Genomic DNA, 41548 nt, shown 5'->3' with positions numbered 1-41548 from the left:
ATCAAACGGCAAATGTATGGTAGGGCCAGTTTCGAATTACTTAGAAAAAGATTAGTACTCAAACCAACTTAACCACCAAATGTGGGGAAGAACCAGTTTGGAGTGTTTTATCCATCTAACAGAAAATTCTAGAAATTAAACTCTTATTCCAACAGCCTTATCTCCTATCCCTTCCTTTCTTTTCTAACAGAAGGATACTTTGGAATTACGACATCGAAATTAAAGATTTCAGAGGGCTGAACCTCTAAAGCCTTGCATACAGCTACTAAACCACTTACGGAAATATTATTAGTGCCTCTAACAATTCTATAAACCTGGCTGTAGCTAAATCCAGTCCTGTCTTCTATATCTTCTAAGGTAATTCTTCTCTCATTAGAAATCTTCCACAACTTCTCCCTTATAACCCCTAAAAGTGCCTTATCTATATATTGTTCAGCCATGGAACAAAAAGACTTCTTTAAGCGATTTTTTACTATTCCAAATTTGGAATATTATTTATTTTTAAATAAGTTTGTTTAAAATCAATATCATTAAAAATGAACTAATTAAAAAAAATAAATAATGCCAATAATATCGGCATAATCAAGAGTCTCGTCTACAAATTCCGACAATTTGAGATCGATCCGAGGCGATAGATTGATGCCCGTAGTGATAATATACGTACTTTTGTACGACTATAGCGCTATGGGCTCTATCGTAACCGGATCGAAGGTGTCGGAACCTTGTAGTACGGTGATAGGGCCCGCTATAGTTATCGTGCTTCTATCATATCTAGACTCATATTAAATTGAAACTAACTGACAATTGATATGAAAACTGACCAATCTAACCGTACGGAGAACTTCAACCTCGTCATCTGCCCGCCGCACTAGCTTAATTCTATCTAACAGAACAAAGCTCTAACCATCTGAATAATTAACTGCCAGCATTCGGCCAGCGCAATTAAATTGCTATTGCTAAAATGTTGGTCCCATCTCAAACCAACAAAGCATGAAGTATAAAGAAATGAAACTTACTTTCGGCCAAAAGTTTGTCTTGCTGAGACAGATAGCCGATCGGACAGAAGCTGAAACAGCATTATTGTTAAAAAAACGTTTAGACAGTTATCTGAAACACGAAGCCGACTTCCTGTATCCTACAGAGGCCCTGCTTCGGCGAACTGCCAGTTTATATGGGCTCAGTTACCAGGAACTGCTGGAGTTCGGCGAATTCGATTAAATAACACCAGAAACTTATAATACCTAACTAACTTATATAACAACATGAAAAAAACGACAATACTCATCGTAATGGTTATGCTTTGCCATAATTTTAGCTCCAAAGCCCTTGCCCAAACTCCTAAAAATATAGCTGTTGCTGCCACCAGCAGAGGTTTACAGATCGGCCAGAAAGTACCAATTGCTGCAGGCCTCGCAACATACATGGGCAAGCTCATCATCCTTGATTTCTGGGCTACCTGGTGCAGTCCTTGTATTGCGATGATCCCAAAAATGGAAGCCTTACAGGCACAGTTTAAAGATGAAATCCAGATCCTTCCCGTCACTTATCAGCCCCAAGAAGAAGTAAAATCTTTCCTGGCAAAATTGTACAAAGGAAAAACACCAAACCTTCCCCAGATAACCGGAGATAAAGAACTGCACAAACTTTTCCCCCATATCTACCTGCCACATTACGTTTGGATCGACGCTACAGGAAGGGTGATAGCCATTACCGGGACTGAAGAAGTTACTGCAGCAAACATCGAAAAAGCATTAAATCCAGCCGATACGTCACTGGCGTTTAAACAAAAAAAAGACCTTAAAATGGAGCTCGACCGCTACAAACCTTTTCTGATCAACGGCAATGGTGGTAGTGGCGCAAACCTGCAATATCATTCCCTGTTCACTACCTACACAGAAGGAATAGGTATGGGCATAACGGTTTCAAAAGATAGCATTCAGGGCATAAAAATCCTGTTACGCAACCAATCCCCCTCCAAGATGATCAGAATTGCATTTGGTGGCCCGATGTTCGAAACCGCCCGTACAATTATTGATGTTAAAGAACCGGACCTGATCAGAACGCCCGAACAAGGTGACAAGCTGGGCTGGTCAAAAGCGCACAATATGTGTTACGAACTGATGCTGCCACGGCACCTGTCCGCAAATTTCTATCAATTCATGCAACAGGATATGATCCGCTATTTTCCGAAATATACAGCCAGCATGCAGCTCAAATCCGTTGAATGTTTCGTATTGGAAAGAACCAGCAGCATCGATAAATTAAAAACTAAAGGCGGAAAGTCCTTAACCGGTTTTGGAGCTCTTGGCTGCAAGTTGCAGAACTTCCCAATTAGCCGTTTTGTTGACCAACTGCGGCTCATTTACCAGCAAAAATCCAAAATCCCACTACTAAACGAAACCAATTATACCGGGCCGGTGGATATGGAAATCACAGCCCTTTTACAAAATATGGAGGCTGTGAACAAAGCACTGGTAAAATATGACCTACAATTCGTAAAGCGGAGCAGAGAAATCAATATGCTCTTTATATCCGATAAAAAATAAGCGCAATCCACATGAAAAAACTCATCATCATAATATGGGCGATACTGCTCGCCCATACACTTTATGGGCAGGTCATAAAAAGCAAAATAACTGGTAAACAGCCTGATTCCTTAAAAGAGATAAACAACCTGAACGAGGTCAACATCGTTTCTACCGGTTACCAGAAACTACCTAAAGAACGGCAAACCGGTTCCTTTGTACTGGTAGATAGCAACATCCTGTCCCGCGAAGTAAGCACAGGCATCCTCAGCCGCCTGGAAGATGTAGTGCCCGGTCTGGTCTTTAACCGCAATAAGGGCACTACAGAAAACGACATCAGTATACGCGGGCGCAGCACCATCTTTGCTACAGCAAATCCATTGATCGTGGTAGATAACTTCCCTTACGAAGGGGACATCCTGAGCATCAATCCCAACGATGTGGCCAGCATAACCGTGCTTAAAGATGCCGCCGCGGCATCCATCTGGGGTGCGCGTGCCGGCAACGGGATCATTGTCATCACTACCAAACAAGGAAAATATAACCAGAAAGCCCTGCTCAGTTTCGGCAGTAATGTAACCATCGGCGCCAAACCCAATGCATTTTACCTCCCTAAAATGTCGCCTGCCGATTATGCCGTTACCGAACGGAGTCTGTTTGCGAAAGGATACTTTCAAAACTTAGAACTGGCTACCAACAAATTGCCGATTTCCCCGGTGCTGGAATTGTTGATTGCTGCACGCGACCAGAAAATCAGCACTGCCGAAGCAGACAGGTTGATCAATGAAATCGCCGGGCATGATACCCGGCAGGACATAGACAAATACCTGAACCGCAACAGTGTAAACCAGCAATATTTCCTGAATTTAAACGGCGGATCTGCCCATCAGAAATATGCAATCTCTGCAGGCTTAGACCAAAACCTGGCTGCCCAGCTGGGTAACAGTTACAACCGGTTATCCATCAGCGGAAACAATTCCTTCACCTTTTTAAAAGACAGGTTAGAACTGGATGCCGGTGTCAACTATACCCAAAACAGGAATACGGCAAACGCGCTTTCCTATACCCCTACTTACCCCTACGAAGCAATGGCCGATGCAGCGGGTAGTCCGCTGATCGTATCCAGGAGCTTCCGCCAATCCTTTAAAACTGATGCCGAAAAGAAAGGTTTGCTGAACTGGGATTATATACCCCTGAACGAGCTAAACACATCCGATAACACCAGCCAGGTAAACGATCTCCGGGTAAATACCAGCATTAAATATAAGGTTACCCCTTTTTTATCGGCAAGTCTACTCTATCAATACGCAGCCAACACCAGGGCCGGCCAAAATTTGGCCAAAGAAAACAGTTATCTGGTACGAGACCTGGTTAACCGCTACACACAGATTAACACCGATGGCACTTTGCTCAGGAACATCCCCCTGGGCGGTATGCTGGATTTAAATGATACAGAAGGCAATGCCAGCAACTTCCGGGCGCAGCTGGCTTATAACCAGAGCTGGGCAACAAAGCATGCCATTAATGCCATAGCCGGTTATGAGATCAACGACCGCCATACCATTGCCAGGAGCTACCGGTTATACGGTTACGATGAGGAACATGCCACCAGCCAGCTGGTAGATTACATCAAAACCTTTCCCGATTACAGCAATCCGGCAAGCAGCCGGGTGATCGAGAACAGGGATGGCTTTAGTGATCTTACCGACCGTTACCTGTCCTGGTATGCCAATGCTGCTTACACTTTTAAGGAAAGGTATATCCTTTCCGGAAGCGGCAGGCTAGATCAGTCTAACCTTTTCGGTGTAAACGCCAATCAAAAAGGCGTACCGCTCTACTCCGCAGGCCTGGCCTGGATCATCAGCCAGGAAGATTTTTACCATTCATCGGTCCTGTCCTATCTCAAAATAAGGGCCACCTGGGGTTACAATGGCAATGTCGATAAATCCACCTCTGCCTATACCACAGCCATCTACCGGGCAAGCGCAACCTTAACCAGGCTGCCCTATGCCGATATCCAGAACCCGCCCAATCCCGAACTGCGATGGGAACGGGTAAAAACCCTGAATTTTGGTATAGATTTTTCCCTAAAAAATGCGGTTATTGATGGAAGCATTGAATATTATACCAAAAAAGGGATAGACCTGATCGGTGATACTCCCTTTCCGGCATCAACAGGGATTACCACTTACCGTGGCAACTATACCGGTACTAAGGGCAGCGGCATAGACCTGGCCCTGAACAGCAAAAACCTCAACAGGATGTTCAAATGGAGCAGCAATGTGGTGTTCAGCTATGCAACAGATAAAATCAGTGATTACAAAGTAAAAGCCCCTGCCGCACAATACCTGCAGGACGGCGAAGGTGGCGGGCTTACCCGTCCATTCGAAGGCAGGCCACTATTTGCTTTATACAGTTACCGGTGGGCGGGTTTAGATCCAACCAATGGTGATCCGCAAGGTTACCTGGACGGAGTAGTCAGTAAAGACTATGTAAAGATCATCCAGACCGCCAATCCAGATAACCTGAAATACGAAGGCTCGGCCAGGCCGCTGTTTTTTGGTTCCCTACGCAATACCTTCAGTTATAAATCTTTCAGCCTGTCCGCCACTATCAACTTTCGTTTCCGCTACTATTTCAGGCGCAGCTCCATTACTTATGGCAATGCCGAAGGCCTGGGTGGCCATGGCGATTACAGCAGCAGGTGGAAACAGCCCGGTGACGAAACTTTTACCAATGTGCCCTCCATCCCACTGGTCAGCAATACCAACCGGGATAATTTCTATACCTATTCCGCAACACTGGTCCAGCCTGGCGATCATATCCGCTTTCAGGACATCAACCTGAGCTATAACCTAAGGCAGGCCAGCATGTCCAGGCTCCCATTTAAACAACTCAGTCTGTTTGCTTTTGCCAATAACATAGGCATTCTGTGGAGAAAAAACCAGGCAAAACTAGATCCGGATAACCTGCAGGGTACAACCCTGCGCAGTGTCGCTTTCGGTATAAAAGGAACCTTTTAAAAACCAGTCATATGAACAACTATAAATATTTACTGCTCCTTTCGCTCGCTGTATTCAGCTCCTGCGGAAAAGAATTTCTGGAAGCAAAACCAGATAAGGCACTGCTGGTGCCCACTACCCTCTCGGATATGCAAGCACTGTTAAACAATACGGCAAACATATTCAACAAGTCTCCCTACCTAACTGTACTGGCCAGTGATGATTTCTATACCAGTACCGCGGGCTGGCAGGGATTGAGCGTAATACCCGAAAAAAACGCCTACATCTGGGCAAAAGACGTTTACGAAAGCAAAAGTATTGGCGATTGGAATAATGCCTACAAACAAATTTTTTATGCCAATGTAGTGCTCGATGGGCTTTTGAAAATAGAAACAAATGATCAGGCAAGTTTCAATCAAATTAAAGGGTCGGCTTTATTTTATCGCGCATGGGCTTACTACAAACTCGCAGAACAATTCTGTGCACCCTATCAAAATACAACTGCAGCAACAACACCCGGTATCATGCTCCACCTCAATTCCAATGTGAACGAAAGGCCAGGCCGGGGCAACCTGCGGCAATTATACGACCAGCTCATCGATGACCTGGTTACGGCATCACCACTACTTTCGGTAAGCGTCGATATCAAAACCAAGCCTTCCAAAGCTGCAGCATTAGCCCTGTTATCTAAAGTTTACCTGGCCATGGAAAGATATGATCTGGCACTTAAATATGCAGATGAAGCCCTGGCTATCAGCAGCAGGCTAATAGACTACAACACCCTCACGTTAACTGCAGCCCGGCCTTTTCCAAATCCGCTTACGGGCGTCAATGACGAAGTACTGTTTTACAGCGCATCTACCGCAGCAACGTTAAATGCTGCATTAACACTCGTAGATTCTACTTTGTATAAAAGCTATACCAGTAACGATCTGCGCAGGCAGGCCTTTTTTAAGGATGCAGGAAAGGGATTGGTTACTTTTAAAGGAACCTACAGTGGCAGTATTGGCGCAACTACCTTTTTCGGATTAAGCGTAGATGAAATCTACCTGATCAAAGCGGAATGTGAAGTGCGCCAGGGCAGGACAAATGAAGGTATCAAAACACTTAACCTATTGCTCGAAAAAAGATGGCTTAAAAATACCTTTAAACCCTATCAGGAAACAAACCAGGATTTGGCCTTGTCAATCATCCTGGCCGAGCGCAGAAAAGAACTGATTGCCAGGGATACCCGTTGGACTGACCTGAGACGATTAAATTCTGATGCCCGTTTTCAGGTAACATTAAAACGGGTGATTAATAATCAGGTGTATGAATTGCCACCAGGGGATAACCGGTATGTTTTCCCTCTTCCGGACAATGAGTTATCAGAACATGTAATACAAAATACAAGATAAATTTACAGGCCCGCAAAAACTGCGGGCCTGTAAATCGATCAATTGGTTTCAATCAACTTAAACTCACCATTATCCGTATTTAGGGAAGGATTAGACGGGTCACTGTTAGGGTCCTGATTAAAATCGAAGGTACATTCTGTTTCTTCCTGCTCCTGGCATACAAACAGGTAACCCTCCGCAGGAACAGTACCTTCCTGATACCAATTTCCATTAATGGCTACACCAGAAATAGTAGGATCGGTATACTGACCATAATTTTCGTAAGGTGCAGCAGTTTTAAACGAATTTTGAGTTGTCAAAACAACTCCACCAACAAGGATTAACGCTAATCCAAAAACGTTGATTTTTTTTAATAAATTTTTCATCTTTTTATTTTAATAGAATTTAAAATGCGCTTACTCTGGATCACGGGTTTTCAGCTGCTCCCGACTCAAATTGGCCAAAGAATATTTTATATAATCGTGGCTAATAATCACCACGTCATCCCGATCGAAGAGAGGGATCTCTTGTTTAGGCATAGTTCAAGAGGTCTCTCCTAATGTCGAGATGACGTGGTGCTTAAAAAGACGCCGACGTTTCGTATCAAGAACAATCCCTACAATAGCAACCCCTACAAAAAACAAGTTAAACACCAGGTGTATCCAGTAACCCATATGTCTCAGTATCCCTCCGCAAGAGCAAGGAGTCCGGCCAAAAACTCCACTCATGGCAACCGCGATATAAAGCGTAAAAGCAAGCATCAATCCCGTAAAGGCATAGAACCCTTTCAACCGTGTAGGTTTATACAACAATAAACCAGCAATAATCAGTTCAGCAACCGGAACAGCCCAAACCAATATCTTGGCTACAACAACAGGAAAAACCTGGTTCAGCATTTGCCTTCTGCTCAGTTCATAATCCAGCAGTTTGCTTGTTGCTGCATAAAAAAACAGCACTGCGCAGGCAGCTGCAATGAATTCAATCACCAGGCTGCCATACACGCTACCTGTTTTTCTTCCCTGCTCCATTTCTATTCCCTTCGTTTAAAAGCTAAATTTTAAAATGTTATAGGTTACCTGGTAATTTCCCTGCAGGGCAATCAGCTGGTCATCAGTAATCTTAAATGACCTTACTTTGAACCGCTTATATTTTGGCAGGCAAAAGCTATACAGGTATGTTCCCATCCCATTGAGATACACATCAATGATGGTATATTCGCCCATTTCGTAACGATGTAAATTTTTAGAACGTTTTTTGGAATGGATATACAGTCGGTTTTTGTAAACACACCGTCCGGCATCAGGATCAGGATCAGCTAAAGATTCTTGCACAAGAGGGCTTCCGGCCGGCAGCACTTCAACTTCAAAAGGGTTCAAAGGGCCATTGGCATGCGGAAAAATACGGTCAAATTTAGGTGAACTTTGCGTATAGCCTAAAGATACACTGCAAAATATACAGACAACGGAGAAAAATAGGGTTATAAATAACTTATTCAAACAGTTCATTAGATTTTTAGGTTAAAAACAAATAATAACCCAGCCCCCGGCTGATGCAGGGGCTAGGTCAGGAATTAATGCTGGTAAATCACTTCGGCTGGCACCCCCAGGTTCACAGGAGTACCTACCGCGCAATCATCAACCGTACCACTGCAGCCAAAATAATTTTCGGCTTGTGTCTTGGTGCCAACATATGGATTCTGTTCCTCTGGAGAACCTTCTCCACCTGTTCTGTTCCAGGTATAAGTTTCCTCATCAGCTTTTGGCGCAAGGATCACCTGTTTGGCGAAAGCGCTTACGGTTCCCGCTACAAATGCTGCAGCCAGGATCCCGGTAAAAATTTTCTTCATCTTGTAAAAATTTTTAGGTTAATTATTAGGTTAATTATATTCTACTCCCGCTTCCGGACGCGTTAATATTCAGGATTGGAAAAGCGCTGTTATGTACGGTCTTGTTTAAGGCGCTCGTCATCTGGCCCCCTGCCGTCCTCCCGAGGGAAGCGCAGCGACGAGGGATCTCTTGAACTATGCATAAGCAAGAGATCTCTCCCTTCGGTTCGAGATGACGACCGCCTTAGTGGCCATTTGCTCCCCATCGCCAACAACCCCATCCCCGCAATCACTATAAAAACGAGGTTAAAAATCAGGTGATTTCCCCAGCTCATATTAAAAACACCACTGCAGGTACAGGGCAACTCTTTTCCAGAAAACAGCATACCTCCAATGTACAGCTCAAAAACAGCCAGCAACAAGAGGGATGCAATCAGGCCCCGCATGCGCCAGTGCGGTAACCACAAAAACACCGCAACCAACACCTCAGCCATCGGCACCAGCCAAACCAATGCTATTGCCCAGATATCCATAAAGGGAAAAGGAGATCTTCGCATCTGGTGCAGAAAAGTTTGATGGTCCAGCACCTTATCCCATGCCGCATAAGTAAACAGCAAAATCAGCAGTGCACTACAGCTAAAAACCAGTATTTGCTTAACTTTCATAAATTTTTATTTCCTTAAAATGAATAACTAAAGGTATTGAGGGTCAGCCTTTTCAGAATCAGCAGTTTCGGGTAAATTGCTCGGCAAAATCGGGTAAATTGCATGGCAAAAGTGGAAAGATCATTACCTGTATTTCTTCTTGAGCTCATACAGGTACTTTGGCGTTACGCTAAGTAAGGAGGCCAGGATCACATGCGGTATTTTGTCCATCAGCTGCTTTTGCAGATCAAACATATGTCGGAAACGCTCGTCCCGGGATCTCAGCTTAAACGTAAGTTCCCTCATCTTACCCATCTCTATATTCCGCTGAAAAATTTCGAATAACATCCGGCAAACCGTCGGATCCCTTTGCATTTGTGGCAGTGCCCTTTCCAAATTCAGCATCCAGCCGGTACTGTCCCTCATAAATTCCGTATATTCCAGTTCTGTTTCGGTAAAAGACTGGTTAACTGGCAGCAAAAACCCGTGTTCCATAACCCAACAGGTATGCTCCTCGTTTTTCCAGTACAGGTATCCCCGTACCAGACCGCATTCTACAAAATACAGTACATGCGAAGCCTGCTCGTACCAGGGAAAAGAAGTTCCTCCTTTGAAGGATATAGGAACAAATAGATTGCTCAGCAGCATTGCCGCTTCGGGGGTTGAAGTATGTAAACTTTCCAGCGCTTTTAATAAAGTTCGGTTGATCATAAGAGCGTGATGTTATTTTCTTAATGATGATTTCAGATAATACACAGTCCCACCGCTTCTTTTGGTTTTCCAGTTCTCGGCCTTTCGCCTTCTGTAAAAAGTACGGGGCGCTATGCAAAGTTCATCCAGTACTTTTTCTTTAGTAAACCATACTTCCGCCTGTTCCAGGATTAACGGATTATGGCTCAATGCCAGCATCATGGTTTTCAGCTCCTGTTGGTACACCAGTACCTGATCCAGTTTTTGTAAAATTTCTTCATCCATGGTAGTTTAATTTGGTTCATAAGTAGCTTTTTTAAAAAGAAGAGGGCATTCCGTTACCAACAGATTACCCTCCCCTTATTTTTAAATCCAAATTAAAACATTAAAATTTTTCCCACAATTGACCTGGGTCAATCCAAAACGGCGCTATTTCCTCAGATGGGCATCACCATAGCCACCAGCTGTTCTTATTCTGCTCAGGGTTTCATCCCTCATTCCGATAAAAGTGGCGATATCCTTCAACAGAACAAAAGACTCTACAACCGGATTAAAATGATCTAGAAACATAGCATAGCCCACTGCCTTCCTTGCGGCGCGCATTTTCCTTTCAAAATTGCGTTCCTCATCTTCTTTAGCAATAATCTGGCTAGCCAGCACAAAAACCTCAGGCATTTGCTTACCCAGCTCAATAAATGCCTCGTGCCTAAATCCAACCATTATACTTCCCCTGCTGATCTCCATAAAATACGCAGATGCAGTTTGGTTCATAAAACTATTAGCGGGCAATGAAACCTTTCCCGGTATAGATATGCCGATAGTTTGTTGTTTATTATGCTCTCTGTCTTGCTCAGGCTTATACTCTACATAAGTCCGGATATAACCGGCTATAGGCCAGTACGCCATATCCGCTATATCACCAGGCTTTAAAACCAGCGTATCCTTATCGTAGCGAACAGGTTCAGATAATCTGGAAAAAAGTAAGCTGTCAAATTCAGCAGGCATTTCCTGTTCAAAATTCCTTAAATAAGCAAGCAAAGCCGGATACCAGTTTTCATTAATCATTTTGAGCAGCATTAATTTGTAATTTGATTTGTTTTCTAGGTGACAGTCAGGATCTGACTGATATAGAGTATAGACGATTCACAAGTTCTGATTAGCTATGTAGAGGTGAAATAAATTATTTGAATCAATCATTCAGATAAACATTTGTTGGCAATTTAGATGCAGCTGACAGGGATATGCCCGTGTCGAACCAGGAAACAATTGAGTCAGAAAAGGGCGGTATACCAGGCTCAATTTGATGATTATCATTATCAGCAATAAAAATTTGCAAACCAAAGGAATGGCGTTTGGAAATATCAATATTTAGGTTATCCCATGGAATTGCTATCTCCATCGCATAACCTGCTGCTGTATCCTTTTGCGCAAATTTAACATTATTGATGTCAGACTTAAACCCATACGAAACCAAAACAGAATCAAATTGGTAAACAAAGGTATATCGGTTAATTCTGGAATGTTTCAAAGTTAACCCCTCCTGTTTGCTGTCAACAACAACCGACACTGCATCATTCTCTCCGACCCATCTAAAAAAATCGATTTTAGCTTTATATAAGTCTTCAGATACCGGCCTTCGACATTTTATATCGTCTTTAACCTGTATAAAAAAATAACAATTTTTACGGTCCCATCGCACCTTAAACTTACCAGATATATTTGCAGAAGTAACTATTGTGTCTTGCTTTGAAAGGGCTAAATGACTGATCTTGCACCAACTGCCTTTCTGCCATACAACATCCATAACCCCGTCAACATAAATTGGTTTTCTAATGTTTACGGCACTAATGATAGGTGTAGTTTTTCCACATCCGGCGTTAATCGAAACGCAGAGCATTAAAATCAATAATTTTGACAGGTTACTCATGGCAGTGAATTGAGTTGGTTAGATCGTTCGTGTAAGTAAATACCGACTAATGGCCGAAATAGCCAGTTAGCGATAGTTTGATGTCCTTTTCGATTAGGGTGAGAATCAGGCAGAGAAAGACAAGTGGCGTCTAATTTATGAGTGAGGTAAATTACGGGCAAATGATTTTTAATATAAATGGCTTTTTTTTCTTCATCAATTCCGTATTCCAGCAATATTAACCTTGCATTTTTTCTGGAAAGTGTCCTCTGGGCAGTTTTCAAAAGCGCGATGGAGCCATCCACTGAATAATAATAGGTTTCCCACCTAAAACGAACAGTCTTCGTTAAAAATGCATAATAGAGGTCACTTACCTCCATATCGGCATATTTTTCGAAATAAAATTTACACATTGCCCTTATTACATAAGAATATTTGTAGGGCCAGGTCAGAAAACTATAGCGCTCAATAACATCAATTTGTTTGATGACTTTACTCCTCGAGGTTGTCGAATTTAATAAATATTCGATTTTATAACCCCTGTAAATTTCCCGGTTTACCCGCTTATAGCTTAACGGAAATACGGTCTCTAATAAGACCAGGTCTGGATCATAATCCCACAACTCCCGGTTGATCAGATCAATGTTACGCTTACCGCGCCCCTCACCATCTGTACTGCAATTGATTACTTCAACCTGATATCCCCTTCGTCTAAAAAGTTGCTCAAGGAAAGTTGCATAGTTTACAGTACCATTTGACCATATACCACCCGCTACAGATGAGCCAACTACGATAATACGGTACACTCCCCTTTTCTTTTTTCTGGTAAAGTCTGGGCCGATATAACCATGTCTGTTTATGGTGATTTCTTTGCCTTGAATACCTGGGGTAGACATAACACCCTTATATTTAGGTATATAATTATATCCGTACAATGGATCTGGACACCACATTTTAGGGTAAATTCTATCTTTAAGTTCTTCCTTATAATGTATTCTTAAATGTGCCTCCGCTATGCAGATGATAATAATTGGGGAAATAATAATTATTTTTTTCTTAGACAGATTCAAATTCATTGACAATTTCTATTAATGATCATAGTGAAAATTTATTTTCTGTGCAACAACGGGCCTTGATATGGGTTGTTTACAAGCAATATGCAGCACATATTCAGGAACAAAACTCAATTTTTGGTAATACCAGATTGCGTGTTGAATTTCAGCATGGTTATCTTTGATCACAATGGATTGAAGTGGAATCTTTAAACCCCGGCCGTCTGCTTTTACAACCGCTTCTTTCAGTGTCCAATAATGAAAGAAGGCGCTGGCTGTATGTTCCGACTGAACTATTTTTACCCATTGTTCCTGGTTAAATTGTGATTGAAAATGATTGATGTCCATTGGTCTGATCTGTTCCAGATCAATACCTATCTTAGAACCTCGTACAATTGCACATACCGCGTAGCTCCCGGAATGGCTAAGATTGAAATCAAGGTCTCCACCGACAAATGGCCTTCCATATTCGTTATAGTCCAGATTACAAAGAGTAGCAGGCTGATTACACTCTTGCAGTGCTTTTTTAAGCAATAGCTTTCCGACCAGCGACCGGCAGGAGTCCTGCCAGTTTTTAAACCTTAAAATCCGCTGGCGAAGCACTGGTGGTAATTGGTTCAAAAATATGTCTCCATGTTTCTCGTACCACTGCTGATCACACCTTGCATAATATACTTTCATCATTAATAAAAAAAGTATAACCCGGATTAAATTCCATTACGATAAAGCAAGATGCACTTGGCGCAAACCGGCATCAATCCCTTGCTTAAAATGCCCCGCAATTGTTTAAAGTTGTCACTTTGCCATATCTCTACCAGGCCCTGCTCGTTAAGGTTGCCGATAGAAAGTTCAGGAAAAAATTTGCTGCAGGTACCAACTTTACCATCGGCAAGCACTTCAATCCTGTTTGAAAGGGCAAAGCATTTTTTCTTTGGCTCGTACCGGTCGGATATAAAATCTAGAATTTCAGCGCTTTCTAACTGCTGTTGAAACCTTACCCGAAGTTTCCAGGTCCGGCTATTTAATTTAACAATCTGCTCCTGTAGCACTGTATCAGATTCCTCACTTAATTTAAATGAATAGGAATGCCAGCTCGCTAATTCACTGGTCGGTTTATTCCCCAGAAAGGCAAAGTTTTCGGCATAAAACTCATCCATTAGCTTTGCCCGCTCAGGAGATATGAACCATGGATAATTGAAATAAATAGAATTGATTCCAAGTGCTTCAAAATATTCAACAAATTCATACAAATTGGGGATCAGGGCATCATTTAATACCACATTCACAGATACAGTGCCTTTGTAGTTCCCTTTTCGCTGCTCGTCAAGTACAGTGTTTACCTGCTTTATTAATCTTTCAAACGTTTTTTTTCCACGCAGCTCATCATTTACATCATCCAAACCATCAATACTCACCAACAGCGCTAAACTAGGAGAAATCTTGAGCAGCGATTCCATATTTTTTTCCAAAAGTATGCCGTTTGTGCAGACCACTGTATGTCTCGGATCTTTTTCAATCAGATCAGCAATTTGAGCCCATCTGGTATGATACAATGGTTCGCCTCCCCATAAATACAAACGGGATTTGGCTGGGCGTGTTTCATCCAGTATTTGTTTAAAAAGGGCGACATCAATTTCTTTATTCTGGATCTCTTTGTTATAACTATGAAAATAGCCATCATCATTCCACTGATAACACATTTTACAGCGTAGGTTACAGGCGTAAGTAAGTTGAACATCTACTTCATATGGTATTGTTGCGGCATAGGTGGGATTATAGATCCTTTCCCGCCTGGTAACCGAAAGATCCTTGATGCGTTTTTGCAACCGGTCAAAACTTTCCCGGTCAAATCTTACAGTAGAATTAAGTTCCATAATTTAAGTTGTTTATATAATGTTGAACATAATTTTTTGCGTTTCCTTTTACTTCCAGCAACCGGTTATGCGACTTTTCCAATACAGCCGTTGAGCAACCTGTGCCCAGCCAGTCCTGCAAAGAGATTCCTAAACCAAAGTGTTTCCATAACAGCGCATTTTTATTTTCATAGCTGCCAAAAGGCTCTAAAAAAATCAAGGGCGTAGCAGATGAAAGGGAATCTATTAATGTGCCTGCACCAGGTTTGCTGATGATCGCTTTACTTTGCATCACCAGGTCATAAACTTCCGGGTAGTTACCAGCAGCATGGTAGTTCAGGGTACCGTCAGTTGCCACCAGGCCAAAAGGTGGAAACTGATGTGCTCCGGCTGCGTCTAAATCCCAGGTATTCCAGTCAGGGTCTATCAGGTAATATTGACTTAGTTTATTCCGGTTTTCAAGATCTTTATGCTCGTAGGCTATCACTTTTAATTTAAATTGTAAATCGTTTAACCCATGGAGCTTTTCCTTATAGGTACCCATTCCCCAACCGCCACCGTGTATGAGATAACCATCCCGCTGTGTGTAAGGCGCTATTGTTTCCCCTGATATATCGATGTAATAGCTGATGGACTTGTCTTCCCAGTTATTGAACCAGACATGTTTAAATTCCGGAAGCGCTGTTTTAAACAAGCCCCAGGAAGTTGAATTAGCAGCATCAATATGGCATAGTTCAATAGAAAGCTGGCTGGCACATAACTCCATGTACCGGTTTAGCACGGGGATCCAGAAACCTGAAAATACGATAAAATGTGTACGGTTTTCTGATTGCCATTGGGTTAGTAAATGCTGTACTGCCAACTCATCCAGGTATGGACTAGGGTCTTTAGCCAGATTTTGGCCCATTAATGCAAATGAAAAATTACGATGGAAATTAATTTTGGCTTTAGGAATATTTTGCTGCTTATCTGCCATAAGCAATCCCTCGTAAACATGGACTGCAGATGTTAAACCCGCGCTTTTTAACTGTCGGTGCACCACAATTCCTGGTACATAAAATCCTAATCCAGGGCCTGCACAAAGCACAGTGATTAAAGGTTTTCTCATCGGCTAAAGCATTTTTAAATTTAAGGTTTTAAATAGCGACTGAACCCTGGTCTCAAGACCCAATCTTTCGGCCTCGTTTTTATAAATCAAACCGGCATACCATCTACCTTTAATCAGCCCCTCCATCCTGCCGGTTTTAAATAAACGGCTATTGATATCAAAGGTATTAGCTGATATTGGTAGTATACCGCTCTGGTTGTCCAGATCAAACAACAATTTATTTTGTTTGAGATGAGTATACAATGCTTCAAAACTTAAGGGTTCATAAGTACCAAAGGCATATGTTACCAGGTCGCAGGTAACTTTAAACGGCTTCAAAAACTCATTTAACTCATAACTTAAAAATCCCATTGATTTTCGTGCGTTGATTTCAATGATAGGTATGATCGTGTTATTCACTAAAACCATAGAATCCAGGCAAACGGGGCCGAAGTAACCCTCTTTATACAATGAGGTGGCAACCACTGCCACTGTATCAAAGTAATTGCCCCTATCTAACTCCTGGTAAAAGGATAGGGAGATTTTACGCATTCCCGAAAAGCTGAACTTATTGTTCAACATTTCCTGCACCGCAATAAGTTCGTAGCTGCCGTCCGGATGAATTATAAACTGACAGGAAAAATCAGACTTTCGGTTTAACAAGGGTTCTATGACAAATTCAGCTGTTTTCCCTTCATTTTCCTGCTTTAATAAATATTTGTAAATGTGATTAAGTGTGTGTTCGCGCTCAATCAACATATTTCCTTTGCCTGATACCCCAAAAGCATCCTTTACCAAACATGGGCCTTTTTTCAGCATTTCAAAGGCTGTTTGCTTTAATTCGGCTGCAGTATGGGTAATAATGCTGCCCGCTCCAAGGCTCTTGGACTGAGCGAGCTTTGCCGAAAATAGTTTTGAGTTAACCTTCGCAATGGTATGCAGCTCTGGCAGTTTTGTGCCTAACCGGTACTTCATGCATAGTTCCTTTGTGCCGGGCAGTACCGCATAAGGAGAGAATGTACTGCTCTCGCTAAACAGCTGATCAAAATAGAGATTATCAGGCTGCTGGTATAATAATTCGGCAACATTTTTTGACAATTCCGGCAACACATCGTCATCAAAATTAACCGGCAGTTCGTTGCTGATAAATTTAAAGCCCAATCCGTCCAGGTAGTTTTTATGAGTAACATTCATCGGATAACGGGTGCAAACTACATCTTGTGGATTTTTAGTAAAAAGAAATTGCGTTTCATCCATCATTTCAACAATGATATCTGCCTGTTTGTCTTTAAATGAGGGTAAATTGGCCATGGTACTGTCTCTCCAAAATCTTTCTGCATTAAATGTGGCCATGTGCAGCGTGCCGTCAGTCATTTTATACATGGTTTACTGGTTGTTCCGTTGGGTAGCCAAAAATCCCGCAAAAGATTTAAGAGAGCTAAAGTGACTGATGTCAATGGTATCAAAATCTAATTCAATATCGAGCTCGTCTTCTATTTGCAACATAAAATCTATCATTTGCAATGAATCTAAACCAACATCGTTAATAATATCTGCGTCTTCGTTAAGGTTTGAGGCCATTTCTGGGTCATCGGTTACTTTGGCAATTACTTTTTTAATGGTTTCAATCATGTTAATGGTGTTAATCTGTTATTTAATTTGGTTAATTATTGGATGCTGGATTATAGTAGTACCTGCAGCAGGCGGTACAAATGGGTAGCAGTTGTTTACGTAAGTAACTACGCAGTTCCTTTAAAGCTTCGCCATTCCATATGTCCTTAAAGCTGGTTTGATAAACGTTCCCTAAAATGTGGTCATAAAAAGTGTGGCATACCACAACATCACCCTTGGCAGTTATTTCTGCATACGTTAAGGGAAAGGAACAATGGTGTTTTTTATCGGTCATTTCATTCCAGTTGCCTTCAAAATAGCTTTTAAAATTGCCCGGCTCTAATGTTTTTAGTGAGCTGTTAAAATTAATACCCAGCTCAATACAGACTGCTTTTAACCGGATCAGCTGATTGGTAATGACAACTGTATCCATTTCAGAAAAAATCTCCGGATCCTGTACCAGTCCTTTGGCAATAGGGGCTGTTGTGTTTAATTTAAATTCGTCATTAAGGATTTTTGCATAATCAGTGTGCTCTTCCGCCGTAGCAAAATTTTGTAGTTCAATACTAATGCTCCCAATCTTTGATAAATCCATATTTTCCAGAAAAAGTGCATTGATGTGCTGATAATTGAGGGGAGTAACAGTCAATGAAATACCAATTTTAGGCAACAGGGCACGCTGTTGTTGTTTAAGCTCCGCAAGTTTATCGATACCTTTCATTACCCGTTTATATACGCCATTTCCGCGCTGCAGATCGTTAATTACCGGGGGTCCGTCGAGGGAAATCCACAGTAAATCAACCTTGCTGTCAATTAACTGAGCAGCATGTTTTTCAATTAAGGTCCCGTTGGTGTCCAAATACATTTTAATCTGATTGGCCTTCAGGTAATCAATAATTTCAAAGACTTCGGGGTGCATCAGGGGTTCACCACCATACAAGCCCACGTAAGGTTTTACTGGTCCGCAATCATCAACGATTTGTTTAATAACGCTGGTGGATAACACCTTTAAGTTTTCCTTTTTAAAATCGAGATAAGAGCCGGTCTCTCCCCACTGGTAACACATCTTACAACGTAGGTTACACTTTTCAACCAATTGGAGTACAATCCATTTGGGGGCTTTCAGATCATTGAACATTGTTATCGTAATTAAGTTAACATTTTTCTATAATGGCCAATCCGTCCGCATTCGGGAAAAATGAATTGTAGTTGGTGATACATTTTTGCCTGATTGCCTGGAGCGACCGTAATTTCAGGTTTGCCGGCAAGTGTTTTTCCAGGTGTGTTTTTAATCCTTTTTCGTTATAGCGCCAGATTACACCATCTATATTGGAGTTCATCATATAACTATGATTTGGAGAACCGGGTAATAAATCAATATGATCGCTGATAATGATTTTGCCGTTTACAGCCAGCAGCCTTTCACATTCAGCAAAAACTTTTTTATGGTTCTTAATATGGTGCAGGCAGCGGGCAAAAACAATTGTATTAAAAAATCCATCCTCAAAAGGTGCATTCTTAATGTCAGAATGGATATAATTGGTAAAAGCCTTCCTTTTTAACCCATATTTAATAGAGTTGATATTAGTATCCAGATTATACAATTCCAGGCCGGCCATTTTTCCTTTTTTTTGCAGATAAATATTCAGTGCTCCTGTTCCACAACCCACCTGCAGTACTTTATCTTTTAGTGGGGGCAATACGTTATAAACATTATAAAACAAAGGGAAATTCATAACCAGGATATAAGCCTCATAAGCAAGCGGATAACGCTCATATAATCTTACAATATGACTTTTAAAAAAGGGGTTCTTTTTGATCTTTCTTTTATGAATAATCGTATTAACGAGCAAAAGCGGGAATAAAATGATACAGAAAATGATAAATGAAAATTTGATGAGTCCAATGGCTATACAATCTAAAATTGTCTTCATAAGTTTTAATATTTTGAACTTGGATTATAATAATAACTGCAGCAGGAGGTACAAATGGGGAAAAGGTCTTTCCTGATATATTTCCTGAGCTGCTGCCAGCGCTCGCCATTCCATATATCCAGAAAATCAGTTTGATAAATGTTGCCCATGGGTAGATCATAAAAAGTATGACAGCCCACCACGTCTCCTGTAGCTGTAATTTCTGCCTGAATGAACGGGAAAACGCAATGAGATTTTTTGTCCTCCAGTTGTTCCCAATTGGCAGAAAAATAATTCTTATAGTTTTGTGTATTTACCGTTTTAGGCGAAGTATTTAAGATGATCTTTTTAGCATCACAAAGTTCCTTTACCTTAAAAATCTGTTGGGTAATGTTTTCCATATCCATATTTTTAAAAATAACCGGATCCTGGATCAGGCCGCTGGCAATTGGTGCCATAGTTTTAACACCAAATTCAGAACTAAGTACTTCTACATAATCCAGATGCTCATCAACGGTAGTGTAGTTTTGCATTTCGATACTGACCCCGGCAAATTCATCCAGATTAATGTGATTGAAAAAGAAATCTTCAATATGTGCAGCATTGGTTGGGGTAACAATGTATGTGATCCCCAGCTCAGGGTAATGACTTCCGGTTGCCTTTTTCAGCTGCGTTAGTTTGGAAATCCCTTTCATCACCCTTTTAAATACACCGTTCCCCCTTTGCAGATCATTAATCTTTTGCGGCCCGTCAACCGAGATCCACAAACGGTTGATCTTTGAATCTATCAATTCTTCAGCGTACTGTTCAATTAGTGTACCGTTGGTAGCGGCATATACATAGCAGCCTTTATCGGTGATCAATTTAATCAATTCAAATACCTGGGGATGCAGCAGCGGCTCGCCGCCAAACAGGCCAAAAGTTGGTTTTGAATCAGCGCAGTCATTAATAATTTTCTCCAGCGATTTGAATTGCAGGGTTGTTAATGCTTCTTTCTCATGGTATGATCCGGTGTCGCCCCATTGGTAACACATTTTACATCTTAAATTGCACTTTTCAACCAGTTGAAAAACGATCCAATTCGGGGCACTTAACTTAGTTGCTATTTTCATGGATATGTTTGATAATTTTATTAGGCATAATAATCTTTCATAACCGTGTTTACCAGTGGAACACGGCATCTATGTGATTTAAGATTAAACAGTTATTAAAGATTGTTAGGACATAATCTAAAATACAAAATCAACGAGAAGGACCCATCCTGCACCATCCGTCTTATTTTGCGGTTTAGAACACAGCATCCCCCCTGTTAGATCTTAATCTCTTGTCAGACAATAATTCCAAGACCAAAGAACTTGTCGTAATTGTAAAAGAGTTTATTGGTTGCACATGCAATTTGATAACAGGCTTTTTTTACTTCAGGATAGCTTTCAGTATCGTGAAAAATGGCACATTTGCTATGTTCAGCTGCCCACAATCCGCAATTATAAGTTTCTGAAAAAGTGTGTATAATATCCACATGGATCAGGTCATAATGCTGGTGATTATTTTCAATAAAATCACGGTAATCTGATTTGACGAGTTTGATGTTCTTCCATCTAGCCAGCCTTTGCACCATTTCTTCGTAATTGTTGGCATGTTTACCGGTATGGTCGTCGCCATCAAATGTATCAACACCGGTTACTTTCCTAAAATAATTTGAAAAAGCTACAGCAGAATAACCATACTCTGTGCCAAATTCCAGGCAGTGTTCTACCGGTATATCGAATCGGGTAATCAAATCATGAATAATAGATTCCAGCCCGCGCCAATAAGAATCATATTGGAGCAAACTAGGTGGTAATTCCAGCTGCTCAACTTCGTACCTCAGCGATGGATATCTTTTGTTAATCTTGTACTCAACAGATTTATAATAAATATTAAGAATGTCTTTTTCCATATTTTTTTAGGTTAGAGTAAGCATACCGACACAACAGGAATGATCTGCTCGATGTTACAAATTGAAAATTGCGCTGCTATAATTGCCCTGCCCTGGCGACCAAAACGATGGCGCAACGGCGCATCGCAGATGAGTAATTTTACTTTTTTTGCAATAATTTCCGGATTGCTTCCTGCTATCAGAAAACCAGATTTATGATTGTCAATTAATTCATCTGGCCCTCCACCAGCGGTAGCTATCACTGGTATTTTTAAAGCCATAGCTTCTGCAATAGTCCTCCCAAATGGCTCGCCATCTGCCAAGTGCAATAAAATATCGATCCCCGACAGATAGGCCACAAAATCAGCTTGGTAGCTGATCAACGAAAAACGCCCGTCTAAGCCCATGCTGCAAGCTTGCTGTACCAGTGATTTTTTATAATCAGGAAAATCATCAAACAGATCTTCGCCAACGATGACAAAATGCACATCAGGTTCGCTTTTACTGACTATTGCACTTACCCTTACAAAAAGATCATGGCGTTTCCAGGGGATTAGTTGTCCGATGTGCGCAACCAACAAACATTTTTCCGATATACCTAATTTTTGCCTGATCAACTGGGTTGAGGTATGGTCCTGCTTCCAGATCTTGGTGTCAATACCATTATAAAAGAGTTCTGCCTTGGCTTTGAAAGGTATCTGTAGAAGTATATACCTGGATACACATAGAATTTTGTCGGCAAAAATACCCAATGCCCAGGCTAAATATTGGTGCTTTATATTATCCCGTACATGCCAGATCAATTTTCTGCCGGTCAGTAATTTCACTAATACCCCATAACTTTGGGCTTGGTTTGAATTTGCATAGATAAGGTCTACCTGATTTGACCTGACCATTTTTGCGATCTGTCTTGCTCCTTTGAGCATCTCATATAAGTTTTTTATCACGTTGATGATGCTGTCCCTGCGTTTTAACCGGACTAGTTTTATCCGTCTGATATTAATTTCACTATTCAGATAATGATCGTATTCTCCGGTTTCTGGCACGATTAAAATAAGCTGGTAAGTGCGGCTTAGCACAGCTAAAAGATCAATCATACTTCTTTCTGCCCCGCTCAGTTTTGAGGAATTACTAACGATCATTATTTTCTTTTTTAAAGACATGGGACTTGTTTACATAGTATGTCAGCATATTGAGTATATACCTCCTCGTGCTTTTTTATAAAAAAATCAAATGAAAAATTTGCTTTCAACAGTTGATGCCCCAATTCACCCATGGCACGTCTTTTGGGTTTATCCAGCAACAGACGCTTGATCTGTGCCGCGAGTAACTTGTCATTTCCCGGTTCAACCAAAAAAGCATTTTCGGCTTCAAATAAAATATTCCGATAATTTAAGTTTGTGGCGACGAGCGGTTTTTTATACCACATCGCCTCCAGAAGAACATAAGGCAGACCTTCCCATAGCGATGTGCTTACAATGATATCGGCAAGTGCGTATACCTCAGCTATATGAGTATAGTGACCGGTGAAAAAAATCCTGCTTTCCATTTCCAGGTTTTTAATGACGGCCATTAACTCATCCTGCAATTCACCATCTCCAACAATTAAGAAAATGACATCTTCAAATTCCCGGATCACTTCGGCCGCTGTTTTAATATACATGGGCCAGTTTTTTTGAACCGATAATCTCCCGATGGCAGCAACCACCATTTGATCGCTGGTAATTTTTAGTCGTCTGGTCAGTTTATTTCCAGGATCAGCCTGCGGATATTCATTAAAATTTATCGCATTATTGATATTTACCAGCTTGGCCGCAGGTGCTACGTTTTGTTCAAGAGCAGATCTTTTTTCATTATTTGCTACAATAATATAAGAGGTGATTAAGGCCATTATACGTTCAACCGATGCAAAAAATACTTTCTTAATTCCCTTTTTGCTTTGAAAATAAAAGCAATGTGGTGTATAGATAATCAGCGGTACCTGGTTTAACCATGCGGCCAGACGAAATAATATACCTGCTTTGGAACTATGTGCATGTACAATGTCATAGGTATGATGGCGTAAATGAGTCCAGATTGTCAAAAAGCATTTTAAATCTTGCCAGGCTACGATTTTTCGTTTCATGGGCATTACCAAAATTTTAGCACCAGCAGCTGTCATTTTTTCTATATCGGCGTAAACCCTGGTTGATCGCTGGGTGGATAAGATGACGGTCACATCAAAAAGTTCGGCACTGATGCTGGTTACTAAATAAGTTAAATGCTTCAACGTTCCCGCATCTGCAGCTTCCAAACCATATAAGATTTTATATTTTCGTAGCATAATGATGTTTGAAAAGTTGTTTCAATTGAATGGTGCTTTGCTGGCTGTCAAACGCTTTTATTTTTTCTAAACCATTTTTAACCAGGCTCAAGGCATATGTCTGATCATCGACTAACTGCTCAACTGCGCTAACAATACCATTTGCATTTTTTTGCGCAATTAAAATCCCTGTTACGTTATGCGTAATTAATTCTGAAATGGCGGATATTTTTGTAGTTATAATTGGAATGCCCGTAGCCATAGCTTCTAACAGTACATTCGGTAAGCCATCCATATCCCCATTGGCTGCAACAATTGCAGGCAAAATAAAGATATCTGCCTGCTGATAAAATGGCTGCAAGGTAGGCTGATCTGTGGCTCCATGTAAAAAAACACTGGCTTCCAGATGGTTGGCGATTATAAAGTCGTTTAGTCTGTCATAATAGGGCCCATCACCAAAAATATCACATTTGAATGCTTTACCTTTTAACTTTAGTGTATTTAAGGCCTGTAATAGATAAATCGTACCTTTTTTTTCCACCAGGCGGCCGACTGTTAATATTTGAATTGGCCGCTTTGGCGAAATGTATTTAAATGCTTTTACAGGCCACTTATCCAGATCTATACCGTGATAAATATGCCTGATTTTCCCGGATTGCTGCCCATTTAAAACCTGTTGCAGATAAACTTGATTATATTTTGTGCAGGTAATCACAAAACTTGCCTGATTAAGCTTGTCTAAAAGTTCTGTGCCTGAGGTGGTGTAAATATCATTGGCATGGGCGGTGCAACTAAAACCTAAGCCCGAGAGTATTGACATTAAATGGGCGATGCTGGCTGGCAAAGAAATGAAATGTGCATGCAGCCAAAGGCATTGCGCATTGCGTAGCTCGTATGAGAATTCAACAGCGGCAAAAAACCTTGTAAGTCCCTTAAAAAATGCTGGTGTTAAAAATTTCGTTCCGGCTATCGCAACATTGAAGGCCCGGAAATACCTGTGCCAGCTATGCGATAGCAGGAAAAAAAAACTGGCCCGAAATTTAAACAGCGAGAACAGGTGTTTAACATAAACGGTTTTACCTGCTGATTCCTCCAAACCATTTAGCTGAGGGCCTTTTTTAAATGCGAGTACAGTGATGTTAAGCCCTTGTTTCCTTAACGCAAAGATCTCATTAGATATAAAAGTTTCCGAATAGGATGGATATTGGTCTAAGATATATGCGATGTTCATTTCAGATTTTAAAAATGAAGGTAGACAGCTTACCTTTTAGTAAAATGAAGGATCCGCAATAAATCAACAATCCCAGCCCGAAGGCAATAAGCAGGAACAATAAATGGTTAAGAGCAGTTTCCTGAATGTTTCGATAGAATAAAAACTTCCAAAGTAAAATTCCTGCACCCATTGCCGCTCCCGAAGTAACAATTTTTAACAGGAATAAGCTGATTTTTCCTGATTGCGCATAGAAGTCATCTTTTAAAAGAAATAAAAGTATTAGCGTTTTGGTTGCTTTAGCTATCGTGAAGGCTAAGGCAATGCCGCTATAGCCGGTAATCTTTATTAAAAAAAATGCCAGTATGATATGCTCACATACACAAAGTATCCCTACAATAATTGGAGTTCTGGTATCTGCATTGGCAAAGTAATAAACTACCAGCATCATCTCGAGTGCAAAAAACACCATCCCGACTGCATAATAACGTAAGGGAGCGGCTGTAAGCTGGGCTGAATATTCGTCAAAAGCCCCATGCTTAAAAACAAGGCTGACTACCTCGTAAGAACACAGATAAAAATAAACAGACAAGGGCAAAAACAGGAGCGTAAGCCAGGCCAGTGAATGATAGAATAACTCTTTACGTTTTGCTGTTTCATTAGCAATGGCCAGTTCGGCAAAATAAGGGAACACAATTACGCTTAAAATATATGGGCAAATCAATAGCGGAAAGTCAATTAGTTTTTTTGCATAACTTAAGGAGGCTATTGCACCTTCCTGCATATACGAGGAATAAATATTATCAGCCAGACTACCCAGTTGGGAAAATAATACGCCAATTAAAAGCGGCCAGGATAATTTCCAGGTAGTTTTAAGGAAGGCTGGGTCTAAATGATTGCGTTTAAACGATAGGCGTTTTAATAGTTTTCCACCCTGAACCAGAAATTTACTAAAAGATCCTATGAGCAGCCCGGTGATAGCGGCATAAATCCCCAGGTATTTCACTGATATCAGGAGGGTGATGATGATGGAAAGCTTATAGGCCAATTCTCCGGCAGCGGCAAGTCCAAATTTTTTCAATGCATTTAAGGTGATGTTAAACAGCGCTGAGCTGGCAAGGAAAATGCAGGCCGGAAATACCAGTTGGATAAGTTTTATAGCAAGTATCTTTTTTTCTGTTGAAAATCCGGGTGCAAATACACCAATGACCATGCCTGGTGCAAAACAGACTATAGCAGTTAATAGCAAAGAAACAAAAAGCAGCAGGCGAAAAAAAAAATTAAAAATAACCCATCTGCCAGGAACATCTTTTAAATAACTGGCCTTAAGGAACGCATTTAAAAATCCGGGCTCTATAATTTCTCTAAAAAACACAAATACAGTCAAAATGATACCGGCCACTACGCTGTATACATCTACAACATAGCTGGTACCCCAGTAGTACGCCAATGCGATCTTTTCAAAATAACCCAGTATTTTAACCATGATGGTAATGGCCGCTACAATGAGTGAAGAAGTTAAAATCGGATTGTATTTATTTTTTTTATTGATAATGGTTAGCATAAGTCAATATTGCATTAGTGTACCGTCCTTTTTACCTTTTTCAATAGCCCATTCAAACGTTTTTAGACTTAACGGAAAAGCAAATACCGCCATGCCTCCTAAAATGAATAGTTGCTGAGATAGCATTATGATGGAATTGCCTTTTAATAAAGCTAAACGCAAAGCATCTAATGCATAAGTAAGTGGAAAAAACAAGGATAATTGCTGCAACCAGCCGGGCATAACTGCAACCGGAAACATAGCACCCCCCAAAAGGGCGCTGGCAACGCCGAAGATCCAGCCTATAGGTTCGCCCTGTTTAAAAATAACAGTTCCAGCTGCAGAGAAAATACCCAGGCTTATAAAAATGATCAATGATGCAGTAAGGGTTAACATCGTGGCTGGAACATTTGCCGTTGAAAAATCATAGCCTAAAAAAATAACAGCTATTAAAAACATTAAAACCAACTGCAAGCCAGCCGAAAGAAAACTATACAGAGAAGACATTACAACTATTGCTTTAGGATCGGTTTGAGCGCTTAATATGGCTTCAAGGCATCCGGCCATTTGGGCGCGCTTAATATTGGTTGAAAAAGTATCAACTGCCAACTGGAAAAACCTGACAAACGCAATACCGATCAGTACAAAGGGAAAATACCGGCCACCATATTTTTCTAGCTCAGCCAGGTGATTGCCGGCAACCATTTTGCCAATAAAAAAGAAAGAGACAATTGGAAATATGGATGTAAACAAGGATTGGATAAAATTAAGCTTATAGCTCGATTCAATAATAAAGTCTTTTTTTATAAAGCTCCAGGCTTTTTTATAGTTCATAACATCCCTCTCTTTCCATCATAGTGGTGTGATAAAAATCTGCAATAGATCCAAAGTTTTCTTTAACATCCTTCATGCGCTGATAGGCAACTATTTGCCCTTGTTTGACGATGCAAATCTTAGTGCACAATTCTTCTGCCTCATCAAATTTGTGTGTAGCGATCAGTAACGTTATTTTTCTGTTGTCATGGATTTTATGTGAAATCAGGTCTTTAATATCTATAACGGCCTGTGGGTCGAGCGTACGGGTTGGCTCGTCTAAAATCAGTATCTGGGGCTCATTTAATAGCCCTCTGGCCAAAGCCAGCCGTTGTTTCATGCCGGAAGAATAATTTGCAACAGCTTTGTCGGCAGCGCCGTCTAAGCCTACTAAATGAAATAACTCATGAATTCGTGTTTTCAGCAGATCAGCATTCAGGTTATCCAGCATGCCAAAAAAATCCAGATTTTGCCGTCCGGTTAAACGCCAGTAAAAGCTACGTTCCTCATTAAGTACGAAACCAACATCGCCTCTCGCTTCAAGATTTTGTGATACGGTATTAAAGCCATTAACAAGGATCTCACCGGATGTTGGATATAATAATCCACCAATTAATTTTAAGAGCGTTGTTTTACCGGCCCCGTTAACGCCCAAAAAAACGACACGGTCTCCGGTTTCAATAGTCATATTTACCTTCGTAAGCGCAATAAATTGTGCAGACCTGAAAGGATGCCTTAGGTAATCCAGGTATCTTTTAGGAACCGGGAAGTGCATGGAAACATTATTAAGCGTGATCATTTTTAAATTTATTGCTGAGCCAATGTGTGATTACTTTTGTTAATTCTTCCTGCGCCAATAGGGTGCTTATATTATGGTCTACCCCTTTTAAAAACCGGTAGCTATATGATACTTTATTGCCATTAACCTTAGGGTTTAACTGTTTAATCATATCATAAGCAGTACTTCCTTCAGTTAATATAATCAGTGCTTCGATTTGCAGTGTTGAAAACAGGGTAAATGGATGATTGATAGGAATGGGGACGGTTTTTGTTTCTTTTAAGTTCTTTTTAAATACCTGATGAAATGACCGGACCTTTTTTGCCAGTAACGGCCCGTTTGATTTAAGAACCTCAAGCCATTTTGCTGGCCTGAGCAAGGCATCTTTATAATATCGCATCTGGATAAGATTAACCGCCCGGGTATGTAAGGTCAAATAATCCGAGCTGCTCAATCCGGTGCCATTAATCATAATTATACCTTTAACCCGCCCGTCAGCTGTGGCGGAATGGTAACTGGCTTCGGCACCGGAGCACATTCCGGCCAGAATAAATTCTTTTCGTTTTAGTTTTTTTTCCAGATAGTTTAAAACGATAGGTATATCGGTATCCCCTTGCTGATCCGAATTTAATAAGCTGTCGCCTCTTCCATTATAATCAAATCTAAATACATGATGCCCCCTGGCTGCGAGCTGGCGGGCTAATTTCACATAAATCCTGTTGGGCCCAACTCTATGAATTAAGCCGGCGTTGATAAACACCACAACGGGTAAATTTGTCAGCGATGCGCTGTAACTTATTATGCCTATAACTGACGATTGATTAAGGGTTATCACTTCTTCTTTCATATTATACTAACCAGTTAATGATCTGATTAATTTCATTCACCGGCACCATCGACTTCTGATCTCCACGTTCCTTCTGCCAAAAGTTAGCTACATCATTTCGTACAATTTTTAGGTCGTCATTTTTGAAAAAAGAATAATTAACAAGATTGTACTTAGTTAAAAACTGATCGTCTGCCAGGACCAACACTTTTTTTCGTCCATCAGTTGCCATATCGGATAAAGCAAAAGAGTCTAAATCTTTAATCAGTTGATCTGAAAGGTAAAATCCCAAACGCTCGTGTTTTTCTACATTAGCTGGTTTAATGAATGAGCCTGAAATAAACTTTTGATGCTGCTGTTTTAATTCATTTAAATAGACCGTACCTGAGATAACTGGATTCCATAATATATGCGAACTGATATTCAGATGATAGCCGTATAAAGTACTCAGGATGGTGCCGTATCTTATGCCGATCAAACAAATGTCATCAATATCACAGCCATCTCTTAGTTCCTGTACAATAAGTCTTAAATCTGCAGCAGAGCTGCTAATGTTAAATTCAGATTCATCACCGTATGAGTCGCCTGTTCCGTAGTAATCAAACCTGAAAGTTGGAAAACCCTGTAGCGATAACTCCTTAGCCAATACGACCGTTGCTTTATAAAACCGAATGTGTTCTTGTCCTAAGGGATTACAAATAATGATTCCAGTTCTTTTAATCTTCTCTTCATTCCCGGCATAAAAAATGGCGATCAATCGTCTTTCAGCTGTACCAATGTGAAATATTTCCATTTATTTATTTTTAAGATGAATACTCTTGTTCATATTTTAAAGCAATGTTTGATAAGGGTTGATTGATAAAGTCCATAATTGTCAGGGTTATGCCCAATCTTGACTTAATCAAACTAATGGCCTTTATCGCTATCAGAGAGCTGCCGCCCAGGCTAAAAAAATCATCAAATACGCTAACTTTTTCAATTGATAAAACCTCTTTCCAGATTGTCGCAAGTTTGATCTCAAAGTCCGTTCGTGGTGGGATAAAATGTTGATGAATTAAATTGTCAACCGGGAGCGATTCCAGATACTTTCTATTTGATTTACCGGAGGCAGTTTTTGGAATCTCTTCCAGACGAATATAAAGCGTGGGAACAAAATGTGCCGGTAGTCTTTGGCCCAAATATTTTCTTACCTGCAAAGTGGAAATTGCTTCAGATGCAGTATAATATGCAATCAGCCTTTGATCCGAATCGTTAATAATTTTCAGAATTACCAGACAGTCATCAATTAATTCGAAGGATCGTAAGGCTTCTTCAACTTCTATTAATTCTATGCGATAGCCACGTAATTTGACTTGGTTGTCTTTTCTGCTTACAAATTCAATCGCCCCTGTAGGCATAAGTTTGCCAAAATCACCCGAACGGTATACCCTTCCCTGTTTTGTAACTGGATCAGTAGTAAATGCTGCTGCTGTCTGTCCTGGTTTATTTAAATAGCCCAGGGCCAGGTAATCACTTTTGTAAACCAATTCACCGATCTGGTAAACATCCGTAAGTATTTCATCATGCTCATCCAACAGATATAGCGCTGTTTCGGCAACCGGATAACCGATTGGTATATTCCGTCCTGAAACACTGCTGGCATGGTTCAGGAAGTTTTGGAGCGTGATTGTTGATTCAGTAGGCCCGTAGCCATTTACCAAAATGGAATTCTCCGGGAAATACATTTTGAAATTCTCAAAATCAATTTTATATACTGCCTCACCTCCCAATACAACCAATCTTACCGCTTTAAATCTATGCTGGGTTTTGGCTAATTCTGCCACAAAATGCCTGTAAACAGTTGGAACAGTATGTACAATAGAAATTTGATGGTTAATTAACCATTCTGCCAGGTTTGCCAGTCCTTGCTTTTTTATGTCATAAGGATACAGAGTAGCGCCATTTAATAAAGCGCCAAAAATATCCATCACCGCTGAGTCGAAGCTGTAGGACGGCAATAAGCTCAAATGATCGTTATGACTAATTTTTAAGTTGTTAGTGTATACCCTTATAAAGTGCAATACATTACGATGGCTTTGAATAACACCTTTAGGTTCCCCCGTAGAACCCGAGGTATATAAGATATAAGCTGGACTATGCGGATCGATTGTAGCTACTTCAGTGATAGGTAAGGCATCCGTGATTTCAGCAATATTTATAATCGAAATATGTGCAGCTTCAGCGCAAATCGTCTTTGCTAAATTTATAGTCTCCGGATCGGCTACGATCAAATTACAGCCAGTATCTTGCAGGATATAACTAAGTCTGCTTAGTGGAAAAAGTGGATCTAAGGGTACGTAAGCATTTCCTGTTTTTAAAACACCCAACATTCCTATAACGGCCTGCTTGCCATCTGTTAGTAACAAAGCAATATTAGAACTCATTAACTTCGTATGATGGGCCAGGATACTGGCGGCCAAGTTGGCAGACGCCTTGTTTAAGTTCCAATAGGTAATCCTGTCTTCAGCTTGCTGAATTGCAATCTGATTTGGATATTTTTTTACCTGGGCTTCAAATCTTGCAGAAATAGATTGATTGATCTCCTGATTGTCAAAGTACTTGTAATTGTTGTTTATGGGGGTTGGCAGACTTGTTTTCTGACAAAAATAATCGAATACAACAACATCTTTAAGTTTAATTTGGGTATCATTAGTTAACTTTTCAATGATAGTTAACAAACCATTTGCCCAATATTCAATTGTTTCGCTCTTAAATAAATTTGGATTATATTCCAACATAAATTCATATTTTCCATCATCATCAATTGCATTTAATACCAAATCATAACGACTGGTTTTCTTTTCAAAGTTTTGATAATGGATGCTTATATCATTCATCTGGAAATGCCTGAAGTTATCGTGCAAAATGAGCATAACATCAAAAAAGGGGTTTCTACTTAAATCTCTTTTTAAGATTGTTCTATCGATTAACTGATTTAAAGAAAAGTTTCGATGCCGGTAAGCATCAATTACAACCCGGGTTAAATAGGAAAGGTATTCCTTAAAAGACAAATTAGCATTTACCGTGCTTCTTACAGGTACGGCATTAACAAACATTCCGATGAGGTTATTATTTTCAACATTTCGGCCGGATAATGGCACACCAACAACGATATCAGTTTGTTGCGAAATTTTGTACAAGAATGTGTTAAATATCGACAATAAAAAAACCAATAAAGTGGTTTTTTCAACCATAACAATCTTTTTAATACGCGCCGTTTGTACCGCTGTTAATGCAAAATGGAATCTGCTTCCATCATAGGTTTGGGGGTTGGGACGTAGATAATCATAAGGTAGCTCTAACGACTGAGGCAAAGCAGTAAATTCTCTGATCCAATAATCTGCTTTTTTTTGAATATTAGCAGATTTTAGAAAAATATTACGATTGATTACGTAATTTCTATAGGAAATTTGAATTGCTGGAAGTTGCTGGCTATAATAAATAGCAAAAATATCCTTTATGAATATTCCAAAGGAATATCCATCAAATATGATATGATGAATGACCAGGATTAATTGATATTCATCTTTAGCAATTTGCAACAACCTTATCCTGAACAGCGGACCTTCAAATAAATTAAATTGGCGTAAGGCTACATTATCGATTAAATCATTGATCAGGTTGTTTTTGTTAATCTCATCGCAAATGTTCTGGTAATGAAAATCAATTTCAGTATGATCACGAATAATTTGCTTTATCTCGTCATGCTCAATAAAAAAACTTGCGCGAAGACTTTCATGCCTGTCAATTAATAGGAGTAACGAGTTACGAAACTGAGCCGGATCGATGTTGCCTTTGATCACATATACTCCCAGGGCATGACATGCTATTGATCTTTTAGGATCTTGGCTAAGTAACCACATTTCCTGTTGAGACGGCAATAGACTGAAGCTAAGCATGTTGTTTAAAATATTCACACCCATCAGCTCAATTGGTCTCCGTTTTGCCTTTATCAACATCATCGTTAGTTACGCCGCGTTTATTTTTCCTGATCTTCTCTTTAAGCTGGCCAATGGTATAATAAATATTAATATAATAGCCTCTTACAAGTTTCATCGTCCTGTTTTCCTGCATAAAATCTGATGTGTTAAGACGGTTGGCTGTAGTTCTGTATTTTTGAGTGGGGTTATCAATTCTAAAAATCACACCTAACTTTTTATTAAAAAACTCTTTATTTAAGCTCATTACTGTACCAACGTAGCCATTGACCTGCCCTTGTAAGCTCACTACAGGAGTGGTAGTCGTCAATAGAAACCTGAGTCGCCAATCTTGTGGAATGGTATAAGAAAAATTGCTACTTGTAGTAAACGAAAACCCTTCATTATTATATCCTTTTCCACTAACGGTACCGGTTAGCCATAAATATTGTGCGCGCCCGTTAAAATTAATGCGCAGCTTTTTTGTTACGGGATAATTGATGTTTACGTTTGTTCCTACATTGTCGTTTTTTCCAATATTAGCGAATGTAGAACGGGTGATTCCGTCACTGCCAAGCGTTGCAACGTTTTGTATGGTATGATTTGCAAAAGAATAATTTAAACCAATATTAACAGTTGCTTTTCTGATCAGGCTATAACTTAAATCAAAATTGTTATTTAAAACAGCATTTAGATTTGGATTCCCAGAGGTATAATATAATGGGTTAACCTGGTTTTCGAAAGGGTTTAACTGCAAAATACCGGGCCTTTGGATGCGTTGTGAATAACCCAGGGTTAAACTTGCGGCGTTTTCCAGTTTACGTTGAATGATAACTGATGGGATCAGGTTGTTGTAGTTCCTGTTTACTCCAGGGGAGGAAGTAATAAAATCAGCACCAATTACCGTCCTTTCCAGACGTAAACCGGTATAAACGCCCCATTTTTTAAATTTAAGCTGGTAGCCATTATACAGGCTATAAATGTTCTGACCATACTCAAACTCGTTTGAGTTGCTGAGGATGCCATTTTCAGAAACTTCTTTAGTGAAAAAATCACTATAGTTGTCGCGTTTAACTAATTTAGCTCCGGCCTCCAGGTTTATTTTTTTGCCTGGGTTATAGTAATCCAGCTGCAGGGTATGTTCTTTCATGCCTGCGTTATTTTGTTGGGAAAGCTGGCTGGTTAAGTAATTAAGATTGCCAATGGCTGTTCTGTAGCTGTCAAAATCATTGATTGTAGTTGAAAATTGATAGGATGCAGTTAGCAACCGATCCTTTTTATTTCTAAAACCTAACTGATAATTTAAATTTGCGTCAATTGCAGCCAGCCTTGGATTGCTTTCCGTATTTAAATTGGCAGCGCTGATGAGATTTCCCTGTTGGTCGAATGTGTTATAGGATTGTGTGTCATTCTGATGGAAATTATTGAAAGAAATAACGATAGAACTGCTCAGTAAATTCAGAGAATCGATCTCGTAACTTAAGTCGGCATTGGCGGGTATCAAATTTCCTTTGGGAAAATTCGAATAACCATCATTAATGGTCGACTGGTTATTGGAAAAAGAATTGCGTGTATTAGAAAACAGGTTTGCCGGCGCGTCTGTGCGTGTATAACTGCCTGCATAACCATTAATCCCAAATTTCCCCTTTTTTGCTGTAAATGCGCTTCCGAGACCCAAAACACCCAGGCGGCTGGTGCGGAAAATCTCGAATATCACATTGTAGCCTTCGACATTATTCGTAGTTATAATATTGATAATACCGGCTGCTCCTTCACTGTCATATCGTGAGGAGGGGGTAGTGATTACCTCAATCTTTTTAACTGAAATGCTTCGCATCATCCGTAAAGCCTGTGCTGCACTCCCGGCCATGGCTCCTGAAGGCTTTCCATTCATATATATCTTAAAATCGGAACTGCCCTTTAGCCGGATATTGTCATCGTCATCTATCGATAACAATGGAACCTTTTGCATTACCTCTAAAACATTTAATCCTTTATTTTCCGGGTCTGCTTGCACATCGTAAGACAAGCGATCTATTTCCTGAGTAACTATCGGCTTGTTGCCTTTGATGGTTACCTCTTTTAGCTGCTTGTTTTGAGCTGAAAGTAAAACGTTTTTTAAGTCAGCGGTTAACTTTGTGCTGGCACTAAGATCAATGATGATAACTTTAGTAGCGTAGCTCAACGCGCCTAAAGAAACCGTATATATTCCCGGTAATAATTTGTCAAATGTAAAACTGCCATCGTCTTTAGTATAGGTGCTTTTTATAGAATAACCACCTTTGGATGCTAAACTTACTGTTGCATAAGAAATAGGTTTTTTTGAAGTGGAATCCAATACAACACCCATGATATTTGGAATGTTCTGCGCATATAAAGAAGTAAAAGGGACAGAAAATAGGGTAAATAAAATGTAAGAGAGTTTAGCTTTCATAGGTATTTTAATGGCTTAGCTGATAATAAAATAGATATTTGGTTAACAACTAAAATACACTGCAAATACCAATTAGCCGACCTGTACCGTCTTACATATTTTTGTTAAAAAATCAGGAACCTATTCCTTCCTATTACAGGAATCTGCTCATGTCCTCAAGTAAAGCTTTTATTTTTAATGGCATGCAAACAAAAATTATCTTTCTAGCTTTGTGGATAAATAGTCCAGACATATCCCAAATTTCTTAAACTCATCGGGTGTAATAATAGGTAATTCAATGATAAAACCCTCAACTCCTGCAACTATACTGTCATATAACAATTTAGCTATTTCACTATAAGTTCCTACCAAATAGGGTAAACTACTAATTTGATTTTTGTATAATGCGTAACTGATATTTTTTGATATATTCCCCATGCGGTTATATAGATTCTTTTTCCATACTGAATCATTCAATGTTTGTGCAGCATATTTTAATAAAAACTGTGCCCGTGGGTCTTCAACAGTTAAATGCTCAATAAAGCATTCAACTTCATCAGTAGTTTCACCAGTGGCCACTCCGACTGCAAACCATGTTTTCACATCTATTGAAGATTTGTAACTTTCATTAAATACAGTCAGTCTGAAAAGATCGTACTTGGAAGCCATACGAATGACAGCATCTGATTCGCCGGAAATGATACCAATTGGTTGTAACGCTGCCGACAGTTGAACTGGTAGTTGAATACCAGAGAGTTGGTAATATTTACCAGTAAAATATAAGGGAGTATTTTCAGATAAAAGTGTAGTAATAATGTGAATATATTCATCTAGTCTTTCATATCTTTCAGTAGCTGATAACTCATATTTGATATTTAATGCACCAGCAATGAAATTTAAACAAATCCGCCTATTGTATAGATGTGTGAGGTTGATAATTCTTTTAGCGGCAATCCATGGATCAGCAGAAGCAGGATTGAGTGCAATGATTGGGGCCAGCTCATCAGATCTGCATAATATTTCATGAGAGTAAACCCAAGGATCAAAAGATGCCAGCAAAATTGTTTCCGGTGTCAGTATCCCATTGAAACCAGTGGCTGCGCTTAACGATATAAGTTCCCTGGTAGAATCGGTGTAATCACCGAAAGAAGATAAATCTTTAGGAGCCGTTGAAAAAAAATGTATAACTTTTCCTTTGTAAATAATACTCATTTTATTTTTGCTTTTAAATATTTCCGTAAAGGGATATCATAAAATAACAATATCAGATAGGCAAAGCCAATGAGAAAAATTACTCCGCCTGCTATTATGAGATTTATATAGGTTACTGGCTTATAAATTTTATAATAATGGGCAAATACCCAAATAACCGAATAGTGTGTCATATACAGGGGATATGATATATTTCCAAAAAAATTACATAATTTCTTTAACCCTGATTTTAAGGCCGTTCCCGCACCTAATGCAACAAGTAGCGGAAAGTAAAATAGCACAACTATTGGTTCTGTAATCCAATTCCATTTAGAAAAGGGCATGATAAAGGACAACAACAGTAAAGTTGCAACTCCTAAAAATCCAAGACGGTTTTTTATTATCCAATTAGAACGGTAAACTAAAATTCCAGCCAAAAATGAATAAGAAACACGTGCTCCCCCATCCCAAAAAGTTGCTTTATTCCATCCGCCTGTTAACGAGCCCGATTCAAATAGCACCCAGCCAATGAATATAGATGTTAATATGGTTAATGCCAATAAAGACCGTCGGCTAATCCTGCATAAGTAAATAGCATAAAAAATATTTGCAACATATTCCCAAAATAATGACCAGGCTGGTGCATTAAGAGCAAAGAGGGCAAGCCCCCGCTTAATCATAACTGGAAAAGGAACCAAAAAAACTGAACTAATAAACATAGAGATGATCTCGGCAGAACTTAGCGATTTAAACTGGTTAACAAATGGATCGAAGAGAAGGCTTAAAAATCCTAATAAAGTGCCCAGGATTACTAGCGGATGTAACCTGATCAGCCTTAATTTAAAAAAATTAGCAACGCCCAATTTTTCTACGCGATCATCGTAAGCGTATGCGATTACAAATCCAGATAAACAGAAAAAAAAATCTACGGCCAGAAAACTGTGGCCAATGAATATCTTGCTATAATCTGATATTGTCATTTCAATAAAATGGAAGGTTACAACGCATATGGCCGCAATTCCCCTTAACCCGTCGAGTACTTCGAAATGTGTCTTAGGCTTAGGTGTATCATGGTTTACTAATTTCATAAGTGATTGAGTTAAAAGTTATGGAGATGACGATTATTTATGTCAACTAAAATATGCTGAACGTATTGGTATGGCAACCTGTACCGTCTTATGTTTTATCTAAAATAAGTTTAATAATTCCTAGCAAATAGCTACTATTTGCCTGTTATTTATTCTCTCTAATTTCCACGAAATGAAAATACTTGTTACCGGCGTTGCTGGTTTTATTGGTTCTCATGCAGCTGAACGGCTAATTAATCTTGGGCATGAAGTAATAGGAATTGATTCTTTCTCCAGTTTCTATAACGTTCGATTTAAAAATGCGAATGCAGAACAGTTGGCACGCCAAGGTGTAACGATTTTAAAAGGGGATCTGGCAGATCCCGCAACTTATCGTTTCTTACCCACTAACTTTGATTATATATTTCATTTCGCTGCGCAATGTGGTCTGTCATCATCTATTGAACCTGAAGAATATATTAAACACAACATCCTGGCCACCAAACATTTGTTGACGTTCGCACTTTCAAATACTACGCTGCAACTGTTCATCCATATATCATCATCCTCTGTTTATGGGAAGGAGGCTCTTGCCAATGAAGAGTCAATCTCCCAACCAATATCCAGCTACGGGGCAACGAAGCTAGCGGCAGAACAACTGGTTTTAAGTTGTTTTCGAAGTGAGTGTTTGCCGGTATCTGTATTAAGATTATATTCTGTTTATGGCCCCAGGGAAAGAACGGACAAACTGTTTACCAGATTAATTTATGCAGGATTATCGGGCAGTCCGTTTACATTATTCAAAGGCAGCGAAAATCATATCCGAAGTTTCACTTATGTGGATGACATCATAGACGGCATTGTCCAGGTAATGGAAAATTCAAAAGCGTGTAATGGGGAGATTATCAATTTGGGAAATGATACCGCGCACTCCACTCAAGATGGCATTGCCTTAGTGGAGCATTTATTAAGCAAAAAGCTACAACTGAAAATATTGCCTCCAAGAGTTGGAGATCAGATAAGTACCAGAGCTGTTATTGATAAGGCGAAAAGGCTATTAAATTATACGCCGAGTAGGTCTTTATCAGATGGATTGCAACAACAAGTTTTCTGGCATCTTGAAAACATTAATAGGCTATGATATTTCAATGTAATTATAAACTCCCCACATACAAACGATTTTTTGATATTGTAATCTCAATAATACTTATTTCAGTTTTGTGGCCTTTCTTCTTGCTTATAGTTATTGTGATAAAATGTGAGAGCAAAGGACCTCTTATATTTACCACTAAAAGAGTAGGCACAGGCTTTAAAACCTTCATTTTATACAAATTCAGAACCATGCATGATGGATCTGCGACAAGACTTCATTTTCCGGAGCATCGGAATATGTATGAATGTAGTCAGAATGGAAGTTATAAACCGATATTTATAAAGTTGAAAGATGATTCAAGAGTAACAAAATCAGGACATATATTAAGGAATACACATATTGACGAATTACCCCAGTTGTTTAATGTACTGAAAGGTGACATTTCATTGGTAGGCAACAGACCTTTGGAACACTATGAAGTGGAGAGATTGCTTGCTCAGAAACAAACTTTACGCTTCCTGGCCCCTGCAGGGATAACCGGGCTTTGGCAGGTTCGTCAGTATAAAAGACAAGAATTTAAAGAAAAAGAACGAATTATGTTTGACAATTTCTATGCGTTAAAACAATCTTTTTGTCTTGACCTATATATTCTTGTGCAAACTGTGGCAGTTTTATTTAAGTGGAAAAAAGTTGGCAAAATTTCATAAAAATAATTATAAATTATATCAGTGAGTTATATAACTTATCTGTCTTTTCCGCTGAAAGGTCCCAGGTAAATTTTTTGCTCCAATTTATGCCTTTAATAATGCTCAATTCTCTGAATTGGGCATGCATAAGCAGCGTCGAAACAGCATTAACGATTTCAGTTATGCTAAAAGGATCCACCTGTAAGCAAATTCCTCCTGAAATTTCTGGCAAAGCACCCCTGTTAGAAATGATAGTTGGACAACCGCATGCCATTGCTTCAAGAACAGGGATGCCAAAACCTTCATAAATAGATGGAAAAATAAATATTTCAGCAGAGGAATAAATTGAGGGTAGATCATTCTCATTTACGTATCCTAGAAATAGTACTTCACTCTGCAATTTCTTCTGAACAACCAATTTAAAAATGGAAGAAAATTTCCATGCTCTTCTTCCTACAATTAGAAGTTTATGATCGATATTGACATTTTTCTTTAGCTCATGATAAGCTTCAATAATTCGCTCAATATTTTTTTTTGGCTCGAGGTTTCCAACAAAAAGGAAATATTTTGGCGGGAGATTATATTTTTTTTTAACCAGTTCATTTACATGGGTGTCTGGTATTTTTTGGAAATGTTTTCCGATCCCAGGATAAATTACTTCAATCTTAGATTCGTCAATTTTTGAATACTTGTTAAGGATATCATTTTTGACAACATTTGATACCGTTATGATTTTTTGCGCGTTTTTTATAGTGTTTGGAAGGAACATGTTAAAATAAGCTGCTGTTTCATTTTGACAAAGCTTTGGATAGTCAATAGCCATTAGATCATGAATAGTAACAACATTTGATGTTTTCGAAAAAAAAGGCAAAATATAGCCAGGGCAGTGGTATAGATTAAAGCTGTTTTTTTTAAGGTAAAATGGAACCGAAACGTGTTCAAAATAAATTCGCTCAAGCCTTTTACTCAAATTAACATGCTTTATTTTTAAGTTATCTGTTTCGTTTATACAACCATCATAATCTTGTGGAACTAAAACCTCTAGTTTATAGTCTTTGGCTTTGATACCACTTAAACCGCAAATCAAACTCTCGATCGAATATTGTACGCCAGACTTCTCTTCGTTGAGCAGTAACGCGTTAATTAATATTTTCTTCATTGGTTAATTTTTTTATTTCATCGAGTCGTGTTTTTGGATGCAAAAAGCATTACCTCCTATATTGTCTCTCTATTGGTCAATTCAAGCTTGAACAGCTCCTCACGTTTTCAGCAAAAGTAAATTAAATTTTTATACCGGAATTTTTAAAACTAATTAATATTCGATTTTGACCTATGTCAATTGTCAACATGCAAATGCCTGTTATGTTTGTATATAAACGCTCAATTAATTACACTATTCGCACTGTTATTATAAATCCGAAAGTTGGTTTATTTTTTCTAACAACTAAAGTGTAGCGTTTCTGCCGGGTCTCCACGTTATAGTGATCCAACAGCAAATAACCTATACAAATAATTTTCTGATATCTGACGCTACTTCTCTGAATCTCCCAAAATCAATTATAAATCATTAACCTATTAAAAAAAAGACATGAAAACAATTCAAATTATGAAAGGTGCAATAATTGCAATTACCTTTTTATTACTAAGCTGCGAAAAAAAGTCTTCGGATCTCTCGGCCGACAAGTTGGCGGCTGAAAAAATTTCAAAAGTAGCAGATGATAAGCCATTGTTAGCTGATGAAAATCTCAAACTGTACAACCTGGTCGAAAAAATGCAAAGAGATACAGATGATGATAAATTCATTGAAGGAGTTATCACTGAATACAGAGCTTTAGATAAAGCTGGATTAGATGCCTATAACGTAATCCGAGGCAATTATGAATTGACAAAGTTAAATGAATCCGTTCATAAAGACAATTCCAAAATCACTCAGGATCAATACTATATCCTTCAAAATAATATTAAGTTACTTACTGAATTGAGAGTTGAAGCAAACAAATTAGCGATAGAAAGATTTGGCAAAACCTCAGCAAATCTTCAATTTGAGCAGCTAAATCCTATATTAGAACAGTTGTTCAAAACCAAATACTCAAATATTGTTTCCGAGCAAAAAATTAGTCCATTAGCCTGTACAATTAGAACATTTCCATCTGATGCGACTAAAACAGATGGCAATGGTGTCGATGACCTATCATATCTTGAGGTAACAAAAGCTGGCCAAAGCGATTGTGACTGGCAATTTAACTATTCCGGTATTCGTACAAGAAT

The 41548-nt window shown here is 39.5% G+C and carries 40 protein-coding genes; 7 read left to right on the top strand and 33 right to left on the bottom strand.

The genetic code is table 11. The features are described from left to right. Window positions 1-164 precede the first annotated feature (164 nt). Window positions 165-440 (bottom strand): helix-turn-helix domain-containing protein, encoded by a 276-nt coding sequence (locus HDC92_RS24280; RefSeq protein ID WP_183877479.1) that lies wholly within the window; start codon window positions 438-440, stop codon window positions 165-167. A gap of 550 nt (window positions 441-990) precedes the next feature. Here HDC92_RS24280 and HDC92_RS24275 point away from each other — a divergent pair. From HDC92_RS24275 to HDC92_RS24260, 4 genes are read left to right on the top strand one after another with little or no spacing between them, the layout of a single operon-like run. After that, window positions 991-1218 carry a hypothetical protein gene (locus HDC92_RS24275; protein WP_183877478.1) on the top strand — a complete coding sequence of 76 codons (228 nt, stop codon included), beginning with the start codon at window positions 991-993 and terminating at the stop codon, window positions 1216-1218. A 44-nt stretch (window positions 1219-1262) separates the two neighbouring features. Then, the gene (locus HDC92_RS24270) at window positions 1263-2546 is read left to right on the top strand and encodes a TlpA family protein disulfide reductase (protein WP_183877477.1); all 1284 of its coding nucleotides are present in this window, start codon (window positions 1263-1265) and stop codon (window positions 2544-2546) included. An 11-nt stretch (window positions 2547-2557) separates the two neighbouring features. Continuing rightward, on the top strand, window positions 2558-5548 hold the full coding sequence (locus HDC92_RS24265) for a SusC/RagA family TonB-linked outer membrane protein (RefSeq protein ID WP_183877476.1): 2991 nt from the start codon (window positions 2558-2560) through the stop codon (window positions 5546-5548). Window positions 5549-5559: 11 nt separating this feature from the next. Beyond that, a complete protein-coding gene (locus HDC92_RS24260) occupies window positions 5560-6924 on the top strand; it encodes a RagB/SusD family nutrient uptake outer membrane protein (RefSeq protein ID WP_183877475.1) in 1365 nt (454 codons plus the stop codon). A gap of 38 nt (window positions 6925-6962) precedes the next feature. Here HDC92_RS24260 and HDC92_RS24255 read toward each other — a convergent pair whose 3' ends face one another. From HDC92_RS24255 to HDC92_RS24105, 31 genes are all read right to left on the bottom strand, one after another. After that, window positions 6963-7289, bottom strand: coding sequence for a hypothetical protein (locus HDC92_RS24255; protein WP_183877474.1), 327 nt, complete (start codon window positions 7287-7289; stop codon window positions 6963-6965). Window positions 7290-7445: 156 nt separating this feature from the next. Beyond that, window positions 7446-7931, bottom strand: a complete 486-nt coding sequence (locus HDC92_RS24250) for a MauE/DoxX family redox-associated membrane protein (RefSeq protein WP_183877473.1) — start codon at window positions 7929-7931, stop codon at window positions 7446-7448. Between the two features lie 15 nt (window positions 7932-7946). Beyond that, window positions 7947-8399, bottom strand: a complete 453-nt coding sequence (locus tag HDC92_RS24245; RefSeq protein WP_183877472.1) for a hypothetical protein — start codon at window positions 8397-8399, stop codon at window positions 7947-7949. Window positions 8400-8473: 74 nt separating this feature from the next. Further along, complete coding sequence (locus HDC92_RS24240) at window positions 8474-8749, bottom strand: hypothetical protein (protein WP_183877471.1); 276 nt, start codon at window positions 8747-8749, stop codon at window positions 8474-8476. An 89-nt stretch (window positions 8750-8838) separates the two neighbouring features. Beyond that, on the bottom strand, window positions 8839-9393 hold the full coding sequence (locus tag HDC92_RS24235) for a MauE/DoxX family redox-associated membrane protein (protein WP_183877470.1): 555 nt from the start codon (window positions 9391-9393) through the stop codon (window positions 8839-8841). A gap of 123 nt (window positions 9394-9516) precedes the next feature. Continuing rightward, entirely contained in the window at window positions 9517-10083 is a 567-nt protein-coding gene (locus HDC92_RS24230) for a hypothetical protein (protein WP_183877469.1), read from the bottom strand. A gap of 12 nt (window positions 10084-10095) precedes the next feature. Then, window positions 10096-10347: a hypothetical protein gene (locus HDC92_RS24225; RefSeq protein WP_183877468.1), complete on the bottom strand. Its 252-nt coding sequence runs from the start codon at window positions 10345-10347 to the stop codon at window positions 10096-10098. 144 nt (window positions 10348-10491) lie between these two features. Then, window positions 10492-11127, bottom strand: a complete 636-nt coding sequence (locus HDC92_RS24220; RefSeq protein WP_183877467.1) for a Crp/Fnr family transcriptional regulator — start codon at window positions 11125-11127, stop codon at window positions 10492-10494. Window positions 11128-11251: 124 nt separating this feature from the next. Next, complete coding sequence (locus tag HDC92_RS24215; protein ID WP_255484668.1) at window positions 11252-11959, bottom strand: sugar-binding protein; 708 nt, start codon at window positions 11957-11959, stop codon at window positions 11252-11254. A gap of 26 nt (window positions 11960-11985) precedes the next feature. After that, complete coding sequence (locus tag HDC92_RS24210) at window positions 11986-12864, bottom strand: hypothetical protein (protein ID WP_183877465.1); 879 nt, start codon at window positions 12862-12864, stop codon at window positions 11986-11988. Window positions 12865-13056: 192 nt separating this feature from the next. Next, entirely contained in the window at window positions 13057-13704 is a 648-nt protein-coding gene (locus HDC92_RS24205; RefSeq protein WP_183877464.1) for a 4'-phosphopantetheinyl transferase family protein, read from the bottom strand. 23 nt (window positions 13705-13727) lie between these two features. Then, a complete protein-coding gene (locus HDC92_RS24200; RefSeq protein ID WP_183877463.1) occupies window positions 13728-14894 on the bottom strand; it encodes a radical SAM protein in 1167 nt (388 codons plus the stop codon). Beyond that, window positions 14884-15981 carry a hypothetical protein gene (locus HDC92_RS24195; protein ID WP_183877462.1) on the bottom strand — a complete coding sequence of 366 codons (1098 nt, stop codon included), beginning with the start codon at window positions 15979-15981 and terminating at the stop codon, window positions 14884-14886. The genes HDC92_RS24200 and HDC92_RS24195 overlap by 11 nt, the downstream gene beginning before the upstream one ends. Window positions 15982-15984: 3 nt before the next feature. Further along, a complete protein-coding gene (locus HDC92_RS24190; protein ID WP_183877461.1) occupies window positions 15985-17343 on the bottom strand; it encodes a hypothetical protein in 1359 nt (452 codons plus the stop codon). Between the two features lie 3 nt (window positions 17344-17346). Beyond that, window positions 17347-17592, bottom strand: coding sequence for an acyl carrier protein (locus HDC92_RS24185; RefSeq protein WP_183877460.1), 246 nt, complete (start codon window positions 17590-17592; stop codon window positions 17347-17349). A gap of 31 nt (window positions 17593-17623) precedes the next feature. Beyond that, on the bottom strand, window positions 17624-18709 hold the full coding sequence (locus HDC92_RS24180) for a radical SAM protein (protein WP_183877459.1): 1086 nt from the start codon (window positions 18707-18709) through the stop codon (window positions 17624-17626). Window positions 18710-18725: 16 nt separating this feature from the next. Beyond that, window positions 18726-19505, bottom strand: a complete 780-nt coding sequence (locus HDC92_RS24175; protein ID WP_183877458.1) for a class I SAM-dependent methyltransferase — start codon at window positions 19503-19505, stop codon at window positions 18726-18728. Between the two features lie 5 nt (window positions 19506-19510). Then, on the bottom strand, window positions 19511-20596 hold the full coding sequence (locus HDC92_RS24170) for a radical SAM protein (protein ID WP_183877457.1): 1086 nt from the start codon (window positions 20594-20596) through the stop codon (window positions 19511-19513). A gap of 215 nt (window positions 20597-20811) precedes the next feature. Beyond that, window positions 20812-21423, bottom strand: coding sequence for a class I SAM-dependent methyltransferase (locus HDC92_RS24165; protein ID WP_183877456.1), 612 nt, complete (start codon window positions 21421-21423; stop codon window positions 20812-20814). 11 nt (window positions 21424-21434) lie between these two features. After that, entirely contained in the window at window positions 21435-22544 is a 1110-nt protein-coding gene (locus tag HDC92_RS24160; RefSeq protein ID WP_183877455.1) for a glycosyltransferase family 4 protein, read from the bottom strand. An 11-nt stretch (window positions 22545-22555) separates the two neighbouring features. Continuing rightward, window positions 22556-23725 (bottom strand): glycosyltransferase, encoded by a 1170-nt coding sequence (locus tag HDC92_RS24155; RefSeq protein WP_183877454.1) that lies wholly within the window; start codon window positions 23723-23725, stop codon window positions 22556-22558. Beyond that, on the bottom strand, window positions 23709-24935 hold the full coding sequence (locus HDC92_RS24150) for a glycosyltransferase family 4 protein (protein WP_183877453.1): 1227 nt from the start codon (window positions 24933-24935) through the stop codon (window positions 23709-23711). Before HDC92_RS24150 ends, HDC92_RS24155 begins: the two co-directional genes overlap by 17 nt. 1 nt (window position 24936) lies before the next feature. Further along, window positions 24937-26478 (bottom strand): murein biosynthesis integral membrane protein MurJ, encoded by a 1542-nt coding sequence (murJ, locus tag HDC92_RS24145; protein ID WP_183877452.1) that lies wholly within the window; start codon window positions 26476-26478, stop codon window positions 24937-24939. Window positions 26479-26481: 3 nt separating this feature from the next. Further along, on the bottom strand, window positions 26482-27291 hold the full coding sequence (locus HDC92_RS24140) for an ABC transporter permease (protein ID WP_183877451.1): 810 nt from the start codon (window positions 27289-27291) through the stop codon (window positions 26482-26484). Beyond that, complete coding sequence (locus HDC92_RS24135) at window positions 27281-28069, bottom strand: ABC transporter ATP-binding protein (protein WP_183877450.1); 789 nt, start codon at window positions 28067-28069, stop codon at window positions 27281-27283. Before HDC92_RS24135 ends, HDC92_RS24140 begins: the two co-directional genes overlap by 11 nt. Beyond that, on the bottom strand, window positions 28056-28895 hold the full coding sequence (locus HDC92_RS24130) for a hypothetical protein (protein ID WP_183877449.1): 840 nt from the start codon (window positions 28893-28895) through the stop codon (window positions 28056-28058). The genes HDC92_RS24135 and HDC92_RS24130 overlap by 14 nt, the downstream gene beginning before the upstream one ends. Before the next feature lies 1 nt (window position 28896). Further along, window positions 28897-29667, bottom strand: coding sequence for a serine aminopeptidase domain-containing protein (locus HDC92_RS24125; protein ID WP_183877448.1), 771 nt, complete (start codon window positions 29665-29667; stop codon window positions 28897-28899). Window positions 29668-29677: 10 nt separating this feature from the next. After that, window positions 29678-32875, bottom strand: a complete 3198-nt coding sequence (locus HDC92_RS24120) for a non-ribosomal peptide synthetase (RefSeq protein ID WP_183877447.1) — start codon at window positions 32873-32875, stop codon at window positions 29678-29680. After that, window positions 32841-35264 carry an outer membrane beta-barrel family protein gene (locus HDC92_RS24115; RefSeq protein WP_183877446.1) on the bottom strand — a complete coding sequence of 808 codons (2424 nt, stop codon included), beginning with the start codon at window positions 35262-35264 and terminating at the stop codon, window positions 32841-32843. The genes HDC92_RS24120 and HDC92_RS24115 overlap by 35 nt, the downstream gene beginning before the upstream one ends. A 195-nt stretch (window positions 35265-35459) precedes the next feature. After that, the gene (locus HDC92_RS24110) at window positions 35460-36455 is read right to left on the bottom strand and encodes an LLM class flavin-dependent oxidoreductase (protein WP_183877445.1); all 996 of its coding nucleotides are present in this window, start codon (window positions 36453-36455) and stop codon (window positions 35460-35462) included. After that, window positions 36452-37522 (bottom strand): acyltransferase family protein, encoded by a 1071-nt coding sequence (locus HDC92_RS24105; protein WP_183877444.1) that lies wholly within the window; start codon window positions 37520-37522, stop codon window positions 36452-36454. The genes HDC92_RS24110 and HDC92_RS24105 overlap by 4 nt, the downstream gene beginning before the upstream one ends. Window positions 37523-37694: 172 nt before the next feature. On the opposite strand from HDC92_RS24105, the gene HDC92_RS24100 reads away from it, so the two are divergent. Together HDC92_RS24100 and HDC92_RS24095 are read left to right on the top strand one after the other, a co-directional pair. After that, window positions 37695-38642, top strand: a complete 948-nt coding sequence (locus HDC92_RS24100; RefSeq protein WP_183877443.1) for an NAD-dependent epimerase/dehydratase family protein — start codon at window positions 37695-37697, stop codon at window positions 38640-38642. Beyond that, window positions 38639-39301, top strand: coding sequence for a sugar transferase (locus HDC92_RS24095; RefSeq protein WP_183877442.1), 663 nt, complete (start codon window positions 38639-38641; stop codon window positions 39299-39301). Before HDC92_RS24100 ends, HDC92_RS24095 begins: the two co-directional genes overlap by 4 nt. Before the next feature lie 13 nt (window positions 39302-39314). Here the strand turns inward: HDC92_RS24095 and HDC92_RS24090 are convergent, their stop codons facing one another. Further along, window positions 39315-40439 carry a glycosyltransferase family 4 protein gene (locus HDC92_RS24090; RefSeq protein ID WP_183877441.1) on the bottom strand — a complete coding sequence of 375 codons (1125 nt, stop codon included), beginning with the start codon at window positions 40437-40439 and terminating at the stop codon, window positions 39315-39317. Between the two features lie 429 nt (window positions 40440-40868). On the opposite strand from HDC92_RS24090, the gene HDC92_RS24085 reads away from it, so the two are divergent. Then, on the top strand, window positions 40869-41548 hold a 680-nt coding region (locus tag HDC92_RS24085; protein WP_183877440.1), incomplete at its 3' end, for a hypothetical protein.

Origin of the sequence: Pedobacter sp. AK017 (genome assembly GCF_014200825.1) — a bacterium.
Taxonomy (GTDB): Bacteria; Bacteroidota; Bacteroidia; order Sphingobacteriales; family Sphingobacteriaceae; genus Pedobacter; species Pedobacter heparinus.
This window is presented reverse-complemented; position numbering and strand designations above follow the sequence as displayed.

Excerpts from the sequence above, each read along its gene's own strand:
- HDC92_RS24280 (WP_183877479.1), bottom strand. The coding sequence starts at position 440 with ATGGCTGAACAATATATAGATAAGGCACTTTTAGGGGTTATAAGGGAG.
- HDC92_RS24275 (WP_183877478.1), top strand. The coding sequence starts at position 991 with ATGAAGTATAAAGAAATGAAACTTACTTTCGGCCAAAAGTTTGTCTTG.
- HDC92_RS24270 (WP_183877477.1), top strand. The coding sequence starts at position 1,263 with ATGAAAAAAACGACAATACTCATCGTAATGGTTATGCTTTGCCATAAT.
- HDC92_RS24265 (WP_183877476.1), top strand. The coding sequence starts at position 2,558 with ATGAAAAAACTCATCATCATAATATGGGCGATACTGCTCGCCCATACA.
- HDC92_RS24260 (WP_183877475.1), top strand. The coding sequence starts at position 5,560 with ATGAACAACTATAAATATTTACTGCTCCTTTCGCTCGCTGTATTCAGC.
- HDC92_RS24255 (WP_183877474.1), bottom strand. The coding sequence starts at position 7,289 with ATGAAAAATTTATTAAAAAAAATCAACGTTTTTGGATTAGCGTTAATC.
- HDC92_RS24250 (WP_183877473.1), bottom strand. The coding sequence starts at position 7,931 with ATGGAGCAGGGAAGAAAAACAGGTAGCGTGTATGGCAGCCTGGTGATT.
- HDC92_RS24240 (WP_183877471.1), bottom strand. The coding sequence starts at position 8,749 with ATGAAGAAAATTTTTACCGGGATCCTGGCTGCAGCATTTGTAGCGGGA.
- HDC92_RS24235 (WP_183877470.1), bottom strand. The coding sequence starts at position 9,393 with ATGAAAGTTAAGCAAATACTGGTTTTTAGCTGTAGTGCACTGCTGATT.
- HDC92_RS24230 (WP_183877469.1), bottom strand. The coding sequence starts at position 10,083 with ATGATCAACCGAACTTTATTAAAAGCGCTGGAAAGTTTACATACTTCA.
- HDC92_RS24225 (WP_183877468.1), bottom strand. The coding sequence starts at position 10,347 with ATGGATGAAGAAATTTTACAAAAACTGGATCAGGTACTGGTGTACCAA.
- HDC92_RS24220 (WP_183877467.1), bottom strand. The coding sequence starts at position 11,127 with ATGATTAATGAAAACTGGTATCCGGCTTTGCTTGCTTATTTAAGGAAT.
- HDC92_RS24215 (WP_255484668.1), bottom strand. The coding sequence starts at position 11,959 with ATGCTCTGCGTTTCGATTAACGCCGGATGTGGAAAAACTACACCTATC.
- HDC92_RS24210 (WP_183877465.1), bottom strand. The coding sequence starts at position 12,864 with ATGTCTACCCCAGGTATTCAAGGCAAAGAAATCACCATAAACAGACAT.
- HDC92_RS24205 (WP_183877464.1), bottom strand. The coding sequence starts at position 13,704 with ATGATGAAAGTATATTATGCAAGGTGTGATCAGCAGTGGTACGAGAAA.
- HDC92_RS24200 (WP_183877463.1), bottom strand. The coding sequence starts at position 14,894 with ATGGAACTTAATTCTACTGTAAGATTTGACCGGGAAAGTTTTGACCGG.
- HDC92_RS24195 (WP_183877462.1), bottom strand. The coding sequence starts at position 15,981 with ATGAGAAAACCTTTAATCACTGTGCTTTGTGCAGGCCCTGGATTAGGA.
- HDC92_RS24190 (WP_183877461.1), bottom strand. The coding sequence starts at position 17,343 with ATGTATAAAATGACTGACGGCACGCTGCACATGGCCACATTTAATGCA.
- HDC92_RS24185 (WP_183877460.1), bottom strand. The coding sequence starts at position 17,592 with ATGATTGAAACCATTAAAAAAGTAATTGCCAAAGTAACCGATGACCCA.
- HDC92_RS24180 (WP_183877459.1), bottom strand. The coding sequence starts at position 18,709 with ATGTTCAATGATCTGAAAGCCCCCAAATGGATTGTACTCCAATTGGTT.
- HDC92_RS24175 (WP_183877458.1), bottom strand. The coding sequence starts at position 19,505 with ATGAAGACAATTTTAGATTGTATAGCCATTGGACTCATCAAATTTTCA.
- HDC92_RS24170 (WP_183877457.1), bottom strand. The coding sequence starts at position 20,596 with ATGAAAATAGCAACTAAGTTAAGTGCCCCGAATTGGATCGTTTTTCAA.
- HDC92_RS24165 (WP_183877456.1), bottom strand. The coding sequence starts at position 21,423 with ATGGAAAAAGACATTCTTAATATTTATTATAAATCTGTTGAGTACAAG.
- HDC92_RS24160 (WP_183877455.1), bottom strand. The coding sequence starts at position 22,544 with ATGATCGTTAGTAATTCCTCAAAACTGAGCGGGGCAGAAAGAAGTATG.
- HDC92_RS24155 (WP_183877454.1), bottom strand. The coding sequence starts at position 23,725 with ATGCTACGAAAATATAAAATCTTATATGGTTTGGAAGCTGCAGATGCG.
- HDC92_RS24150 (WP_183877453.1), bottom strand. The coding sequence starts at position 24,935 with ATGAACATCGCATATATCTTAGACCAATATCCATCCTATTCGGAAACT.
- murJ (WP_183877452.1), bottom strand. The coding sequence starts at position 26,478 with ATGCTAACCATTATCAATAAAAAAAATAAATACAATCCGATTTTAACT.
- HDC92_RS24140 (WP_183877451.1), bottom strand. The coding sequence starts at position 27,291 with ATGAACTATAAAAAAGCCTGGAGCTTTATAAAAAAAGACTTTATTATT.
- HDC92_RS24135 (WP_183877450.1), bottom strand. The coding sequence starts at position 28,069 with ATGATCACGCTTAATAATGTTTCCATGCACTTCCCGGTTCCTAAAAGA.
- HDC92_RS24130 (WP_183877449.1), bottom strand. The coding sequence starts at position 28,895 with ATGAAAGAAGAAGTGATAACCCTTAATCAATCGTCAGTTATAGGCATA.
- HDC92_RS24125 (WP_183877448.1), bottom strand. The coding sequence starts at position 29,667 with ATGGAAATATTTCACATTGGTACAGCTGAAAGACGATTGATCGCCATT.
- HDC92_RS24120 (WP_183877447.1), bottom strand. The coding sequence starts at position 32,875 with ATGATGTTGATAAAGGCAAAACGGAGACCAATTGAGCTGATGGGTGTG.
- HDC92_RS24115 (WP_183877446.1), bottom strand. The coding sequence starts at position 35,264 with ATGAAAGCTAAACTCTCTTACATTTTATTTACCCTATTTTCTGTCCCT.
- HDC92_RS24110 (WP_183877445.1), bottom strand. The coding sequence starts at position 36,455 with ATGAGTATTATTTACAAAGGAAAAGTTATACATTTTTTTTCAACGGCT.
- HDC92_RS24105 (WP_183877444.1), bottom strand. The coding sequence starts at position 37,522 with ATGAAATTAGTAAACCATGATACACCTAAGCCTAAGACACATTTCGAA.
- HDC92_RS24100 (WP_183877443.1), top strand. The coding sequence starts at position 37,695 with ATGAAAATACTTGTTACCGGCGTTGCTGGTTTTATTGGTTCTCATGCA.
- HDC92_RS24095 (WP_183877442.1), top strand. The coding sequence starts at position 38,639 with ATGATATTTCAATGTAATTATAAACTCCCCACATACAAACGATTTTTT.
- HDC92_RS24090 (WP_183877441.1), bottom strand. The coding sequence starts at position 40,439 with ATGAAGAAAATATTAATTAACGCGTTACTGCTCAACGAAGAGAAGTCT.